We start from the raw sequence: 57671 nt of genomic DNA on the forward strand, positions 1-57671 counted from the left end.
TTGCTCCAAGGAATCAAGGTAATGCGCTTGAACCTTGCGAAGATGACTGTAAAAAGTTGCACGATTGATTCCGTGTAATTCAAGCCATTCAGTGCCTGTCATGTCGGCCGGACGAGATTTGTAAGCTTCAACTTCAGCAATCCATTTCTGAAGTCGCATGTTTTGTTTAATTGTTGTTGGATTGTTCATCTGATAACCTCCCGTAGTTCATAGACTATATGGACTCTATAGAGTATATGGAGTCTATAGACTCTATAAAGTTTAACTACAGGAATTATCTCAAATGAACATGCTAGTTACGAGGTACCGATGGTTTACCGGTTACATAATTTCTCAAGTCCAATACCGGTATACCATCTTCAATGAGAAGGCTGTCTAAATAGCTCTCACTTTCCTCTTTTGTATCTTCCGAATACTCTGCTAATTCTGAAACCTGTCCAACATTCTTATATGGAGTTTGAACATACAAGAAATATCCACCATATTCTTTGGTAGTATTATATAGTTGCTTACATTGCTCAGCCATTATATGAAGTTGTTCTTTATCAATTTCTCCCTCTGTCCCCTGTAAATATAAAGCTCCACTATCAGACTTCAAAACTTCAAAATTTCTTGTCTCATGCTTTCCTAAAGCTAGCTGTGTAAGCGAAAACATATCCAAACTCCAGGATTGACTTGAATACAATGAATCGTAATATTCTTCAAATGCATCAGGTACTTCTTCAACCGAACAGTCATCAGATATGGCACCTAAAACTTTTTCTTTCCCGGTAGCAACTATTTCCTGTAGATGTACCAAAGAAAACAAAAAGCCACAAATGATTACCGCCAAAAACAATATGAACAAGATGGTTCCACTTTTATTTTCTTTTATAATTGATTTTTTCATGACATTATACCCCGTTATTTATTATTAAAAATGAAAATATATAAACGGATTATATGTTCCATTTATAACATAAACAATTGCAACTAGAAATAAAACAAATAAACACAATTCGCCTACAACATGGATAAACACTTGCTTGCGTGTGCTATTAATTGTTCTTTGAACCAATGCTTTTTTTATTCGAGATAATATATTTGTAGATAAAAGTATTGCAAAGCACAAATAAACAATATTTTCTTTAATATATACCCACATTTGTCCTGAATAGAACTCCACATTCGCAATTCCGAACATTGTTCTAATATATAGCAATGCCTGTTTGATTCCATCGGCTCTAAATATTACCCATAACAAATTTACAACAAATAACGTATAGATATGACCTATAATTTTGTGCTTCTTTATAAATACACCATAAGCAGTAGCTTTTTCCAAAATTAAAAATACAAAATACAGCAAGCCCCAAGCAATAAACGTCCAATTTGCTCCATGCCATACTCCCGTCAGCAGCCACACAACAAATAAATTAAAATAATTTCGCAAAGAACTACCTGTTCTATTCCCACCGATTGGAATATATACATAATCTCTAAACCATGTACTAAGGGATATATGCCATCTTCTCCAAAACTCTGTTATAGATTTTGACATATATGGGAAATTAAAATTTTCTTCAAAATTGAAGCCAAACATTTTTCCAAGACCGATGGCCATATCTGAATATCCAGAAAAATCAAAAAAGATTTGCAACGTATACGCCACTGCACCTAGCCAAGCAAAGCTTACAGTAAGATTTCCCCCCACTGTCTCAAATGCTTTATCAGCAATAACGGCCATTGTATTTGCTAGTAGAACTTTTTTTACAAACCCTTGCGTAAAACGTATAATTCCTTGCTTAAACCCTTCTATAGTCTCCCTTCTATTCATAATCTGACTCTCTATGGAATTATATCTTACAATCGGTCCCGCAATCAATTGTGGGAAAAAAGCTATATATAATCCAACATAAAATGGGCTCTTCTGACACTTTTCTCCCCTATATACATCCACAACATAAGATAAAGCCTGAAAAGTAAAAAAGGAGATTCCTATTGGTAATGCAATTTCTTTTATTGTAATATTTATCCCATCCAAACAATTTATTTGGTTCACAAAAAAATTCAAATATTTGAAAACGAAAAGCATTCCAATATTTAATATTATGGATATTGACAACAGGGTTTTCTTAATGATTCTAATCTTATTCCTTGCTATTAATACTGCAAGCGCCCAATTGACTATAATTGATACAATCAGTATCACTAAAAATTTTGGTTCCCCCCAAGCATAAAAAAACAGACTAGCAAGAAATAAAATTATATTTTGTATCTTCCGATGTCCTTTTAACAAATAATATAAGCCTAAGTTCAAAGGCAAAAAAAGAAACAAAAAAACCAAACTAACAAAAAGCATTGTACCGACCTCCAAAAGTTAGATTACATCACGTTGTGTGTAACCAGCGTCTATAGTAACATATCAATTCAAAAACTGCCAAAAAATCTATCAAATATGTTGGCTTGTATATACTACAAAATGAATCTGGGTATTTCGTATTTTACGGTTAAAAGCGTGGCACAGACTGTAGTAATTGTGATAAACTATGTTGTTAGTAAGTTGTTTGTGTCTCGGAATGAATAGAAGGGGTATTAGCATAGAGCAACAAATGTATCAATGGAGGAGAGAAGAGATGGGCAATGAAAAAAAAATCTCGATAATTATTCCAACATATAATGTTGGGAAGTATGTGAATCAGTGTATTGAAAGTTTGATTAACCAAACAGAAAAAAATATAGAATTAATTTTAGTTGATGATAATTCAACAGATAATACAGTGGATGTAATAAATAAATGGAAAGAAACCAATGAGAATATAGTTTTAATTCAACAGACAGTAAATAAAAAAGCAGCTCAATGTAGGAAGGATGGAGTTCTTCGTAGCACGGGTGAATACATTATGTTTGTAGATGCGGATGATTATTTAGAAGCGAATGCTTGTGAAATAGCGTTACAAACCATTGAAACAGAAGCTGTTGATATTGTTCAATTTGGAACAAAGGTAGAAAATTTTGGTGGGGTTCCGGATAGCCGTATTAAAAGCAATGAGAATGCTTTGATGCCAACTGTTGAAAGAATTGAAGGGGATTTATTGGAACAGTGTTTTCTAGAAAGAAAATTCTCGTTTACAATTTGGAATAAGATATATAATGGTGATTTGTGCAGAAAGGCAATGTTAGAAGTGGAAGATGGTGAATTCCCTAAGGCGAATGATCTTTATGCTGCATTTTTCATTCTATATTATGCAAAATCTTATTGTGGAATAGAAGATAAGCTATACCATTATTGCTTTGGACGGGGAATGACAGGGCGTAATAGGATGTCATTAAATGATTATACGAAGTGTTGCCAAAGCTGGTTAGTGTATAAAAATATATCGAAATTTGGTAATCCGAATAATAAAAGTTCATTTCATGAAGTGCTTGACAATATTCATGAACGATTACTGAATGAACAGCTAGGTAAGCTTAGAAATAATGTTGTGTCTGAAGATAGGGAGAAGGCAATCCGTATTTTGATGGAAAATATGGAAGCAAATATGTTTGAAATGATCCGAGAAATAGCGAAGATGGGATGGGAATTCCGTCCTGAATTTGCAAAAATTTTTAGAGGGTTACCGGAGCTTAGATATAAACCCAAAAGGATTACCAATATTGCTTTTTACTATCGAAATATAAAAAATGGTGGTGCACAGAGAGTGGTTGCAAATTTAGCATCAGAGTTTGCTCGGTTAGGTAATGGGCAAAAATATAACATTATTTTGATAACAGACGAGCAACCTCAAGACGGAGAATATAAAATTGATGAAAATGTGACACGAGTAACGATTCCGAATTATTTGGAATACAGTAAGAAAAAATATGGTGAAAGAGCAGATGCATTATATCGTGTTATAGATACTTATCATATTGATGCATTTATTGACTCTATGTGGAATATTCAACCCTTTTTTTGGGATATATCGGTAGTTAAATCACATCCATCACATCCAGCGGTAATTGCGCATTCTCATAGTGCAGCTGGAACCATGTGGGAGTTCAAAGGAAATGCGGTTGAGGAGACGATGAGTAGTTATGCTATGGTTGACGCAATCGTTGTTTTATCAGAAGTAGATAAAATGTATTGGAAAACGATTAATCCCAATGTTTATTATATTCCAAACAAATTGGAGAAAACATACAACAAACTGCCAAGAAAAAAAGAAGGGCAAAATACTGTTTTGTGGGTAGGGAGGTTGTCAAAGGAAAAGCAGCCTTTAGATATTGTTGAAGTAATAGAAAGGGTTGCAGTTTTTGTACCTGATGTTAAATGTGTTGTTGTTGGTGACGGAGAAAAAGAAATCGTTGATAACCTAAGGGGAGAAATCGTTAGGAGAGGTTTAGAAAAAAATATCTACCTTGCAGGATTTCAAAAGGATGTGGATAAGTATTATTCGGAAGCAGATGTACTGCTGTTTACGAGTAGATATGAAGGTTTTTCGCTTACTTTATTTGAGGCTGCAGCCCATGGACTTCCAATTGTTAAATATGAAATTCCGTGGTTAACATTTAATCAGTGTATGGAAGGGTATACAACGGTGCCTCAAGGGCATGTACGTGAAGCAGCGGAAAAAATCGTAGAGTTACTTACAAATTCGGATTTGTGGAGGCAACAAAGTAGGCTGGCACAAGATTCTTATAATAAATATGATGAAATAGATATTATAGAATTATGGAGAAAACTAATTGATGATTTACAAGCTATCAATGATGGAGAGTGTGAAGAATTAATTTTATTAGAAGAGTTAAAATATTTTCATAGTTCCTTAGTGAATCAGTATAAGTTGGATAGAAAGGAATTAAATGATAAACTCCAAAGAACCTATAAGGAAAAGTCACAGATCAATGCAAAACTTCAGTCTACTTATAGGGAAAAGACGGAACGTGGAAATAAAATTAAAGAACTTAAAGCAAAATTAGCAAAAAAAAATGAACGTATTGAAAAAATGAAGAAAAAAATAGCAAATAGAGAGGCTCGAATTGCGGAATTAGAGAGTGAAGTAGAAAGTATGAAAAAAAAGAAAGGTGTTCTTAAGAAAATAAAGGATACAATAAAGAAGAAATAAAATACGAATACCTATCTTACATCCCTACATTCTCCACAAAAAACTCCGTCACCTTCTGAATAATTGAGTCCTTTAATTCAGAAGAGTCATATCCCATCTCAAACCCATGGCCATCTTCGCTTGTAACCTTGATAGTTTCGCAGTTGGCATAAGACTTTGCGCAGCGAAGGGCAGTGTCCGGATAGACAATCTGATCGAGCGTGTTGTAGTAAAGAAGAACCGGTTTGTCACCGAAGTTTATAGAAGTGTCACAAGGATTGTAAGATTCGATATCTTCGAACCATTCGGGAGTGAGATGGAGGCCGTTTTTTAGAGAATACCCTTTTGTTGAAGAAAAGGCTTCATCGCGAAGGGCATGATATTGCTCCTCGCCGCCAAGAAAGCGGGTAAATGCGACATCATCACCGGCCGGTGCGATAAGAGCGAGCGCTTGAAAGTCGATATCGCCGGCGGAGGAATTTGCCATTTGCATGACAAGGCGACCGCCATAGCTGCGTCCATAAAGAGCGACAGCGTCTAGATCCCCATTGTAGTGGTCGGCGACATAGTGAATGGCAAGTAGAGCTTCACTGGTCATATCAGATAAAGAATAAGAATTGACACGGTCGGCGTGAAGTGACTTGGCTGTGTAAGGATTAAAGTCGATGCGCACAGCAATAAAGCCGGCATCGGATAGAGAAGCGGCAAGATCCCTTGCGCCGCCGGAACCAATAGAGCCACCAAAACCGTGTGCAAGAAATATAATAGGGTGAGAACCTTTGGTTTTAGGAAGAGAGATTTCTACATAGTTGTAGGAGTCTCTTTCATTTTCCAAAAACAAAGAAATCTCGCGGTTTTGATATGTAGAATTGTGAGTGAAAAACAGTAGTGCCAGCGCGATCAAAGCGATCGCAACCGGCACAAGGATATATTTAATCTTCTGCTTCATAACCTGGACCTTTCAGCCAACGAGTAAGCTGTGGCAGCTTGCCTGTGCCGCCAACGAGTAAATCATAGAGTTTAATCCAAAACGGTGAAACGAAGGCAATGCCAACCATGATGGCACCCGCGTAACACAGGATGTAGGTCAAGACGATGGAGTGCGGGCATAAGCCGTACCATGATTTCAAAAGACCGGATGCAAACAAAGCGACAGCGCAGGCGGCAGAAATTATGATGCAAGCAATGTAGACACCTTTATGTTTCATTTTTTGACCGATTATACCAAGGATGCCAAACCAGGCAACCACCAGACAGGCAACAAATCCCACATATAATCCCTTGAACTCGATGACATATCGCAAGGTAAGATGGAACATGTAGATTGGCATGGTGTTAGCACCAACATAGGCTAGAAAACCTTTCTTAGAAGGAATGATGTTAATCATCAAAATAATCCAGCCTGTAGAAAGAACAAGGACCATAAGTCTAAGCAGGACATCCTGCCAAAGCTGCATGTGATAGCTGTGGTAGGATTCGCGCAGCAGATACCAGCCGACACTTGGACCGAACTTGCAAAGCAAGATGGAACTGGCAACAAGCACTGCGGCAAGAATAACAAGTATGCCCTTCTTCGTCTTAAGCTGCTGGAACCATGCGAGGCGCTCCTTAGAACAGTAGTATCCGAATAAGAAGAATACAAAGTAGGAAAGCACTCTGCCAAGCGCAAGAAAATCGCCCCATTCTTGAACCATGCCGGCCACAAAGTATAAAATCAGACCAACCGGTAACAGCCAGCGAAACTTCACCATATCGATTAAGAAGAAACGGTAGAAGAATAGTGCCCACAAAAACCATAAAGCAAATGGTGGTGACAAAAAGGTCAAATGTGCGTTTCCAAAGAAGCCCCATCTGACAAAGAAGTATAAAAAGGTAAATACAAGGTAAGGCCACATAAAGGTAGACCAGGCAGTCTGCCTTGCACGCTCCGGCTTTTTAGAAAAGAAGCCGGACAAGAACATAAAGGCCTGCATGACAAATACATTAATGGTAATGTACACAAAGCCAAATAGGCTGTCCTTTGGAAAAGATCCATTTAAATAAAGTTCTGAATAAAGATTTCCGGTCATCTTGGTAAAATGTGACATCGGAATGGATAACATGAGCAGACCACGAAAGGTGTCGAACATGTAATCCCTAGCTTTTGTTGTGCCCATAATGAAGGACATCTCCCTTCTTTTGATTATATATATGACTATATTACCATTTTTTGGGTGTGGATTGCATCGGTAAAGTGGCGAAAAACTTAGGAATTTTTCGGAATCTTTTGTGAAAGTGTAAAATGTGGTATACTATTAGACGGCTATATGCTTTTTGCAACGGAACATATGGACAACAAAGGAGGAAGATATGAATTACGGAAAAAAGCATGCCCAAGAGAAACAAACGAAGATAAAGTCTAAGAAGACGAAGAAAAAGAAGAAGTTTGTTGTTGTATTTGGGAAGACGCTGCTGATTTGCATATTGGCAGTGCTGGCTGTCGGAGCCGTGACCGGTTATAAAGTTGTCAGCGATATCATAGCGGAAGCGCCGGATATCGAAGACATAGATGCATCGCCAACCGGATATCTGTCCACGGTATATGACAGTGAGAATAATGAGATTGCCACGCTTGTGGCGTCGGGGTCGAATCGAGTCTATGTAACCATAGATGAGATTCCGGAGGATATGCAGCATGCATTTGTTGCAATTGAGGATGAACGATTTTATGAACATAATGGAGTGGATCTTCGAGGTATTGCAAGAGCACTGTTTAAAGGAATAAAAAGTGGTTTTACCAAGACGGAAGGCGCATCGACAATCACGCAGCAGTTGCTTAAGAACAACGTGTTTACGGATTGGACGAGTGAGTCGACGATGAAGGAGAAGATTACACGTAAGATTCAAGAACAGTATCTGGCGATACAGCTGGAAAAAGAATATTCAAAAGAATGGATTTTGGAGAACTATCTTAATACCATTAACCTTGGACAAAACTGTCTTGGTGTACAGGCTGCATCAGAGCGTTATTTTGGAAAAGATGTATCGGAACTGACTCTTTCCGAAGCAGCCGTTATTGCAGGTATCACCAAGAATCCTGTGAAGTACAATCCAATCTCTAATCCGGATGAGAATGCACAGCGGCGCGAACTTGTTCTGGGAAATATGTTAGAACAAGGATATATTGATCAGTCAGAATATGATGAGGCGATGGCGGATGATGTTTATGAGCGCATTCAGGTGGTAAATGCACAGGTAGAAGAATCCGAAGATGAAGATGTCTATTCCTATTTTGTTGACGAATTAACCGAGCAGGTAATAGAAGATCTGCAGGAAAAGCTTGGATATAGTGAGACGCAGGCGTACAAGGCATTGTACAATGGTGGTTTGTCGATTTATTCGACACAAGACCCGGATATTCAAGAGATTTGCGATGAAGAAGTATCCGATCCGGACAATTATGCGGTAGGAACGGAATACTCTTTCTCATATGCATTGACGATTGAGAAGGAAGATGGCACCATTGAAAATTATGATGAGAATACCATGCTTTCGTATTATCAATCAGAAGATCCGGATTATGACATTGTATTTTCAAGTGAAGAAGAGTGTAAGGAAGCGGTTGAGAAATACAAGAATGCGGTCATGGAAGAAGGCGATGAAGTTGTAGAAAATGGAGAAGTCTTTAGCTTGATTTTGGAACCGCAGGCAGCGATGACGATTATGGATCAGTCAACCGGTGAAGTGAAAGCACTAGTCGGTGGCCGTGGAGAAAAGACGGCATCGAAGACGCTAAACCGTGCAACGGATACCACCCGGCAGCCGGGCTCTACCTTTAAGGTGTTGGCAGCTTATGCACCGGCACTAGATGCAGGCGGTATGACATTGGCGACGGTGCAGGATGATGCGCCATATACCTACTCGAATGGTACGAAAGTTAATAACTACGATAATACATATCGAGGATTTACAACGATCCGTCAGGCAATTACCAATTCCATCAATGTTGTAACCGTTAAGACGTTGACGGATATTACGCCACAGGTTGGCTATGATTATCTGCTCAATTTTGGATTTACAACCCTTACGGATTCAGATATTGTACAGGCACTTGCGCTTGGAGGAATTACAAATGGTGTAACGAATCTGGAACTGACCGCAGCTTATGCAACGATTGCAAATGGTGGAACCTATACAGAGCCGATCTTCTACACGAAGATATTAGATCATGATGGTAATGTGTTAATTGATAATACACCGGAGACGCATACGGTACTGAAAGAGACAACGGCATTTCTTCTGACAAGTGCGATGGAAGATGTTATGACGAAGGGTACCGGTACTACAGCCAACTTCAGCGGAATGGCGACTGCAGGAAAGTCCGGAACAACGACGAAGAATCGTGATGCACTGTTTGCCGGGTATACACCGTATTATACCTGTGTTGTTTGGGGCGGATATGATGACAATTCACAGCTAAGCTCGACGGCATATCCGAAAGTGTTATGGAAGAATGTTATGAGTCGGATTCATGAAGATCTAGAAGAAAAGGAATTCGAAGTCCCCGATGGCATTGTTCAGGCCAAGGTCTGCAAAAAGTCCGGAAAGCTTGCAATCAGCGGAGTATGTAGTAACGATCAGCGAGGTAGTATGGTAGAGACAGAATACTTTGAGGAAGGAACAGAGCCGACTGCAAAGTGTGATCATCATGTATCGATTACGGTATGCTCTGAGTCTGGTCAGCTTGCTACGGATTATTGTCCGGAGACAACGACGAAAGTATATATCACCGGCGGTTCGTCTTCCTCTCAAGATGGTAAATATATGCTCTCTAGCGAGGATAACGTAAAGTGTACGATTCATACAAAAGAATCGAAAAAGAAGAAAAAGACCGATTCTGAGGATGAGGATGATAGTAGTTCGACTACGATACAAGGGGATACCTCAAGTGGTTCGAGCGATGATACAACGTCGCAGGATGATGCGATAAAGCCGGACGAGACGACGGGTGAGACCGAGGAAGAAGATACGAATACGGAATAAGATAGAATATGAGGATAATATATTGAAATTAGGAGAATTTCAGACTCTTACAGTGGTTAAGAAGGTGGATTTTGGAATCTACCTGGCTCAAAAAGATAATACCGAGGATCGTGTGCTGCTTCCGGCAGCACAGGTCCCGCAGGGAACGCAAGTTGGAGATGAACTTAAAGTTTTCTTGTATAAGGATTCACAAGATCGCCTGATCAGTACCGTGCATGAACCTAAGATTACACTGGGGAATTATGCGGTATTGACAGTTGTGGAGACAACGAAGATTGGAGCTTTTTTGGACTGGGGACTTGAAAAGGATCTGTTCCTTCCGTACAAAGAGCAATTGACCAAAGTAAAAGCAGGTGATGAGATACTGGTTTCACTTTACATAGACAAGAGTGAACGATTGTGCGCAACCATGCGTGGCATCTATCACTTGCTGGCAACCAGATCGCCTTATCAAAAAGATGATGTGGTTCATGCGAGAGTGTATGAGTTTAGTGATAACTTTGGCGCGTTTTTGGCTGTGGATGACAAGTATTCAGGCCGAATTGCCAATTCGGAAGATCACCGCTCTCTAAGAATTGGTCAGGTGGTAGAAGCTAGAGTGCTGGGCGTAAAAGAAGATGGGAAGCTCGATCTTACATTGCGTGAGAAAGCGTATGTGCAGATGGATGCAGATGCCAAGAAGGTACTTTCGATTATTGAGGAGTATGCAGGCGTACTACCGTTTAGTGATAAAGCGACGCCGGAAACCATCAAGCGCGTTACGGGACTTAGTAAGAATGCTTTTAAGCGTGCGGTCGGAAGACTGTATAAAGAGCATAAGATTGAAATCGGTGAAAAATCGATTCGTCTGGTAAAATGATAACCACGTAGCAAAAGGTAAGAAAGAAAAACAAAAAAAGCTGTGAAATCCGGATAAGCGGGTTTCGCAGCTTTTTTGGTCTCATAATACCATCCCAAAATGTCAAACACTCATATCAAAATTACTACCAACAGAAGGATTGACGGATTGTTCCATCATCTTCGTCATGGTGTCACCGATTGTTTCGGCAGTATCAAGATTTTGAGCTAATACAGCAGTGCCTACTTGCATCAGAGTCTGGTTTGCTTTAGACATTGAAATGATATTTGGTTCAATGGCATTTAAGGTTAGTTCCATCTAGACAGCCTCCTTTCAGTCGGTACTTTAGTAACACAATTATGGCACGAAAATACGAAATATGCAACCCATAAAATAGGGACGAATCAAATGATAATGTTAAATGTGGAAGAAAAAAGGCAAAAGATAAAACAAATATTTTCGAAATAATTACAAATATTCAAGAAAAATGAACTAGTACTTAATGTTCATTTATCGAAGCGCAAACAGCCTTGAATGCTGAAAAACCGCATAAAATGGGGAAAAACTGTGGTGTCAAAAAGGTAACTGGATAATTTGACAAACAAGTGTATATTTGCTATAATGCAACAAGTGAAGTTAATAAATGTAACAAATTTGTAATAATTTACTTGGAGGATATAATGAATCGAAAGTTTATCAAGCTTACTTGTGGATGCCTTTCAGGAATGATGATTATTTCGGGTAGCGGTGTAGTATCATTTGGAGCCGTTACAGCAGGAGCATCTACTACTTTGGCAACAGCCATCGAAGGTGAGGAAGCTGAAACAACTGAAACAGAAGTAGTCGCAGGTGTATCTCTTTCGTTAGAGGACGCAATTGAAACAGCAGATGCGCAGGCAGAGGCTGAGGCGCAGGCAGAGGCTGAGGCAGCTGCAGCAGAGAAAGAGAAAGATACCGTTAAGTCTGAATATGCAGACCTTGCAATCGCACAGGTTGATGATTATGTAAATATTCGTAAGAAAGCCAGCAAGGATTCAGCCGTTGTTGGTAAATTATATGACGAGGGTGCAGCAACTGTTATTAAGACAAAAGGAAGCTGGACCAAGATCAAATCCGGATCTGTTACCGGATGGGTAAAATCAAAATACATTGTAGTAGGAGACGAGGAACTTGCCGAGTCTGTAGCGAAGAAAGTTGCTACTGTTACTACCACAACATTGAAAGTAAGAGCTAAGAAGTCTACAGATGCTGAAGTTGTAGCACTTGTAGCAGAAGGTGATGAAGTAAAAGCACTCAAGGAAACAGATGAGTGGGTTAAGGTTAAGCTTTCTGATGGTTCTAAGGGATATGTATCAGCAGAGTATGTAACTGTTGAGAATGAATACGAGGAAGCTGAGTCTAAGGAAGAAGAAGCAAGACTTGCTCAGGAAGCAGCTGAGGCGCAGGCAGAAGCTGAGGCAGCAGCAAGCAGTTCAACAAGTACGAGCAGCTCATCAAGCTCAAGTAGCTCATCAAGCTCAAGCAGTTCATCAAGCTCAAGCAGCTCAAGTAGTTCATCAAGCTCAAGCAGCTCATCAAGCTCAAGCAGTTCTTCAAGCAAGAGTTATTCTTCTGCTTCAGGAAAGAGCGGTAGCGCTGTAGTAGCATATGCTTGTCAGTTCGTTGGTAATCCATATGTATATGGTGGTTCATCCTTGACAAACGGAACAGACTGTTCAGGATTTGTAATGAGCGTATATAAAGCATTTGGCGTATCACTTCCACATTCATCAAGTGCTCTTAGAAGTGTTGGAACAGGAGTTTCAACAAGTGATATGCAGCCGGGTGATATCGTATGTTATTCAGGACATGTCGCAATCTATGTTGGAAATAACACAATCGTACATGCTTCTAATGCAAAGGATGGTATCAAGTATACATCACCGGTTAATTATAAGAAGATTATTACAGTAAGAAGAATCTTCAACTAATTAAAGGGTTCGTTTAGAGGAAAGGCAGATGTCTTTCCTCTTTTTTACTATGATGGAATTGTTATGGGAGAAAGAGAATGGCTAATTTTACGCAAAAAGCAATTAAAGAGACGTTTTGGAAGATGCTAGATGAAAAGCCACTTAGTCAGATTACGGTAAAGTCGCTTGTGGAGGAGTGCGGGATTAATCGTAATTCATTTTATTATCATTTCAAGGATCTTCCGGATTTGATTCAAAGTATTGTGATGGAAGAAGCAGAGCGGATTATCGAGGAAAATCCGCAGATACGTTCGCTTGAGGAAGCATTTAATCTAGTGATTGAATTCTCTCTTCATAACAGACGGGCGGTATTGCATATATATAATTCGGTAAATCGGGTTATATTTGAACAATATTTGCAGAAGTTGTGCGAAGAAGTAGTTAGAATCTATTGCGAACAGGTTTTTGGGGAATATATATTAGAAGAACGTGATCGCATTATGGTACAAAATATCTTGAAGTGTGAGTGCTTTGGTGCTGTGTTGTTATGGCTAAACGATGGTATGAAGGAAGAGGATGTGGAGGATTATCAGCGTGTCTGTGAAGCAATGAAAGGCCTTCCGGAAGAATTTGTAAAGCGATTTGTGAAGCTTTCTTAAAAGAAATAAGGAAATGGTTTTAGACATTTGCAATAAAATGTCTAAAATTTAGACAGATATCAATGCTGTGCTCAGAATTTGGGCACGGCATTTTTTTTGACCGTTCAAATTATAAGTGTTAAGTCCTATACTGTATAAACGGAAAGGAAGGATAACGATTATGCGATTAGCAAAAGGAGTTGTAAAATTTCGCGTACCCATTTTGATTATCGTGTTGGTACTGATGATTCCTTCGGTGCTTGGGATGGTGAAGACGCGAATTAACTATGACATGCTTACCTATCTTCCGGAAGATATGGAAACGGTTATAGGACAAGATGAATTGTTAGAGGATTTTGGGAAAGGAGCATTTTCCTTTATTCTCTTAGAAGACATGCCAAATGAAGATGTAAAGGAATTGAAAAGCAAGATTGAAAACGTGAATCATGTAGAGTCTGTCATTTGGTATGACAGCTTTGTTGAAGGGGATATCCCGATGGAGATTCTGCCGGATGAAGTATATGATGCGTTTAATAATGAAGATACTACAATGATGGCGGTCTTCTTTGATACTTCAACATCTGCAGATGAAACCATAACAGCTATTAAGGAGATACGTAGCATGACGACAAAGCAGGCTTATATCACCGGAATGTCTGCGATGGTAACGGATCTTAAGGATCTATGCGAGAGGGAAGAGCCAATCTACGTAGGAATTGCTGTTGTACTTGCGGCGGTAGCGATGATGGTGCTCTTAGACGGATTTCTTGTGCCGATTATTTTCCTTGTCAGTATTGCATTAATGATATTGCTGAATATGGGAACAAATATTTTTCTTGGTGAGATATCTTATATTACCAAGGCGTTATCGGCGGTGTTGCAGCTTGCAGTTACGATGGATTACTCGATCTTTTTGTGGCATAGCTATAATGAAAAGAGATTGGATTACAGCGATAAGAATGAGGCAATGAAGCATGCTATCAGCGAGACAATGACAGCTGTGGCAGGAAGTTCCATTACAACGATAGCCGGATTCATAGCCTTGTGCTTTATGAGTTATACGCTTGGCGCCGACCTTGGTATTGTCATGGCGAAAGGTGTCGTGCTCGGGGTAATCGGAAGCGTTACGGTGCTGCCGTCCTTGATTTTGGTATTTGATAAGCCGCTGCAAAAGACGAGACATAAAAGTTTGCTTGCGGATATGAATGGTTTGGCAGGAAAAGTTGTGAAGTTGTTTCCGATTTTCGTGGTAATCTTCGCGGTGCTGATTCCACCGTCTTATTATGGTTATAAGCAGACAAATGAAGAACTTTATTATGATATGATTTCTTCTTTGCCGGAGGATCTTGAGGTCGTGATTGCCAATTCAAAATTGTCCGAGGATTTTGATGTTGCATCGACACATATGGTTTTGGTAGATGCGGATCTTGAGGACAGTGAAGTGCGCGATATGATGGATGAGATGGAAGCGGTTGATGGCGTAGATTACGTACTTGGACTGGAATCTGTAATTGGCTCGCAGGTGCCGGAGGCGATTATTCCGGATGAGATGAAGGAACTGTTGCAAAGCGATGAGTGGGAATTGCTTTTGATTAATTCGGAGTATTCGGCTGCATCGGATGAAGTGAATGCACAGATAGATTCGCTAAATACAATTCTAAAAAGGTATGACAGTAATGGTCTGCTGATTGGTGAAGCACCTTGTATGAAAGATATGATTGATACAACGGCGCATGATTTCCAGGTGGTAAATACGGTTTCGATTATCGCCATTTTTATAATTATTCTTTTGGTAGAGCGGAGTCTTATTTTGCCGGTAATCTTAATCGCAGTTATAGAGCTGGCCATCTTTATCAATCTGGGATTGCCGCATTTTATGGGACAATCATTGCCGTTTATTGCACCGGTTTGCATCAGTACGATTCAGCTGGGAGCGACGGTAGATTATGCAATCTTGCTGACGACAAAGTATAAAGCAGAGACGCTGGCCGGAAAGGATCGAAACCAAGCTGTGAAAGATGCGCTTTCGAGCACAATTCCATCCATTCTGGTTTCAGGATTTGGATTGTTTGCGGCAACATTTGGCGTAGCAGTCTATTCGGAAATTGATATTATTTCATCATTGTGCATGCTTCTTGCAAGAGGCGCAATTGTCAGTATGCTGTGTGTTATTTTCTTGTTGCCGGCACTTCTTACGCTGTGTGACAAATTGATTAAGATGACAACACTTGGCATGCGACCGGGTAAAGAACGAACACATAAGGGGGTATTCCACCATGAGCAAACGATATAAGAAATTAATCACACTAGGCATATGCGGCGTGCTTGTTATTGCAAGTGCCGGTGCGGGTTTATATAGTATAAAAGCAAATAATACGGATGAGACTGCGCTTGATACGACCGAAACGGAATCGGTGAAAGAAGATTCAGACGAAAGCGAGCAGGTAGCAGAGGATGAAACCGTCTATGTAATTGCCGGTTCGGATGGTGAGACAGAGAAAGTAATCGTCAGTGATTGGATTGAAAATGCGATGACACAAGAAGGCGTAAAACAGACTTCTTACAGCATGGATTCAGAAAATGCAAAGGTCTGGGATACGGATGGAAATGATATTTCCTACAGTGGCAATATCGAAGAGGAGTTGCCGGTAAATCTTAGCGTATCTTATGAACTGGACGGAGAACCGATTACAGCAGAAGAGTTGATTGGCAAAAGTGGTCATGTGACGATTCGATTTGATTACGACAATCAGCAGACGCAGACGGTTTCCATTGATGGTAAGGATGAGACCATCTATGTGCCGTTTATCATGCTGACTGGAACCATGCTGGATAATGATGTATTTTCCAATGTGGAGGTTTCGAATGGTAAGCTGATTAATGATGGTTCGAGAACCATTGTGGCCGGAATTGCAATGCCGGGACTGCAAGAGGATCTGGCACTTGATCAGGATACGATAGAACTTCCTGATTATGTAGAAATCAGTGCAGACGTTGAGAATTTTGAAATGCAAAACACGGTTACCGTTGCTTCGAATGAGTTGTTTAGCGACCTTGATACGTCACAATTGGACAGCACACAGGATTTAGAGGACGCCATGGATCAGCTTACTGAGGCCATGGATCAGCTGCTTGACGGATCATCGCAGTTATATACGGGGCTTAGCACATTACTTGAAAAATCCGATACGCTGATTGCTGGTGTTGATAAATTGGCACAAGGGGCAAAACAGTTAGATAGCGGAGCAGATAAGCTTTCGAATGGAACCGATACCCTTTATACGCAGGTGCATAATAAACTTTATAAGAACATGCCGGCGCTGGTTGAAGGTGTCAGTGATTTAAATAGTGGTGCTAAGAGTGCCAAAGAAGGGGCATCTAAGTTATATGAAGGAACAAAGCAGCTGTCAGAAGGATTAAGCGAGCTTACTACCTATAATGATTCGTTAAATACCGGGGCTAAGGAAGTGTTTGAAACGCTTTTAACGGCAGCTAATACACAGATTGCAGCATTAGCTGATTATGGAATTGAAGTACCGACCCTTACAATTGATAACTATAGCACTTCTCTTTCGGGCTTGATTAAAACCTTGGGAAGCGATACCTTTAAGAGCGCGCTGAAAAGTAAGGTGGAAGCTGAGGTTGAGGCAAATCGCGATACCATTAAGGCGCAGGTTGAAGAGTCGTTGGCCGGGGAGGATGAAGATACGATTAATGCGGCAACACAAGCGGCAATCGATAGTATGGTAGAGACAAATTATGAAGCAGCTCTTGCACAAGTGGCAGATGTTACGTCACAGCTAGAAGATCTGAAAGCTTCTTTGGATGAGTATAATACCTTTTATACAGGGCTTGCAGATTATACTGCAGGAGTTTCATCCGCAGCAGATGGCGCTGCAACGATTAATACCAATATGAAGAAATTAAAGCTTGGACTTCGAGATCTTTATAATGGAACGCAGACGCTCCAAAGTGCAACAAAGACGTTAAATTCCGGAGTAAAGTCGCTTGATCAGGGAACGAAAAAGCTCGATCAAGGAGCGAGTGATTTGAGTGAGGGAATGGAGAAGCTGTATAAGGGAATCTTCAAGATGGATTCCTCTATGCCGACACTTAAGTCAGCAATTAGCAAGCTGACCGATGGATCAATGCAATTATCGGAGGGACTCAAGCAGTTTGATGAGCAAGGCATTGAAAAGGTAGTCGACCTTGTGGGCACAGACCTTGCGGATATGTTGACAAGAGCAAAGGCGACAATTGAGGTGGCGAAAAACTATCAATCATTTTCTGATTTGGAAGATGCAGCCGGCGATGTGACGTTTATTTATGAAACAGATTCTGTGACAGAAGAATAAAAAAGGATAAGTGTCGAATGTGGAAAAAGTGCTTTCTGCATTCGGCATCTTTTGTTTGGTAAGAAAGTCCTAATTTTGTTAAATGTACAAAAAAATAAAAAAACTATTGATTTCTTCGGTTTTTGTTGTTTTGCACAAATAAGGAAAAATTATGGAAAAAATTAAGAATTGGTGTTATTTTCGTGTGAAAAACCGGAAAAGTTATCCACAATTAAAAATGGCTTTTTTATCGAAAAAAATGACTTATACACGGAGTTATCCACTTTATCCACCGAAAATGAGGAGAAAAAACGGTATATACGTGGTATAAGGAACAAACAAGTGTTTTGTTGAAAATATAAAAAATGACTTTTGGTTTCAGAAAAGTGAAAAATTATCTTGACAATAAAGCAGTGAAACCATTACTGAAATTGTAAAACAATTCAGACAATTCGGCAGCATGGATATTGCATAAAAAGTTAAGGATTTAGGGTTTATTTTTTTGTGTTTTTGTACTAGAATAGGAAAAAGAAGTAGACATAATGTTTAAAATGGCTTTTCGTTTTTGTGAAAGTTGTATATTTTCGGGGAGCCATGACACAAAAACATGTCACAGAAGTAAGTTTTAGTATGGAGGAACGTTCAATGATATCAAATCAGATACTTCAGAATACGTTAGATGGGTTAAAGGGGATTACACGAATCGACTTATGTGTGATTGACCTGGATGGGAAAATATTAGCGACTACATTCTCAGAAGCGGAGCAGTATTCCGGTGCGGCACTGGAATTTAGCCAGTCACCGGCTGATTCGCAGACGGTATCAGGTTGTTTGTTTTTTAAAGTCTTTGACGATCATCAGTTAGAATACGTACTTTTGGCAAAGAATGAGTCAGATGATGGATATATGATCGGGAAGATTGCTTGTTTTCAGATTCAAAATCTTTTGGTTGCGTATAAGGAAAGATTTAATAAGGATAATTTTATTAAAAATCTTTTGCTTGATAATCTGCTTTTGGTTGATATCTACAATCGTGCGAAAAAGCTTCATATTGACACAGAATGTTCACGAGTTGTGTATATTATAGAAATCAATCGCGAAAAAGAAGGAAATGAACTTGAGAAGATCCGTACCTTGTTTGGCGGTAAGAGTAAGGATTTTGCAACAGCTGTTGATGAGAAGAATATCATTCTTGTAAAAGAAGTTACCGATGAGGATGATATGGATCAGCTCTATAAGAATGCAGAGAGTATCATTTCTTTATTTAAAGGTCGCGGAGACGATAAGGATGTGCATATTGCATTTGGTACGGTTGTCGGAGACATCAGAGAAGTATCAAGATCTTATAAGGAAGCGAAGATGGCGCTTGATGTTGGAAAGATTTTCTTTGAAGAAAGAAATATTATTGCATATCAGGCACTTGGTATCGGCCGTCTTATTTACCAGCTTCCGATTCCATTGTGTAAGATGTTTATCAAAGAAATCTTTGATGGCAAGTCACCGGATGAATTTGATGAAGAGACACTTACGACAATCAACAAATTCTTTGAGAATAGCCTGAATGTATCTGAGACATCCAGACAGCTTTATATTCACAGAAATACATTGGTGTATCGTCTCGATAAATTGCAAAAAAGTACAGGACTTGATCTTCGTGTGTTTGAAGATGCAATTACATTCAAGATTGCATTAATGGTAGTAAAGTATATGAAATACATGGAGTCATTAGATTACTAAACGGGAGACAGTCATGATTAAATTAGAAGGAGTCAGTAAGGAATATATTGCCGGAGTTCCGGCGCTGAACAATGTCAGCTTGCATATCAAACCGGGCGAATTCGTATTCGTTGTAGGTGATAGCGGATCGGGCAAGTCAACACTTATTAAGCTTTTACTTAAGGAACTAGAACCAACAAGCGGTAGTATCTATATTAATGGAAGAGACTTAGGCGCAATCGGAAGAAAGCAGATTCCTAAGTATCGAAGAAATATCGGTGTAGTATTTCAAGATTTCAGACTGCTGCGTGATCGCAATGTTTATGAAAATGTTGCGTTTGCGCAGCGCGTTATTTCTGCGCCGACAAGACAGATCCGCCAGCGTGTGCCGATGATGCTTTCCATGGTAGGCCTGGCTGCGAAGTATAAGTCGAATCCAAAGCAGTTGTCCGGTGGCGAGCAGCAGCGTGTGGCGATTGCGCGTGCACTTGTAAACAATCCGAAGATTCTTCTGGCAGATGAGCCGACCGGTAACCTGGATAGTGGTAATGCCTGGGAAATTATGAAGATTCTTGAGGAAGTTAACAGACGTGGAACGACCGTTCTTGTCGTAACGCATAATCTTGAGATTGTGAAGGCTATGAAAAAACGTGTCATCTCAATGCGCAATGGCGTCGTAGTAGGTGACAACGGACAGGAGGTCTTCGGTTATGAAAATTAGTACAGTTCTTTATTCATTAAAACAAGGAACGAAGAATATCTGGAGAAATAAGATGTTCTCGCTTGCTTCAGTAGCTACGATGGCGGCATGTATCTTCTTGTTTGGAATATTTTATTCCATTGTTGTGAATATGCAGTCGATTGTGCAAAAGGCAGAAGAAGGCGTTGCGGTAACGGTATTCTTTGAGGAAGGAATCACAGACGATCAGATTGCAGCCATTGAGGAAGCAATTAAGTCGCGCGCCGAAGTGGAAAAATATGAATATGTTTCGGCTGAGCAGGCGTGGGAAGACTTTAAGGAAACTTATTTTGAAGGAAAGGAAGAACTTGCAGAAGGCTATGAAGAAGATAATCCTCTGGCTAATGATGCGAACTTCCAGATTTATTTAAATGATGTGTCTATGCAGGATTCACTTGTCACTTATCTAGAATCGTTAGATGGAGTGCGAGAGGTTAACCAGTCAGAGATGGCAGCGCATACGCTGACCGATTTTAATTCTTTGATTGCTTATATCTCAATTGCAATCATTATTATCCTGCTTGCAGTATCGATCTTTTTGATTAGCAATACGGTTACGGTAGGTATTGCGGTTCGAAAGGAAGAGATTGGCATCATGAAATTGATAGGTGCGACCGATTTCTTTGTCCGTGCACCATTCTTGTTTGAAGGAATTTTGATTGGAATTGTCGGTTCGATTATCCCACTTGTGATTTTGTTTTTCCTATATAAGAGGGTAGTGGCATATATCATCGGCAAGTTCAATTTCTTAAGTGGGATTATGGATTTCCTCCCGGCACACTCTGTATTTGCGGTGCTTGTCCCGGTGGGATTAATACTAGGAATAGGAATAGGATTTGTGGGAAGTCGTCTGACCATCCATAAACACTTAAGGGTATAAGTTATGTTTGGAAAAAAAGAGAATACGAATAAGATAGAAGAGGCAAAAGAAGAAACGCAGCCTGTAGAGCTTCCTATGGAAGAAGCACAGCCGGATGCAGAAGAACTTGCGATAAGGGAAATGGTCGGCAGATCCATGAAAAAGATTGGATTTGCACAGGGAATCATGCTAGGCGTTGTGATTGCGATTGCAGCATCGATGGTAACAGGGCTTTTGGTTATGAAGACGGGCAATCTAGGACCGTTTCAGCTAGCAGAAGCCGGCACGACTTCGGAGGAAGACAGTGATAGTTCTTCGGATTCGTCGATCTTAGATACCGCAACGCAGCAAAAGCTAGAGGTGCTCTATAAATATCTGAACCAGTATTATTATGAAGATTTAGATGTTGATGATCTGCAAGAAGGCTTGTTTGCAGGGCTGCTTGAAGGTGCCGGAGATACTTATACACGGTATTATACGGCAGAAGAATACGAAGAATTACAAGAGTCAACATCCGGAACATTTTATGGAATTGGGGCGCTTCTTTATCAGGACGAGACGACAAAACAGGTAATTATCGATAAGATTTATGACGGATCCGGCGCACAGGAGGCCGGTCTTGAAGTGGGCGATGTTATTAAAAGCGCCGATGGATATAAAGCGACTTCGATGGAACTTTCGGATTTCGTACAACATGTAAGAGGCGAGGAAGGTTCTATGGTTGAACTGGTTATCAGCCGTGACGGAGAAGAGATGACGCTTGAGGTGGAGCGTAAGGAAGTTGAAGAAGTCAGTGTTACGAGTCAGATGCTGACGGATGAAATTGCTTTGATCACCATATCGGAATTTACGGAAGTGACAACGGAGCAATACGAAGAAGAAATCGCAAGCGTAAAAGAGCAGGGTGCAAAAGCCGTAATCTTTGATGTGCGTTCTAATCCGGGTGGTACGGTATCGTCAGTGACTGAGATTTTGGATGATATCCTTCCGGAAGGAACGGTTGTTTATACCGAGGATAAAGACGGCGAGAGAACCGATTATACCTCTGATGCGGAGAATTATCTGGATATGCCGATGGCAGTATTGGTGAATGGAAGCAGTGCAAGCGCAGCAGAGATTTTTGCCGGTGCGATTCGTGATTTTGATTATGGAACCTTGATTGGAACTACGACGTATGGTAAGGGAATCGTGCAGACGATTCTTCCATTTACGGATGGCAGTGCAATCAAATTAACGACAGCAACTTATTATACACCAAGTGGTGAGTGCATTCATGAAAAGGGCATCACACCGGATGTAGAACTTGAGTATGAATATACCGGAAGTGATGAAGAGTATGAATATACGAAGGACAATCAGGTTGCTAAGGCAATTAAAGTTCTGAAAAAAGAATTGGCACAATAAGCCAATCAGTATAAGAAAGAGGTGATTAAATGGTTGAACTTGATGAGTTCAAAACGCGCCTTGGTGCGCTGACAAAGCCATGTAATGATTTGAGGGATGCACTTTGACCTCGCGAGCAAAAAAGAGCGGGTTGAAGAGCTAGAAAGGCTTATGGAGGCTCCTGATTTTTGGGAGGATGCGCAAAAAGCGCAGATGCAGTCAAAAGAATTAAAAGATCTAAAAGATGACATTGAGACATTTGATAAGATTGAATCTTCTTATGAAGATATTGAAACCCTGATTGAAATGGGATATGAAGAAGAGGATGAAAGTCTGATTTCGGAGATTGATCAGGAGCTTAATGCACTGGAAAAAACAATCGAGAGTATTCGGATTAAAACGCTTCTTAGCGGGGAATACGATAAGAGCAATGCGATTGTATCTCTTCACGCGGGTGCCGGTGGAACGGAGTCTTGCGATTGGGCGAGTATGCTGTATCGCATGTATACCAGATGGGCGCAGGACAAGGGATTTGCAGTGACGGTGCTTGATTATCTTGATGGTGATGAGGCCGGGATTAAGTCGATTACATTTGAGGTGGCAGGAACGAATGCTTATGGATATCTAAAGTCAGAAAAGGGTGTGCACAGACTCGTAAGAATCTCGCCATTTAATGCAGCGGGAAAGAGGCAGACGTCTTTTGTGTCTTGCGATGTAATGCCGGATATAGAGGAAGATATTGATATCGAAATTAAGGATGATGAGATTCGTGTAGATACTTATCGCTCAAGTGGTGCCGGTGGTCAGCATATTAACAAGACTTCTTCGGCAATTCGAATCACACATCTTCCGACGGGAATTGTGGTGCAATGCCAAAATGAGCGTTCACAGCACATGAACAAAGACAAGGCGATGCAGATGTTAAAGGCAAAGCTTTATCTTCTCGAGCAGGAGAAAAAGGCGAGGGAAGCGCAGGAGATTCGTGGCGAAGTTACTGAAATTGGATGGGGAAATCAGATTCGCTCCTATGTCTTACAGCCATATACGATGGTGAAAGATCATCGTACAAATGCGCAAAATACAAATGCGCAGGCAGTATTAGACGGAGATTTGGATCTTTTTATCAATGCATTTTTAGCACAATAAGAAACCGCAGCACGTTGTTGTACAACGGTATGCTGCGGTTTTTGACGTCTCTATGAAAGTTATCGGCACAAGGATTGGTTTTTGATTAACATTTCCTGGATGGTTTTTTGCATATATGTTCCAAGATGTTTTTTGGTTTCCTTGTCTAGTTCGCTTAAATCAATTGGTTTTCCATATTCTACAATAACGCTGCATGGCTTTACATACGGAAGATGCGCTTCAAAGATTTCTCTGGTTCCTAAGATGGCAACCGGAATGACTTTGCATTTGGCTTTTTCTGCCATCTTAAAGCTGCCTTCGTGAAAGGGAAGCAAGATGTGATCGCTTCCCTTGCCGCGTGTTCCTTCAGGGAAGATAAAGATGCTGATGCCGTGCTTTAAAAGGTCAACGCCTTTTAAGACGCAGCGAAGAGCAGCTTTCATATCATTGCGGCTCATAAACAGACAGTGAAGACGATACATCCAGTTTTTAAGAAGTGGAACACTTTCGATGGAATCTTTTGCTACATAGCCGGTTCGCATCTTCATGTGCGAATACGTAATCAGAATATCAAACCAGCTTCTGTGATTGCCGACAAACAAAACGGCTTCATCGGTTGGCAGATATTCCTCACCGATGATGGTCTGTCTAACCCCGCAGATCTTTAAGATGCAGCGAAATGCCCACTGGACAAAGTGGAGGCATCGAAGGTCTGAGGCTTCCTGGTTGTGTTTGGCAAGTAGCCACTCGATAAACAGCACGGGAATTGCCAAGACTAAAAAAAGGATTGCAAATAGAAATCCGAAAATTGTTCTTATCATATAATAACCTCTTTGTTTCACATTTTGTTATAGTTTAGCATATTTTTTGTTGGAACAAAAGTAAAGTCCAAATCAAAGTGAGATAACAAGATATTGGGAGCGGATTTGAAAAAAAGAACGAAATGTTGTGATTTGAAGCCGCTAACAGTTGACTTTGGGGTGGTAAAGTGGTACCATTTACGTATAAATCATAAAGATAAGAAAAGAGGGGTATATTAATATGTCTAATTCTGATTTTTGCAAAGTGCGTGAGTCGGTACGATCACAGTTAGGTAATAAAGTAATGATTAAGCAAGACCGCGGAAGAAATCGCATTGAAATTCAGGAAGGCATTCTGCAGAATGCATATCCAAGCGTATTTACAATTCTGATTGAGAATAGAAGAAATACGAATCCACCGCAGTTGTTATCCTTTAGCTATACAGATATCATTACCAAGGAGATTCGAATGAAGCTTTGCTAGTGAGAATGAGAAGCCATCTGTCAGACTAATCTGTTTGGCAGAGGGCTTTTATTATTGAGTGAATTATTGTATAATGTCATGAGTATGGCCTACGTCTGTTGGCTAGGGGTTAGGCGTTAGGGAAAGGTTTTTAAGGAGAATGACAATATGAAACTCATCAATACAGAAGATGCGGTAGGACATGTGCTGTGCCATGACTTAACGCAGATTATTCCGGGTGTAACAAAAGACGCAGTATTTCGAAAAGGACATATCGTAACAGAGGAAGATATTCCGGTTCTTCTTTCCATTGGCAAGGAGCATTTGTATGTATGGGAGAAGCAAGAGGGGATGCTTCATGAAGATGAAGCAGCACAGATTTTGTTTGATATGTGTAAGAATGATTACCTGATTCCTTCTGAGACGAAGGAGGGTAAGATTGAGATTAAGGCCGGTATTGATGGCCTGTTTAAAGTGGATACCCAAAGATTAATGAAGCTAAATACCATTGGTGAGATGATGATTGCATCGCGTCATGGTAATTTCCCGGTTAAGAAAGGGGATAAGCTTGCAGGAACCAGAATTATTCCACTTGTGATTGAAGAGGAGAAGATGCGAAGAGCGCAGCAGGTGGTTGGAGAAGAACCACTTATGCAGTTGCTCCCATTTGGACATAAGAAAGCAGCTATTGTAACAACAGGAAGTGAAGTGTTCAAGGGACGCATCGAAGATAAATTTGGACCGGTCATCCGAAAGAAACTTGGCGAGTATGATGTCGAAGTGCTTGGTCAGTCAATTATGGATGACAAACAAGAGGAGATTACAAAAGAAATATTAAAATGGATTGACAAGGGCGCCGATATGATTGTGTGTACAGGCGGTATGAGTGTGGATCCGGATGATACAACGCCAAGTGCCATTAAAGGAACCGGAGCTAAGATTATATCATACGGAGCACCGGTGCTTCCGGGCGCAATGTTCTTGTTATCCTATTATAAGGGAAGTATTCCGATTATGGGACTTCCGGGATGCGTTATGTACGCAGCCAGAACGATTTTCGATTTGGTTTTGCCACGCGTAATGGCAGGTGAGATTTTGGATCAGGAAGAACTGGCAAAATATGGACATGGCGGACTGTGTCTGGGATGCGAGGAATGTACATTCCCGAATTGCGGATTCGGTAAAGCCTAAGATAGTAAAAGGAAGGATAAGGAATGAAACGAATAAGCATGAAGGCGAGAAACAAAGTCGTTTCTGCGGTTGCAATAGCAGCACTTGCAATGGCTCCATTTTCCGGAACCACGGCAATGGCGTCGACAATTTCTGATGCACAAAGTAAGATTAATGATGCGCAAAGCAGTTTGGATGAAGTGACGGATTCGATTTCTGACATTGAATCGGAACAAAGTGAGTTGCAAAGTGAGATTGAGTCGCTTGATGCAGAACTGGTGAATCTTCTTGTTGATATGGATGTTCTTGAGGAAGAACTTGCAAGCAAGAATGAGGAGCTTAAGCAGGTGGAAGAAGATCTTGTTGCGGCACAGGAAAAAGAAGATGCGCAGCATGATGATATGACAAAACGAATTCAGTTCATGTATGAGAGCGGAGACAATTCTTTATTGACTTCGATTCTGGAATCGAAATCATTGGCTGAAGTGCTGAATCGTATTCAGTATTACTCAGATGTATATGATTATGACCGTGATCTTTTGGAAGAATATGAAGAGACCAAGCAGCAGGTTGCAGAATTAAAAGAGCAGGTTGAGTCCGAGAAGGCTGAGCTAGAAGAGATGCAGGCGCAATACGAAGAGCAGGAAGCGAATCTCAATACCATGATTGCCGAGAAGGAAAGTCAGGTTAGTGATTTCGCATCGCAGCTTGCACAGGCCAAAGAACTTGCAGCAAAATATAAATCTACCATTTCACAGCAAAATGCAGTCATTAAAGCAGAACAGGAAAAGGCAGCAGCTGCTGCTGCGGCACAGAGCAGCTCTTCTTCAAGCAGCAGTTCCTCATCATCAAGTTCTTCTTCGAGCAGCTCAAGTTCTTCGGATGAGAGTAGTTCTTCAAGCAGCGGAAGCTCCGATCCGGGATATTCGACGAGTGTAAGCGGTTCGGCAGTTGTCAATTATGCATTGACATTTGTTGGAAATAAATATGTCTGGGGCGGAACGGACCCGAATACAGGAGCGGATTGTAGCGGATTTACGCAGTATGTATTTAAGCATTTTGGAATCTCTCTTCCAAGAACCTCCAGTGCACAGCGCTCGGCCGGAAAAGAAGTCAGCTATGCAAATGCAAAAGCAGGCGATTTAATCTGCTATAGTGGCCATGTGGCAATCTACATGGGGAATGGATGCATCGTTCATGCATCAAATTCAAAGACCGGTATTATATCCGGAACATCCGCAACATATAGAACGATTCTTTCTGTACGACGTGTACTGTAAGAGGATAGATAAAAAGGAGATGAAAGAGCACCATGCAGATGGAGCAATTACAAAAAGACATGATCGCGGCAATGAAGGCGAAGGATAAGCCAAGAAAGGATGCAATTTCTTCGGTTGTATCAGCGGTTAAGAAAGTGGCAATCGATGAAGGTTGCAGAGATGATATCAAGGAAGAACTTGTTGACAGAGTCATCTTGAAGGAGTTAAAGTCTGTCAAGGAACAGATAGACACCTGTCCGGCAGACAGACAAGACTTAAAAGCGGAATATCAGCTGCGTTATGATGTTATTAACGAATATGCACCGCAGCTTATGAGTGAAGATGAAGTAAAAGCGGTATTGACAGAGAAATTTGCAGATGTGGTTGCAACAAAGAATAAAGGTCAGATCATGAAGGCTGTTATGGCTGAGCTGAAAGGCAAGGCGGATGGCAAGGTGATTAATCAGGTTGTATCGCAGCTGTGTCAGTAGAGGTTGGGGAAACGTTTTTTCGATGAAATTAAAGAAAACGAAACCGAATCGGATAAAGATTATGCGATATTGGCAGTTTGCGATTATCCTTGCGATTGTCGCAACTGCCCTTTATATTTATATCCGAAATCAACATATTGGGCAAAATAAAGTATTTGATGTCGCATCGCATATGGACGAGACGGTTGTGACGGTTGATGGTGTTGAGCTTACCATGACCGATATGATGTTCTATATCACCTATGAGGAAAATCAGGTAGAACAAAAAGCGAAAGTGTACAATCCAAAGGATACGAACGAATATTGGAATCTTCATGTAAATGGCAAATTCGTTCGTTTAGAAGCGCAGGACTATATCATTGAGATGGCGGTGCACGATGAAATCTTCTATACGAAAGCGGTAGAAGAAGAGCTGGAGTTAAGTGCGAACGACCAGGAATATCTCGACGCGAAGAAAAGCGACTTCTGGGATGATTTGGATGATGAGCAGTACGAGAACTTAGAGCGGCTGTCGATTACAAAAGAGCAGCTTAATGAAGCTATGTTTCGAGCGACGCTTGCACAAAAATACCAGGAACAGCTGCAGGAAGAAGGCAGCAGTGAATATGATTTTGATGACTACAACGCCGATGGGTATGCATATGAACAGATTTTAGAAAGCGAGCATACCTACAGTGTAAACGAAGAACTCTGGGATGAGGTTTCCATTGGAAACGTCACGTATACACATGGCGCTGAATATAATAGATAAGAGGTTATAAGATGGCAGAAAAGCTTGGAAGAAACGATCCGTGTTGGTGTGGTAGCGGAAAGAAGTACAAAAAGTGTCATGAGGCATTTGACGAGAAGATTGAAGTGTTCAGACAGCAAAAGAAACTGGTGCCTCCAAGAAGCATCATTAAGACACCGGAGCAGATTGAAGGAATTAAGGAAAGTGCGAAGATTAATATTGCAGTGCTTGATTACGTCGCAGAGAATATTAAGGTTGGCATGAGTACGGAAGAAGTTAATACTCTGGTACATGAAAAGACGGTGGAGCTTGGAGGGATTCCGGCACCGCTTGATTTTGAAGGGTATCCTAAGAGTGTGTGTACGTCGATTAATGATGAGGTATGCCATGGAATTCCATCGGAGGATATCATTTTACAAGATGGAGATATCGTCAATGTAGATGTTTCGACAGAATATAACGGATATTTTTCCGATTCTTCGAGAATGTTCCTGATTGGAAATGTAAGCGAAGAGAAGAAAAAACTTGTGCAGGTTACAAAAGAATGTGTGGAGCTTGGGCTTAAGCAGGTAAAGCCATGGGGATTTCTTGGAGATGTCGGCGCAGCAGTCAACGAACATGCCAAGAAAAATGGATATACAGTTGTGCGTGAGATTGGTGGACATGGAATCGGACTTGAATTTCATGAAGAGCCATGGGTTGGATTTACAACTCGCCCGGGAACGAGAATGCTGATGGTTCCGGGAATGTGCTTTACGATTGAACCGATGGTTAACATGGGAAAAGCAGATATTTATGTGGATGATGACAATGGCTGGACGGTTTACACCGAAGATGGTCAGCCGTCTGCACAGTGGGAGATTCAGGTTGTCGTAACGGAAGACGGAGCTGAAGTAATCAGTTGGTAATTATGAGAGGAAAGGTATGAGTGGTTTTGGTGCGATTAAAAAAGCAACAACATTGCTCATATCTTTTTTGTTTTTAATAAATTCTTAAAAAGATTGGTTAGCGGATGTTAAAATGCCGCTTATAGAATAAACATATGATTAATCATAAGGAGAATTGAGATTATGCATCAGATTTTGGTAGTAGATGATGAACAGGATATTCGCAATGCACTGCGCATTTATTTGGAAAGTGAAGGGTATCAGGTACTCGAAGCAAAGGATGGAAAAGAGGCGGTGGAGATTGTCAAAAACGGACAGATTGCATTGGTCTTGCTGGATGTGATGATGCCGGTAATGGATGGAATCAGTGCAATGGCGAAGATGAGAGAAGAGTCGAATGTCCCGATTATCATGCTGACGGCCAAGGGTGAGGATACGGATAAGGTACTTGGGTTAAATGTCGGTGCGGACGATTATGTAACAAAACCATTTAATCCGGTGGAGCTTCTTGCGCGAGTGAAGTCGCAGATTCGCCGCTATACAAAATTAGGGGATGCACATGGCTCGGCGGCCGAAGAAGGAAGTGTCTATGCAGTAGGTGGCATTGAACTAAATGATATCAGCAAGCAGGTAACGCTTGACGGAGAAAAGGTATCACTGACTCCGCGCGAATATGACATTTTAAAATTTCTGATGGAGCATCCGGGGCAGGTATTTTCGCCAAAACAAATCTACGAGCAGGTCTGGAACGATCCGGCATACGGAGCGGAGAATACCGTTGCGGTTCATATTCGTCATCTACGGGAGAAGATTGAGTATGACAGTGCCAATCCAAGGCACCTTGTAGCTGTGTGGGGACATGGTTACAAGATGGAAAAGTAAAAGGAGAAATTGAGTATGAAAATAAAAAATACATGGGTACGCGCAATTGTGATTGTGATATGTATCCTGATTTCTGTAGTAGGAAGCATGAGTATTGCCCTTCTGGCTGTACTGCAAAGCACCGGGGTCTATTCGGGATCGAGTGCAAGCACATCGACGCAGCTGTATAACGATGCCAAAGAGCGCACAGCTCAGCTGTTGTTATATGAAAATAATCCTACAAATGAAGACGCTTATCAAGGATCCATATTGGAAGATCAAGGGATTCGGTTTGGTGTTATTAAGACAGATAATGGAGCCCTGACAGATGATATGTTGGCCGATTCGAGCCGGTATGTCTACTCAACGCTAGAAGAGGCGGATTATAAAGACGTCGACCAGCTAGACACTTGTCTTCTTGAGTGGGGAGCGATGACCACGAGCGTTCCGGTGGAATATTTTTATGAGGATCCACAGGTGATCCAGGGCCAGGAGTATATGGGGGAGGAACAGGTAACAGGATTCGTCTATGATGATTTATCCGGGAGCTTATATATCTGCGTTGGAGATCGGTATTTTTCCACAGTAGCTTTCACAGCCAGTGAAGAAGAGATTAAAGAATGGAAGAGTAATGTTGTATCCCTACAATATGAGACAAGAAAACAAGGCAATCAGACGCTGCTAAAAGTAGGGAATTCCTATTATTCAACTTATAGCGGAAGTGACTATCTTGAGTTTTCGCTTGATGGTGGATATGATTATGCCGTGGCAACGAAAGATGTTGCGAGTTGTTCAGATGATAATGGAATAAATGGTGTGACTTATGATGAGGGATGGATTGACGGACTAAACCAATATAGTGCAGAAGAACTGTATGTTACAGGTGGAAACAAAGCAGATTCAACGATGCAAACATACGCAGTTGTATTTGCAGATGCAAATGGCCTTGCAAATCGCGCGGCGTCGATGAACCGGTATGATTATTTTGCACAGGCAAATTTCGTGGAAAGTATTTCCGAAAGTGGAAGAATTATTATTCCATTTGTGATTGTAGCATGTCTGGTAGTTGGGGTATTGCTCTTTGCTATATTAATACAATCGGCAGGATGCCGTGCTGACCATGATGAGGTGACGCCGCGTACGATTGACGAGCTTCCAATGGATGTATTTACCGTGCTTACCGTTATGGGAGTCGGAATCGGGGTGATACTGTTTTGTGCATTTTCAAAATGTTCCGGATCATCTGCCATCGTACTAATGTGCATTGTGGTTGCACTTGTAGCATGGCTGATTATTGCCTGGGCAATGAGTTTATCGGTGAACCGAAAGCTGCATAGAGTCGGTAAGAAGTCTTTGATTGGAAGACTGGTAATCTTCATTATACACAGTCAGCTAAACGCACAGCAAAAGGCTACGCTGACGCAGATAAAAGGTCCGGTGTGGTTAGTCTTTGGTATATTTGTTGTACTGGAAATAATCGGAGTCGCAGTCTTTTGTGAATCTGCATTTACAGCAATGTTTTGGGTGCTTTGGCTGGTGGAGAAAATCATCTTTGCTTTGCTGCTTGGCAAGATCTTAAAACAGTATGCGTCTCTTCGCATTGCGGCGCAGAAAATTGCATTGGGAGAGATTGAATATCAGGTAGATACCTCGAAGATGTTTCCGGGGCTTAATGCTCACGGAAATGATTTAAATCATATTGCTGAGGGTCTGCAAAATGCGGTCGCAGACAGGATGCGTTCAGAAAGAATGAAGACGGAGCTGATTACAAATGTATCGCACGATATCAAGACGCCGCTGACATCGATTATCAATTATGTAGACCTTCTTCGTAAGGAAGATCTGGATAATGAAAATGCACGCCAATACTTAGAAGTGCTCTCTAGACAGTCTGACAGGTTGAAGAAATTAATTGAGGATTTATTGGAAGCTTCGAAGGCTTCGACCGGTAATCTTAAGATGGATTTTGAGCGGCTGCATGTGGGCGTAATCTTAACCCAGGTGATTGGAGAATTTGAAGAACGTCTTTTGGAAAAGGGAATTACGTTAAGAGTGCAAGATGCCGATTCGGATACCGAGATCCTGGCAGATGTAAGGCATTTGTGGAGGGTTTTTGATAACTTAATGACCAACATTAATAAATACGCACAAGAGCAGACTAGAGCTTATATTAATCTGAAAGAAGAAGATGGATATGTGGTCATTACATTTTTAAATACTTCCAAGGAAGAGCTGAATATTTCGGCAGAAGAGCTGGTGGAACGTTTTGTGCGTGGAGATGAGTCAAGAAATACCGAAGGAAGCGGACTTGGGCTTTCGATTGCCCGTTCACTTACGGAGCTTATGAAGGGACAGATGCAACTTGCGATTGAAGGTGATTTGTTTAAGGTGATTTTGAAATTTCCGATGGCACTTCCAGAAGGGAAGCAGTAAAGGAAACTCCCACAAAGCCTCTCTTATGTGCTATAATGAACGCAGTGAGTAGGAGAGGTAACAGGAGGAACATTTACAGATGAACGATCTATTTCGGAATATTTTAATTACCGTCATTTTGGTTGCAATTGTGGCGCTGATTGGACTTGGAATCTGGAAGATGCTGGTCAAGTATGCGAAGGAGCATCACACGATGGATGAGAATACATCGACCGATGAAGAGACAGAGGGAGCCGTAAGTGATGTATCAATGATTGATTTTGGTACATGTGTAGCAATGATTGAAGAATAAAAAAGACAGGACACAGAAACTTTTGAATTAAGTTTCCGTGTCCTGTTTCATTACTGAATCGATGTTACGGTATAACCGGCATCGGTTACGGCTTTGGTCAGTACTTCATCGCTGACATCGGCGCTTAGTTCACATACAGCGTTGTCTTTTTCGTGACTGGCTACAGCGCTTACGCCATCAATAGCGTTGAGTGCTTCGTTAACGCGTGCTTCGCAGTGCGGGCACATCATTCCCTCAATACCAATTGTTTTCGTCATGATAGGTTCCTCCTTTTGTGATTTGTGTATATCGACAAGGTCGAGAATTTTAGTTTTCGCATTCTCGTCCGAAGCGAGCTTTAAGTAACGGGTGTCGTGCTTCTTGCTGTGTATATTGGTCAGGTTCAGCCTAAGTGCGTTGCTGACAACGCATACACTCGAAAGGCTCATGGCAGCGGCACCGAGCATTGGATTAAGCTTAAGCCCAAAGGCTGCATAGTAACAACCGGCGGCAATCGGAATGCCGATGACATTGTAGAAAAATGCCCAAAACAGATTCTGTCGAATGTTCCGAAGAACCTGCCGGCTTAAGCGAATTGCAGCGCTGACATCCGGCAGCTGATTCTTCATTAGAACCACGTCGGCAGCATCAATGGCAATGTCGCTTCCGGCACCGATGGCCATACCGACATTGGCGCTGGTTAGAGCTGGTGCATCATTGATGCCATCTCCGACCATCATAACATGACCAATCTCTTTTAAGGCGCGGATGATGCTTTCTTTTTCATCTGGTTTGACCTGTGAGATAACATGGTCAACGCCGGCAGCTTCGCCGATGGCATTTGCTGTCAGCTCTTGATCACCGGTCAGCATAATGACCTGCATTCCCATGCGTTTTAAATCTGCGATTGCTTCGCGAGAAGTATCACGGATGACATCGGCAACAACAATCATGCCAAGGAAGTGATCTTCTCTGGCAAAGTATAAAGCGGTTTTGCCTTGCCTTAAGAAGGTACCGGCTTGTTGGATAAGTGCTTTGGGAACAACGCAATAGCGGCGTATTAATTCCAGGTTGCCGCCATAGCAGCTAACATCGTCTATTTTGGCGCGAATGCCATATCCGGATAAGGTTTCATAGTCGGTGACTTTGTGACCTTCTAAAGAAGGCAGCCGGTCGCACGCTAAGATGGCCTTTGCAAATGGATGCTCGCTTCGCTCTTCTAATAATCCTGCGATGGTAAATAATTCTTCCGCGGTAATGCCATCTGCAAGAATTTCATCTGTCACTTGCGGCGCCCCGTTAGTGATTGTTCCGGTCTTATCAAGAACGATAATTTGCGTTTTGCCTGTGGACTCTAAGATGGCCGCAGTCTTAAACAAGATTCCGTTTCTTGCACCAATGCCATTTCCAACCATGATGGCTACCGGAGTGGCAAGGCCGAGTGCGCAAGGACAACTGATTACGAGAACAGAGATGGCTCGTGATAAAGCAAATGAGAATTCCTGTCCTACAAATATCCAAATGACAAAAGTAATGAGTGCAATCAGCATAACTGTTGGAACAAAAATGCCGGATACTTTGTCTGCAGCCCGGGCAATTGGTGCTTTGGTAGCGGCAGCATCACTCATCAAAGTGATAATCTGTGATAGCGTGGTATCTTGTCCGACTCTGGTCGCTTCGCATGTCAGATAACCACTTTTTAAGATTGTTGCGCTTGAAACCGCACTTCCAATCTCCTTTTCAACCGGCAAAGATTCGCCGGAAAGGGCGGATTCGTCTACGCTTGCGTTTCCGCTGATAACGCGTCCGTCAACCGGAATCGATTCGCCGGCACGGACAATAAAAGTATCGCCGGTTTTGACCTGGTCGATAGGTATGGACATCTCTTTGCCGTCATTGAGAATGGTGGCAGTTTGGGGAGCTAGGTCCATAAGTCCCTTAAGCGCATCCGTGGTGCGTCCTTTTGAGAGGGCTTCTAGGAATTTGCCGATGGTAATCAGCGTTAAGATCATAGCAGCTGATTCAAAGTAAAATTCGTGCATATATTGCGAAATCGCTTCCTGGTCGCCGCTTCCGTATGCGCCGCTCATGGCAAAAAGTGCATATAGACTGTAGATGTAAGAAGCACTGGCGCCGAGTGCAACGAGGGTGTCCATATTGGGGCTACGGTGAAACAGCGAAGTGTAGCCACCTATAAAAAATTTCTGGTTGATAACCATAATCATTGTAGTAAGAAGTAGTTCATAAATACCCATGGCAAGGTGGTTATCGGCCATGATAGGAGGAAGCGGCCAGTCCCACATCATGTGTCCCATGGAAACATACATAAGCGGAACAAGTAAGATAACAGAAGAAATCAGTCTTCGCTTAAGGATGGGGATTTCTTTGTTTTCTAAGGAAGAAGACTCTATCGTATGGGCAGCGGCATCGCCTGTGCCTTTTTCGCTTGCACCATAGCCGGCTTTTTCAACCGCTTCGATAATCGCTTGTACAGAGGCATCGCCTTGTACATTCATAGAGTTCGTCAAAAGGCTTACGGATGCTTCGGTAACACCGTCTACTTTATTGACTGCATTTTCGACACGGGCACTGCAGGCTGCACAGCTCATGCCGGTAATATCGAATTGTTTCATAAATAATTGCTCCTAGTTCTTCATTAATTTTTGAAGTACGGTGACTAATTCGTCGATGACTTCATCATTTCCGTCCTTAATGTCGTGAATCACACAGCTTCGGATATGATTTTCAAGAAGCTTGTTGTTAAAGCTCGCAACAGCTGAGGAAATAGCGGACATCTGAGTTAAGATATCGATGCAATACGTATCTGATTCGAGCATCTTCTTAACACCTCGAACCTGTCCTTCTATGCGGCTTAAGCGGTTCATGAGATCCTTGTATTCCTTTTCACCGCGTACCTTGGTGCGTTCGTTGCAACATGGTTTTGTTTCACTCATAAGGTCACTTCCTTTCGTTATGTCGACTTAAGATACCCCTCGGGGGTATACGTTGATAAAACTAACTATATACCCCATGGGGGTATTTGTCAAGCTGCGTAAATGTAATATAATAAGAGGCAACGAATAAAGTCTGGAGAATAGAATTATGATTGAGGAAAAAATAATACAAAGGGTGCTCGAAAAAGCAGCATCAACAGGAGCGGATTACGCAGAACTGTTCGCAGAAAGAACCTCGGAACATGTAATGAGTATGTCCGGCTCGAAGGTAGACAAGATGGTGGATGGTGTTATCGCCGGTGTTGGAATTCGTGTATTTAAAGGTGTTAAGAGTGTCTATGGAAGTACCAGTTTTATGGATGAAAAGTCCTTGATGGAATTGGCCACTCAGGTGGCTGATGCAATTTCGCAAGGTGGTGCGGTGCTTGATATTTGTTTGACACCTCAGCTGGTAGTGGATCATCATTTGGTAGAAATCTCGCCGGGGGAGGCCTCTAAGTCGGATAAGCTGGATTTGTTAAAAGAGGCTTATTTTGCGGCTAAGGAATATCATGACGTGATTGATCAGGTGCAGGGATCTTTTGCAGATAAGGATAGACAGATCTTAATTGCAAACAGCGATGGTTTACTTACGATGGATCGGCAACAAAGAAGCCGTCTTCGCATTGAGGCTACGGCATCCAAAAAAGGAGAGAAACAAAGCGGGACATTTGCACCGGGAAGCCGTATGGGACTTGAATTTTATCAGGATATGAAGCCGTCTTATATCGGCGAGCGTGCAGCAAAGCAGGCGCTGACGCTGATTGATGCCTCCTATTGTCCGGCAGGCAAGATGACCGTTGCGATTGAGCATGGATTTGGCGGAGTCATCTTCCATGAAGCGTGCGGCCACTCGCTAGAGGCTTCGGCAGTTGCGATTGGTCAGTCAGGATTTGCAGGCAAGATTGGTCAGCAGATTGCCGGGGAGAAAGTGACGGCGATTGATGATGGGACGATTCCAAACGCCTGGGGCTCTGTTAATATTGATGATGAAGGAACCAGGACACGTCGTAATGTGCTGATTGAGCATGGCGTTTTAAAAGGCTACATGGTAGATAAATTAAATGGAAGACGGATGGGAATGGAATCAACGGGAAGCTCCCGCCGGGAGAACTATTGTTATGCACCGACTTCGCGTATGACGAACACATTTATCGATAATGGACCGGATAGAAATGAGGATATCATCGCTTCAATGGATTATGGTCTGTACGCAAAAGACATGGGCGGAGGATCCGTCAATCCGGTAACCGGTGAATTTAATTTTTCGGTAAGAGAGGGTTATATCGTAAGAAATGGTAAGATCTGTGAGCCGGTCAGAGGCGCAAGTCTGATTGGAAAGGGAACAGAAATTTTGATGAATATTGATATGGTCGGACAGAATCTGCTTCGCGCACAGGGAATGTGTGGGGCATCAAGCGGAAGTATTCCAACCGATGTCGGTCAGCCCCTGATTCGTGTTTCATCTATTACGGTAGGAGGACGTTAACATGCAGTATCAAGAGTTTAAAGACGCTGTGATTGCCAAGGCAAAGGCAGCAGGACTTACAGAATATGAATTATACTATGCGCAGGACAAGAGTATAGAGGTGGAAACCCTTTTAAAAGAAGTGGACAAATACATGACATCGGAATCGGCCGGAGTATGCTTTCGGTGTATATACAAGGGAAATATGGGATATGCTTCTACGGAGCTGTTTGATGAGGAGCAGGCTGCACATCTTGTGAAGGCGGCTATGGAAAATGCTTCTTTGATTGAGGAAGAATCCGAGAATTTCATTTATGCAGGAGGGGCTGAGTATCCGCAAATTGCCCCCAAAAGCCGTGAAAAGGCGGATACAAGTGAGTTAATGGGAGCAGCTGTGAAGCTGCAAGAGTATCTGTTTGACAAGGATGAACGAATCAGTCAGGGAACCCAGTCGATGAGTGCGACGGGAGGCGGCAAGGTCGCAATCTACAATTCCAATGGCATTGATCTGGAAAATGAATACGAATACGATATGGTTGTGACGGTTCCGATTATCGCAGAAGGACAGGAGATGTATAATGCTGTCGAGTATGATATGGGAGAACTTGGCGAGATGAATCTTGAGAAGGTTGCGCAAAAGGCATATGAAAAATGTGTACGCACAATCGGCGCAAAGCCTGTTGCATCCGGCAACTATCCGGTTGTATTTGAAAGGCGCACCATGCAGGCGCTTTTGGCAAATTATTCTACTGTTTTTTGCGCAGATAAAGTGCAAAAGGGGCTATCCTTATTAAAGGGAAAGCTGGGGAAAACGGTTGCTTTTGAAGGGGTTACCATTCTAGATGATCCGATGTATGAAGGCGGTCTGATTCGAAGAAGTTTTGATGATGAAGGCGTTCCGGCGCAAAAGAAAGCGGTTGTGGATGCGGGAAAACTAAAGACGTTTTTGTATGATTTGAAGACAGCAGCGAAAGACCATGTGACGAGCACCGGAAATGCGGCAAAAGCAAGCTATGACTCTGCGGTAATGGTACGCCCGAGTCAGATGTATATGAAGCCGGGGGAGAGCAGTTTTGATGAGCTTTTAAAAAAAGCAGGTGATGGAATTGTAGTGACGCAGATTAGTGGTATGCATGCAGGTGCAGATACGACAAGCGGGGACTTTTCGTTGAATGTACAAGGCTATCGGGTCCGGGATGGCAAGGCGGCTGAGCCGGTAAACCAGATAACCGTGGCAGGTAATTTCTATCAAATGCTAAAGGATATTATTGCAGTGGGTGATGATCTTGAGATGGGCATTCCAAAGGGGAGTTCAATCTTTGGTGCGCCGTCTGTGCTGGTGGCATCTATGGCAATTGCAGGAGAATAAGTGATGGTTAGAACGCAGGATTTATTGAATATCAATTATTATAAAAAGGAACCATTTTCGGGAAGTGATACGTCGATGCGCTATTATATTCGCAAAAAGACGGTGGAGGATGAAGAGGTCTTAGAAGCATTTGTCTATCCGCAACCGTATTGCTTTGAAGAGACAAAGGAGGAGGAAAAGGTTTCGAAAGAGTTCCCGTTTTCGAATGAGGGATTAGAAGAAGTGGCAGCATGGCTCAATGAGATGCATGTAAAGTTTGAATAAGTAAGACACATAAAGTGAAAGAAGATAGCGAAGATGATAACATACGATTTGGAAAAACGTGGAAAAGAAGCTTTGTACGTGTATTTGTATCGAAGTATTCGAGAAGATGTCTTAAATGGAACGATTCATCCGCATGAAAAGCTGCCGTCTAAGCGAGCACTTGCAGAACATCTTGGGGTCTCAGTGATTACGGTGGAAAATGCCTATGCACAGCTTGTGACGGAAGGATATATTTATTCGAAAAAGGCCAAGGGATTTTTTGCGAATAAGGTGGAAGCAGAGCTTAAGGATGAGGCGAAGGATTCGGAGTATCTAGAGGAGAAGAAACGCTGGGAAGAGATGGAAGAAAAAGAGCACGAATTTTTGATTGACTTTAAGGCCAATAAAAGTTCGTTGACACATTTTCCAACATCCATCTGGGCAAAGAAAGTTCGTGAAGTGTTATCGCTCCAAGATGAAGAACTATTAAAGACGGTACCTTATAATGGTTTATTTGTGCTACGAAAAGCAATTGCAGAATACCTGTATAGTTTTCGAGGTGTAGAGGTATACCCGAATCAGATCATTATTGGGGCGGGCACGGAATATTTGTATGGACGACTCATGCAGCTGTTTGACAGCAATACGATTATGGCGATTGAAGATCCGGGATACAAAAAATTCTCTGAGATTTCCAAAAGCTGTGGAATCTCCTGGCGCTATATTCCAATTGATGATCAGGGGATGCGCGTGGATAAACTCAAAGAATCCGGTGCAAATGTGGTACATTCCTCGCCGGGAAATCATTTTCCGACGGGAATTGTCATGCCGGTTGCCAGAAGGCAGGAGCTGCTTAAGTGGGCGGGCGAAAAGGAAGAACATTATATTATCGAAGACGATTACGACTGTGAACTTCGCTATACCGGTAAGATGATTCCAACTTTATTTGCAAAGGATGATACCGACAGCGTGATTTATATGAATACATTTTCCAAAAGTCTGGTTCCTTCCATCCGCATCAGCTATATGGTTTTGCCTAAAAAACTGATGCGACGATATCAGGATTCGCTGAGCTTTTATTCTTGTACGGTATCGAGTTTTGAGCAAATGGCGCTTGCAAAGTTTATTTCAGAAGGCTACTTTGAACGTCATATTAATCGAATGAAAAATTATTATAAAGCGCAGCGGCATGAGATATTAAAAGCATTTGGAGCATCGGACATTATGAAGATTGCGACCATTCAAGAGCAAAATGCCGGCACACATTTCTTGTTGAAGATGGATACGACGCTGACGGATGAACAGATTCGGCAAAGAGCCATCAAGGAAGATATGTATCTGGCGCTTCTTAGTGATTACTGTACGATTCCGCAGAAAAAATGGAAGAAAACGATTGTCATTAATTATGCCGGAATTGAGAAGGAGAAGATTCATTTGGCGGTAGAGTTATTGGAAAAAATATTTAAAACTGACCTTATAAAAAAATAACGTACTGATTATTTTAATAAGGCCATATCTGATATACAATACCACTGTAACAAACCTTGAGAGCTACGGCACATGGGTGGAAACATGATATCCTTTTATAGGGAAAGGATGAGCTCGTAGTCTAAGAGGGAATGTATATCTTTCCAATAATATTCGGACACATCTTGTGTTCTAACCATCAACCAAGAAGGACTTTCGCTTATGGCGGAGGTCTTTTTTGTTCCGGTGAAAACGCGGATAGATGAGTGCTTTTGCAAAAATTTTGCATATAAACATGACCTTCGATATAATAGAGGATGTGGAATGAAAAGTTAGGAGAAAAGCTTATATGAAACGAAAAAAGATGACAGCAGTACTTCTTGCCGGAGTGGTTGCATTAAGCAGCGCATTTGTCGGTGCTTTTCCGGGCGAGGATGTTAAGGCGGAAGCGGCAACTACGTCTGCGGCGGATGAAGTGGATGATGAGGATGCCAACAGTTGGCGTTATCAAAATGGGGAGTTGATTGAAGATGCCTCGACAGATTATACTTTGAACGTTGCTTCTTTGGCGGCTCTTTATAAAGCAGCGAGCATTAGTACATTGGCGACCACGGAGTCGACACTTACAATTCCGTCACATAACTTTGACGGAATTGATGTCAGCAAATGGCAGGGGAGTATTGATTGGGCCAAGGTAGCAGCGACAACAGGAAGTTCTAAGGTGGACTTTGCGATTATCCGATGTGGATTTGGTTCTAACTCTACAGACAATGATGATAGTTGTTGGGAGACGAATGCGGATGCTTGTGAGAAACAAGGAATTCCGTATGGTGTGTATCTGTATTCGCATGCAACGACAACTGCGGAACTGGATGATGAAATTGACCATATTATCCGCCTGGTTAAAGGTCACAAGATTGATCTTCCGATTTATCTGGATATGGAAGATACAGATATTACCAGTAATTGTTCAAAATCTCAAATAAATGCGCTTGCGACGTATTACGTAAAGAAGATGCAGGCAAAGGGCTATAAGGCGGGAATCTATGCCAGTCTTTATTGGTGGTATGCATATCTAGATGACTTTGCAACGACAAGCAACGGTTCTTATCACTGGGTAGCGCAGTATAATTCTTCGTATTGCGCCTATGCAGACAATGATTTGGTTGCAGCTTATAATAAGTCATGGGCAACCTATAATTCAAAGCATTATTATGAGACCTGGCAGTATGCAAGTACCGGTTCCGTAAGTGGAATCTCAGGGAATGTAGATATGAATTACTGGTATGGTTCCATGAAACTGGCCAATCTAAGTACCTGTGAGAATGCGTCTTCAGGAGTCTCGCTTAGTTGGAAGAAAGTCAAAAGTGCCAAAAAGTATTATGTATATCGCAAGGTAACGGGCGGTACTTTCAGTAATATTGCAACAACCACAAGTACTTCATATGTGGACACAACGGCAAAGTCCGGTACGACTTATATCTATAAAATCAAATATAAGACCAAGAGTGGAACAACCGGTTATGGTTCTAAGAAGACGATTTTGTATTTGAAAAAACCGACCATCACCAGCGTAACCAACAAAGCAAGCAATATAACGGTGAAATGGAATGCTTCAAAAGGTGCAACAAAATATTATGTATATCGTAAGAGTGCAGGTGGAAGCTATAGCAAGATTGCAACGGTGAAGAATGCAACCTCCTATAAGGATACAACGGCAAAGAATGGAACGACTTATACCTACAAGGTTAAAGCTGTTTGTGGAAGTTACACATCGGTCACTTCGTCGGAAAAAATTGTTCGTGTGAGTAGGGTTTCCATCAAGAAAGTCTCCAAGATAAAATCAAGAACCTATAAGGTAACTTGGTCGAAGAATTCATCGGCAACGGGATATATCCTGCAGTATGCAAAGAATTCTTCGTTTAAAAACAGCAAGAAAGTGACAATAAAAGGGGCATCCTCCCTTAAGTATACCCTTTTGAAACTTACGAAAAAGAAGACGTATTATTTCCGTGTGCGTGTTTATAAAAAAGTAGATGGTGTGACCTATAAGTCGGCCTGGAGCACAACGGTGAAAAAGAAGATTTCCTAAATGCAGGTGGGGATATGGCAGTAACAAAACATACAAAGCAGATTCTTGCGCGTCTGGATGAGGCGTATGGAACGGAGCAGATATGCTATCTGAATCATGAGAATGCCTGGCAGCTGCTTATGGCAACGATTTTAAGTGCGCAGTGTACCGATGCGCGTGTGAATATTGTGACAAAAGATTTATTTGTAAAATATGATTCGCTTGAGAAGTTCGCAAATGCTGATGTTAAGGAGCTTGAAGAGGATATTCGCTCCACGGGCTTTTATCGGAATAAAGCGAAAAACATGATTGCCTGTGCCCGCAGAATTATAGATGAGTTTGGCGGAGAGGTTCCTTCGTCATTGGACGATCTGACTTCACTTGCGGGAGTTGGACGAAAGACGGCCAATGTGATACGCGGGAACATTTTCCATGATCCGAGTATTGTGGTAGATACGCATGTCAAGCGTATTTCCAAAAGACTAGGGCTTACAAAGCACGAGGATCCTTATCAGATCGAACTCGATTTGATGAAGGAGTTGCCAAAGGATCATTGGATTTCTTACAATATGCAAATCATTACATTTGGACGGCAGATTTGCATCGCCAGATCGCCAAAATGCGAGGAATGTTTTCTTGCAGATTTATGCAAGGTAAAGGGGAAATAAATGGATGAGTATATTGTGGTAGACCTGGAGATGACAGGCCTTCAGGTGAAAAGTGACAAGATTATAGAAATCGGCGCTGTGCATGTGCGCGGCGCTGAAATTGTAGATACGCTGCATGTTATGGTTAATCCGAAGCGACGATTGACAGATAAGATTAAGGAATTGACCGGAATTACGCAAGAAGAAGTAGATGCGGGGATTTCGGAAAAAGAGGCATTAAAACAGTGGATTGCATTTTCTAAAGGGCTTGCAATCGTTGGACATAATGTCAGTTTTGATTATTCGTTCCTAAAGCAGCTGTCCATAAATGAAAATCATCCGATTGAACACTGCTGTGCTGACACGCTTAAAATTGCGCGCATATGTCTACCACGACTGAATTCGCGTTCGCTTGATGCGTTGTGCGGGTATTATGGGATTGAGCTAAAAAAACATCATCGAGCTTTGGAAGATGCCTTGGCAACGTATGAGATTTATGATAAGATGAAAAAGGAGTTTGGAAAGACTAATCATGAAGTGTTTGAAGCGAAACCGATGGCGATTCGACTAAAGAAAGTACAGACAATTACATCTTCGCAGGTAGAGCAGATTACAAGACTAAGCAAAAAACTTCATAAGGATCCGCCGGTCAAGCTGAGGGAGATGACACGGGCGGATGCGACGAGATTAGTGGAAAAGTTAATACAACAAGACCGGCAGGAGGGATTATAAGTCTTGCCGGTCTTTTATTTGATGAGATTTAATTTTTCGAGAATTCGTTTTCTGGAATCACTTTGAAGAGCAGAAGCTTTCGTTTCTAATTCGCGAAGCTTGGCTGCATTAGCATCTTTTTTGTATAACAGGGCAAGCTGCACGTAGGTATCGGTGATATCAGAGCCTATAGAAACTGCAAAGGCATATGTGGTGCGGGCTTCCTGTGTAAGACCAAGTTCTTTTAGACGATATCCAAGCTGATTTAATGTGCGAATTAAAATCGTAAAGTTCTCGTCATACTCCATAAGAAGTGGGAGATTAGGTGCCCCGTATTCTTTTTTTAGTTCGGTATTTGTCTTGCCAATCAGATTGAGAATCTTTTTGTCTGATAAATCGACTAAAGGAGCTTCGCACTGGTTTAGCTGTTCGTCGTCACTAAGACGACAAAAAGGTAGTAATTCCTCTGGAATTTTGATATAATCCAAATTGCTTATGTCGCGTCGAGGGGTGGAATTCGCTTCGTTTTCACGCTCCCAAAAGTTCTCGGTACGTGCAGCATCTTTTTGTGCCGTGTAGCGTGAACGAAAGGTTAAAAATGCGGCAATGCATAGGAAGATAGCAAGGCATGGAAATAACATAATAGCCTCCGTGTCAATAAATATTTATAATGAGGTGATACCATGAATTCACGCAATTCAAGAAAGAAAAGAGTCATAGCCATGGCAATCGTGGTCGTAATCGTAGCAGTAATGATTCTGTCTGCAATCATTTCAGGGATTGCATAGACAAATGCTGATTACTATCAAATAAAAATATACTAAAAAGCCCTTTGCAATGTCAAATAATTCGTGGATATTCATCTAGAATTTTTCGGGATTACAAGACTATAATAAGGGCGTAGACTGGAAACGATTTGAGAAGGAGAATCATTTTGAAGAAAGTATGGAAACTGACGGCTTGTGCAGGTGCAATTGCAATGGGACTGCTCTTTGGCGGTTCATGGAACGAAGCGCAGGCGGCGCAGGACACACAAGATACAGTAATCGCAGATAACGTTTATATTGGGGAAGTGGCTGTTGGTGGAATGACTGAGGCGCAAGCCCAAAAAGCGGTAGAAGAATACGTAGATGAACTTCTCGCGAAGAAGATTACCTTGACGGCGGATGAGAATACGGCCAAAATTAAGGCATCGAAACTCGGCGTTGAGTGGGCTAATACGGATGTCGTAGATGAGGCGTTGCATCTTGGAGAAATCGGTAATATCGTTTCGCGGTACAAGGAAATCGCCGATCTTGAGAATGGAAGCAAGACGATACCGCTTACATTTTCCGTTGATGAGGATGAGGTAGCAGAGGCGATTGAGTCAAAGACAGAAAAGCTCAATACGGAACCGGTCGATTACAGCCTTAAAAGAACGAATGGATCCTTTGAAATAGTTGAAGGGAAAGACGGTGTTGTTGTAGATGTTGAGGCATCTGTGCAACTTGTGAAGGATTTTGTTGAAAATGAATGGAGTGTATCTGATACAACGGTTGCGCTTGAGGTGGAAGTAGAAGCACCGGGTGGTTCGGAAGAAGAATTGGCGAAGGTACAGGACGTATTAGGTAAGTTCTCGACAGATTATTCGTCCTCGGCAGCAGGACGTGCACAGAATGTGGCAAATGGTGCAAGTAAAATCAATGGAACCATTGTTTATCCTGGTGAGACATTTTCGGTATATGATACCGTAAGCCCGTTTGAGGCAGAGAATGGCTATGCGCTTGCCGGTTCTTATGAGAATGGAACGACCGTAGAGACGTATGGCGGAGGAATCTGTCAGGTATCGACAACACTTTATAATGCCGTGATTCGAGCGGAGCTTGAAGTGGTTGAGCGATATGCGCATTCGATGCTGGTAAGTTACGTAGATCCATCTGCGGATGCGGCAATCGCGGGAACTTATAAGGATTTTAAATTTACAAATAATACGGATGCACCGATTTACATCGAAGGTGTGACATCCGGAGGAATCATAACCTTTACGGTATATGGAGAAGAAACAAGGGATTCGAACCGTGAAGTGAGTTTTGTCAGTGAGACTACTTCAACCACGGAACCTGAGACACAGTACAAGGCATCAAGTGCCAAGATTGGCTCCATGACAACAGTTCAAAATTCGCATATCGGCAAGACTGCAATCTTGTGGAAGGTCGTAACAGTGGATGGCGTTGAACAAAGTAGGGAGCAATTTAACAGCAGTACGTATAAAGCTTCTCCAACCATTATTGAAGTTGGAACGGCTTCCTCAAGCAGCGAAGCGACGGCGGCTGTGAAGAAGGCAATTGCAACGCAGGATGCTTCGAAGATTAAGGCAGCCATCGCGGCTAATACAGATGAGGCCTTAGAAAAAGCTGCCAAGGAAGATGAGGAAGACGATAGCGACAGCAAGTCGTCTAAGAAGTCGGACTCTAGTGATTCTAGTTCTTCTAAGAAAAAGAGCAGTAGCAGTGATGATGAATAAATTCGTAGAGGTTGTCTCAGAATATGGGATAACCTCGCTTTGTATTGGGATATGAAGATAGGAAAGATTCGAGGAAACGCTTATCAGCGGGCAATCATTAAGGAATTTCATAATAGGCGCGAAGACGTATGTTTCTATCCGGGTGCGGACGCTGCAAGGGTCTCGCTAGGAGACGAGCAGCAGATGATCTGTGCAACCGAAACGATGATAGATACTTTTGAAGGCGCAGAGAAGCTGGCGCTTCATAGAGCCTGTAACAATCTGTATGCAGCCGGAGGAACACCAAGGGCTGTGCAGATGGCAATTACGCTTCCGCAAGACTACGAGGAAGCAGCATTTCGCAGGATGATGAGACGCATAGATGCGTTTTGTGAGACCAATCAGTTGCAGCTTGCAGGCGGTCATACGGAGGTCGCAGACGCGGTGAACGCTCCGATTGTGACAGCTTTAGCGGTCGGGGCGGTTAAAAATGGAGAATATCTGTCACCGAAGCAGATGGAGGCCGGCATGGAATTGGTTCTTGCAGGTCCTATTGCAAAAGAAGGAACGCTAGTCGTTTTGACGCGGCTAGAAGAGAAATTAAAAAGCCATTTTACAGGAGCTTTTTTAGATGAGGCCCGGCAGAAGGTGGAAGATTTATCGATTGCAAAGATTGCGCAATATGCCAAAAAGCATGGTGCAAGAGCGATGCATGATCTTGCCGGAGGTGGAGTGTTTGGAGCACTTTGGGAGATGGCGGATTCGGCCGGAGTCGGTCTTGAGGTTGACCTAAAGGCGATTGTGATTGAGCAGCAAAGCGTGGAGGTCTGTGAATATGCAGGACTTAATCCGTATGAGCTGGCTTCTTCGGGTAGTGTGCTGATTGCAACTTGGGATGGTGCATTGCTGGTGCAAGCGCTTATGGATGCCGGGATAAAGGCTACGCTCATAGGCAGGACAACAGACGGTAATGACAGGATTCTTCGCAATGGAGAAGAGGTTCGCTATTTGGATTTGCCAAAAGCGGATGAATTATATAAACTTGATACATGTGATTAGTAAAGGTGGAAAATTTCAGGAGGATATTATTATGCGTGAGAAGATTTTGACATTTATAGAAAAGAACAGCCGCATCGACCTTGGCGAACTTGCAGTTGTGCTTGGGATTGATGAGGAAGCAGTTTTAAACGAAGTACAAAGAATGGAAGAAGAGCATATCATCTGTGGTTATCATACGATGATTGACTGGGAAAAGACCGGAATCGAAAAGGTATCTGCATTGATTGAAGTGCGAGTTACTCCACAGCGTGGACAAGGATTTGATCATATTGCGGAGAGAATCTACAATTATCCGGAAGTGGATAGTGTGTTTTTGATTTCTGGAAGCTTTGACCTTCTGGTATCGATTGAAGGTAAGACACTTCGCGAAGTGAGCCAGTTTGTTAGCAGTAAGCTTTCAACACTTGAATCCGTACTTAGTACACAGACGAACTTTATTTTACGAAAATATAAAGACCATGGTACGGTACTTGCTGAAAAGAATAAAGATGAAAGGATGCAGATTACGTTATGAGAAACCCGTTATCAGATACAGTCGTAGAACTACAGCCATCCGGTATTCGTAAATTCTTTGACATTGTAACAGAGATGGAAGATGCAATCTCTCTTGGTGTTGGGGAACCGGATTTTGCAACACCTTGGCATATTCGTGATGAGGGTATTTATTCTCTGGAAAAAGGGCGTACTTTTTATACCTCGAATGCCGGTCTTAAAGAATTGAAGATTGAAATATGTAAATTTTTAAACAGAAGATATGATCTTTCCTATGATTACCAGGACGAGACCATGGTAACGGTAGGAGGAAGTGAAGGAATTGATATTTGCTTTCGGGCAATGCTGAATCCCGGCGATGAGGTATTGATTCCGCAGCCAAGTTATGTATCGTATTACCCGTGTGCCAAGATTGCGGGTGGAGAACCTGTTATCATTAATTTGAAGGCAGAAAATGAATTTCGTTTGACAAAGCAGGAACTGCTTGATGCGATTACGCCTAAGACCAAGCTTTTGGTTCTTCCGTTCCCGAATAATCCTACGGGTGCGGTCATGGAGAAAAAAGATCTAGAAGAAATTGCACAAGTCATTATAGACAATGATTTATATGTCCTTTCGGATGAGATTTATTCAGAACTGACTTATCTTGATCAGCATGTTTCAATTGCGTCTCTTCCGGGAATGAAGGAGAGAACTATTTTGATTAATGGTTTTTCTAAGTCGCATGCTATGACAGGCTGGAGACTTGGATATGCATGTGGACCAAAACAGATCATTTCGCAGATGCTAAAGATTCATCAGTTTGCAATTATGTGTGCGCCAACGACTAGTCAGTATGCAGCAGTGGATGCGCTTCGCAATGGAGATGAAGATGTGGCCCATATGCGTGAGGAATATAATGGTAGACGTCGTTATCTTCTTCACCGATTTAAACAGATGGGATTGGAATGCTTTGAGCCATATGGAGCGTTTTATATGTTCCCTTGCATTAAGGAATTTGGCATGACGAGTGATGAGTTTGCAACGAATCTCCTTATGGCTGAGAAAGTTGCCGTAGTTCCGGGTACTGCGTTTGGCGATTGCGGAGAAGGATTCCTTCGAATCTCTTATGCATATTCGCTTGAGAATCTAAAAGAGGCTCTAGATCGTATGGAACGTTATATTACAACATTGAGGAACAAGTAAGATGGCACAACTTAACATTGTTTTATTTGAGCCGGAGATACCGGCGAATACAGGGAATATCGGTCGTACCTGTGTGGCGACAAATACGCGTCTGCACCTGATTGAACCGCTTGGATTTATGCTGACAGAAAAGGCGATTAAGCGAGCGGGCATGGATTATTGGGCAGATTTGGACGTGACAAGATATGTTAATTTTCAGGATTTTTTGGAAAAAAATCCAAAAGCGAAGATTTATTATGCAACGACAAAGGCGAAGCATGTTTATTCGGAGGTTCAGTATGAGCCGGACTGTTATCTGATGTTCGGCAAGGAAAGTGCCGGTATTCCGGAAGAAATCTTAATGGAACATCCGGATGAGTGCGTACGCATTCCGATGCAGGGAGATACACGCTCTTTGAATTTGTCTAATTCAGTGGCAATAATGCTTTATGAGGCGCTGCGACAGAATCAGTTCTTAGGCATGAATCTGGAAGGAGAACTGCATCATCACAAATGGGAGGACATTTGTTAATACCATGGGAATCATTCAGGCTACAAAGGTGTTATATGAATATATTCGTCGTGATGAAGAGGGGAATGCACAAAGCGTGACAAAGGCGTTAGACGACGTAAATGTCGATATTAAGGCCGGCAGTTTTGTGGGAATCCTCGGACATAACGGGTCGGGCAAGTCAACACTTGCCCGTCATTTTAATGCACTTTTGACACCGCAGGAAGGAACGGTTATTGTAGACGGGAAGAATACGTCAGCTGAGCAGAATATACAAGAGATACGCCGCGCTGCAGGAATGGTTTTTCAGAATCCGGATAACCAGATTGTGGCTTCTGTGGTCGAAGAAGATGTGGCATTTGGCCCTGAGAATATGGGACTTGCTTCGGAGCAGATTGAGAAGCGTATTACGGAGGCTCTTGATAGTGTGCAGATGAGCAGCGAACGATTTCGTTCGCCGGGCAAATTGTCCGGAGGTCAAAAACAGCGTGTGGCGATTGCCGGCGTTGTGGCAATGAGAACAAAGTGTATTATTTTGGACGAGCCTACTGCTATGCTAGATCCGATGGGGCGTGAAATGGTTCTTTCGACAATAAAAAAGCTAAATCGTGACCACGGGGTAACGATTATTTTGATTACACACAATATGGAAGAAGTGGTAGATGCAGATACGCTTTTTGTCATGAAGGAAGGCAAAGTTCTTATGCAAGGGACTCCGGAGGAGGTATTTGCACAAGAAAAGTTGCTATCGGAGGCACATCTGCAGCTTCCGCAGGTAACGCAGATGGCCAATTGCCTGCGAGAATATGGGCTATCGCTTTCTAATCCGATTCTGACGACAACGCAACTTGTACGGGAAATTCTTCATCTTCGGCGTATGGGAGCGATGATCGATAAATTGCCAAAAACACCGGCGCTTAAGACGCCGGCAGGCGGCGATGAGTCAATGCCGACATTGATTATCGATCATGTAACGGCGTCTTATGGTGTTGGGACGCCATTTGAGAAAAAAGCTGTTGATGATGTATCCTTTCAAGTAAAAGCCGGTGAATTTATTGGTCTAATCGGACATACAGGAAGTGGAAAGTCGACGCTTGTGCAGCTGCTTAATGGACTTATTACGCCGCAGTCAGGAAGTGTCTTTTATGAAGGAACGGATATTTCCAATCCGGAATATGATAAAAGGAAGTTAAGAACTTGTGTAGGACTGGTGTTTCAATATCCGGAGCATCAGCTGTTTGAAGCAACGGTTTTAAAGGATGTGGCGTTTGGACCTAAGAATATGGGGATGGCAGATAATGAAGCTGAGCTTCGGGCATTTGAGGCATTACAATTAATCGGTGTGGATGCTGAGCTATTTAATCAATCGCCATTTGAATTATCAGGTGGACAAAAACGACGTGTTGCAATTGCCGGAATTTTGGCGATGAAACCTCGTGTTTTGATTATGGATGAGCCGACAGCGGGACTAGATCCTGAAAGCCGCGACGAGCTGCTTGCGCTGATTGATGAATTGCGGATAAAACAAAACATGGCTGTGATTTTGGTTTCTCATAGCATGGAGGATGTGGCTCGCTATGCGGATCGGTTGCTGGTAATGAACCAGGGCAAGTTAGTTTATAATGACAAGCCGCATCGGGTATTTGCCTATGCGAAAGAGCTTGAAAAGATTGGGCTAAAGGCGCCTGAGAGTGCATATGTTACGAGAGAGTTACGTCTACAGGGTTTGGAAGGAATCGGGATGGTGACAACAATGGATGAGGCAGTTTATGAGATTGGCAGACAATTTGCTATAAGACGGTAGGAGACATGGTAAAAGATATTACGTTAGGACAATATTATCCAACTGAATCAGTAATCAATCGCCTAGATCCTCGAGTGAAATTGCTTGGGACTTTAGTGTATCTGATCTCGTTGTTTATCTTTCGGGGATGGCCGGGATTTGTCTGGGCAAGTGTGTTTTTGGGTAGCGTGATTTACCTCTCGAAGATTCCACTGGGCTATGTGCTAAAAGGGGTTCGGGGAATCTATATTTTGTGTATCATTACGGCTTTTTTTAATGTGTTTTTTAAAGCCGGAACACCACTTGTACAGCTGGGTATGGTGATTATCACGGAGGAAGGCGTTTATAATGCTGTCTTTATGTCCCTTCGATTGATTTATCTGGTGATTGGTGCTTCGGTTATGACATTATCCACAACGCCGGCGAAATTAACGGATGGAATAGAAACAGGGTGTGCCTTTATGAAACGGTGGAATATCCCGGTTCATGAGATTGCGATGATGATGACCATCGCGCTTCGTTTTATTCCGATTTTGATGGAAGAAGCAGATAAGATAAAAAAGGCGCAGATGGCACGTGGCGCTGATTTTGAATCTGGAAATCTTGTGAAAAGAGCAAAGGCTATGTTGCCGATTTTAGTGCCTTTGTTTGTGTCGGCATTTCGCAGAGCGAATGATTTGTCGGTGGCGATGGAGGCAAGGTGTTATCACGGCGGTGAAGGCAGGACAAAGTTGCATCCACTTGTGTATGGGCATCGAGATTATTGTGCGTATGTGATTTTGGCGATTTATTTTGCGGCAATGATTGTGATTCGTGTGATAGTGGAAGGAAAGATATTTGGAATATAATGAGGAGTCGCGTATGAAAAGAGTGAAATTGATTGTTGCTTATGATGGGACGAACTATGCCGGATGGCAGCAACAACCAAATGCGGTGACTGTAGAGCAAAAGTTGAATGAGGCACTTACCGATCTTTTAGGAGAGAAGATAGAAGTGATTGGTGCAAGTCGTACGGATGCAGGTGTGCATTCGCTTGGAAATGTTGCGGTTTTTGACACAGATACACGTATTCCGGCAGAGAAGATTAGCTATGCTTTAAATCAAAGACTTCCGGATGATATTGTGGTACAGGATTCTTGTGAAGTGGATGCGGATTTTCATCCGCGATACTGCGATAGCATCAAGACTTATGAGTATCGAATCTTAAATCGTAAGTTCCCGATGCCGGAACACCAAAGAAATACTTATTTTGTGCATCATAAACTTGATGTGGATCAGATGAAAGCAGCATCTTCTTATCTTGTCGGACCGCATGATTTTAAAAGTTTTTGTAGTATTCATGCACAGGTTAAGAGTACGGTTCGAACGATTTATTCGATTCGGGTGTCAAAAGAAGAAGATATTATCAGCATTCGTATCAGTGGAAGTGGTTTTTTGTACAATATGGTTCGGATTATTGCCGGAACGCTTATTATGGTTGGTTCTGGTCGCATAAAGCCGGAACAGATGCCACAGATTCTGGCGGCAAAAGATCGGCAGAAAGCCGGTCCTACAGCGCCGGCACAGGGACTGACGATGATTGGAATTGAATATTTATAAAAAACGGAGGCAGTAGCACTGCTTCCGTTTTTTTTTACATTTGACTGACGACCACGAGCAGCTGCACGATTTCGTCGGAGATGTTTTCGATGGTTCGAAAGAGCCCATGTTCGATGGTGATAGAATCACCGGTGTTTAGATAATAATACTCTTTGCTTGCTTTTGACGGATTGCTTAACGTTAATTTGATGTGCCCGCTTAGGATATAGGCGTATTCCTTACCCTTTTGTGTGACTGGACCAATCTTCGAATGAGGAGGAATGGTGACAAGCATTGGTCGCATCTGTTTGTTTTGAATATCATGGCAAAGTAGTTCGGCTTCCGCATGCGATTCTCCGAATTCGTGATCTAGATGGCTTCCGGTTCCGGCCGGAACGACTCTGGAAATATCATCATCTTCTACCAGATCAGTGACGGTGATGTTATAAAGACCAAGTAAACGTTGTAGTTTGTCGAGGGTGATTCCTGTTCGTCCATTTTCAAGCATTGATAAAAAAGGAACAGAACAAGGAACTTTTTCTGCAACTTCTTTTAGAGTCATATTATTTGCTTTTCGAATCTTTTTTAATTTCTGCCCATAAGCGATATCATATTCTTCCATAAGTAAGAAGTCCCCCTTTCTTCTTCTGGTTCATAGGTTGATTTAATAATACATTATGAAAAAGTTATCCGTCAAATGCATAAAGAACTTAAAAGTTAAGAAAAAATAATAGAAAAATTAAGTAAGCGGTTGCGGGTTTAAGTAGTGAAAATGTATATTGAAAATATCGGAATGTGCCTAGAATACAGGGATATGCATATAAAAAGACATAAAAAAGCAATAGCTTTGTGTAAGTTGACCTACTTAATATTTAGTGATAATATACTAGGTATACAGCAATAAAATTAAGTAGGAGGGAAGGTATATGTTTAAAGCTTTCACAAATGGTTGTGTAAAACTGGTGCAAAAATATCTACCGGATGCATTTGTTTTTTGTATCATTTTGACAATCGTAGTATTTATCGTTGCTATGCCTGTGACAGGAATGAATCCGATCGAGATGGCAAGCGCATGGGGAAATGGAGTATGGAATTTATTGGCATTCTCAATGCAGATGGCATTGGTGTTGGTGCTTGGTAGTGCCTTGGCGAATGCACCTGCGATTAAGCGTTTGATTATTAAATTGGCGCATGTTCCTAAAAAACCGGTGACGGCAATTGGATTTGTATTTGTGATTTCAGGAATCTGCTGCTTTATCAACTGGGGATTCGGTTTGATTATCGGTGCTCTTTTGGCAAAGGAAGTGGCAAAGAACCTGCCAAAAGTAGATTATCGCTTGATTATCGCTGCGGCTTATTCCGGATTCGTTGTATGGCATTCGGGAATATCCGGTTCTATTCCGCTTGGACTTACAGCACTTGGAGAAGATGGTACGGTTGCCAATACCGGAGGTACAGTTACGGAGATTGTCCCGACATCAGAGACGATTTTTTCGCCATGGAATCTTATCATGGTATTAATTGTCATTGTGGTTTTGGCTATTGTTCTTATGAAGATGCATCCGGATCCAAAAAATACGGTTTCAATTGATCCGAAACTGCTTGCGGATGAAGTAGAGGAACAACCGATTCCCAAAACGCCGGCAGAAAGAGTAGAAAACAGTATGGTGCTTTCTTATATTGTAGTAATTCTTGGTGTTGTATTCTTGATTTATTACTTTGTTTCTTCCGGAAGTATATTAAATGCGTTATCATTAAATATTGTAAATTTGATTTTCCTGATTCTTGGAATTGCCTTTCATAGGACACCAATCGGATATGTGCGTGCGATTGGAGAAGCAGCTAAGTCCTCTGGAGGTATCATCCTTCAGTTCCCGTTCTATGCAGGTATTCAAGGCATGATGGTTACAGCCGGTGCAGATGGGGTGTCCCTTGCCGGTGCGATCTCAAGTTTCTTTGTAAGTATTTCGAATGCACACACATTCCCGGTATTTTGCTATTTAGCAGCCGGAATTGTTAATTTCTTTGTTCCATCCGGTGGTGGTCAATGGGCCGTGCAAGGACCGATTATGATGCCGGCAGGTGCAAAACTTGGAGTATCACATGCAGTAACCGCAATGGGCATTGCATGGGGTGATGCGTGGACCAATATGTTGCAACCGTTCTGGGCACTTCCGGCTCTTGGAATTGCAAAACTTGGTGCGCGAGACATTATGGGATATTGTGCTATTGTGTTGATCGTTTCGGGTATTTTGACAGCGCTTGGCTTTTTGTTTATCGTGCCGTTGTTTGTTTAACTCAGTCGGAGTACAAGCTCCGACTGAGTTAAACGCTCCGCGAGGATGCACACGGATTCGGACAGGAATTTGTCTGCTGAAGCAGATCCGAATCCGGCGCGCAAGACTCGCGAGCGAGTCTTGACTCACGATCTGGAATATGGATTTTGGGCTGAGGAAAAGAAGAGATTCTTTTCCTCGGCTTTTTGCTTGAATATATTTGGCAAAAATGATGCGTAATGGATGCACCGATTTTAGATAGATATGTTTTGGAAAAGAGGTTGACAACAGTTGCTGAGGGAAGTATAATAAATCAGTCTGACAAGGACTGAAAATGCATTTCATTAGCCCCGAAATCGCATTTTTATAATAGAAGAAACATCAGAGGAGAGTTATGGTTTCGGACATTTCCATAATACCCTCGCAACAATTTTCTAGGAGGAAATCAATGAAAACATTTATGGCCAGCCCGGCAACAATTGATAGAAAATGGTATGTTGTTGATGCTACAGATAAGACTCTTGGACGTCTTGCATCAGAAGTAGCCAATGTACTTAGAGGAAAGAAGAAACCTATTTACACACCGCATATTGACACAGGTGATTATGTCATCGTTGTAAATGCTGAGAAGATTAAAGTAACCGGTAAGAAGTTAGATCAGAAGATTTATTATCACCATTCAGAATATGTTGGTGGTATGAAAGAGACTACTTTAAAGGAAATGTTAGCAAAGCATCCTGAGAGAGTAATCGAACATGCAGTTAAGGGAATGCTTCCTAAGGGACCTTTAGGAAGAGAGATGTATACAAAATTATTTGTATATGCAGGACCTGACCACAAGCATGCAGCTCAGAAGCCGGAAGAGTTAACATTTTAATAGGAGGTAGATTTCAATGGCAAATACAGCAAAGTATTATGGAACTGGTAGAAGAAAAAAATCAATCGCCAGAGTTTATTTAGTACCGGGAACAGGAAAGATTACAATCAATAAGAGAGATATTGATGAATATTTAGGATTAGAGACATTAAAGGTAGTTGTTCGTCAGCCACTCGTTGCTACAGATACTGTTAACAAGTTTGATGTGATTGTTAATGTAAAAGGTGGCGGATTTACAGGACAGGCCGGAGCTATCCGTCATGGTATCTCACGTGCTTTACTTCAGGCAGATGCTGATTACAGACCTACTTTGAAGAAGGCTGGATTCTTAACACGTGACCCACGTATGAAAGAACGTAAGAAATACGGTCTCAAAGGCGCACGTAGAGCACCACAGTTCTCAAAGAGATAATGCGCGTAGCAATGAGCCATGCGCTTGTAAAAAAGACATTCCAGATGAATGCTTGCATTCAGACTGGGATGTCTTTTTTTGCAAGCATACGGCGAATGCCGCGACAACGAGGGATGCGAAGCATTCCGAGTCTGTTGGCATGGCGGATGTTTCTGGGGTGTTTCATTATGTAAATCTATAAAAATGTAGAATTCTACAACTTTGTTGATTAAGACAATGCTATGTGATAAGATTTAATTGACAAAAATGTAGAATTCTACAATTTAGGAGATTATATGATAAAAAGAGATAAATATCTGACTCAGTTAATCAGTGCAAAGAACAATGGATTTCCGAAGGTAATAACAGGTGTGAGAAGATGTGGAAAGTCATTTCTTCTTAAAGAAATATATAGAGAATACCTGCTTTCAGATAATGTTCCGGAGAATAGAATAATTATCTTGGAATTGGATGATGATAAAAACAGTAATTATCGTGATCCTTTGGAACTAGGAGTATATATAAGGGAAAAATGCAAAGATAAAGAGAATTACTATGTGTTTATTGATGAGATACAAAAGGTATATTCGATAATTAATCCTAACCTTACCGATGGCAAACATGTTTTGGCAAATTCTGATGACACTGAAGTAATATCATTCGTAGACGTTGTACTCGGACTATCAAGAGAAAAGAATATAGATTTATATGTGACGGGATCAAATTCTAAAATGTTGTCTTCAGATATAGTTACTGAATTTAGAGATAAGGCAACAAATATAAAACTTTCTCCGCTTTCATTTGAAGAATACTATGGATATGTCGGAGGCTCGGCAACTGAAGCTATATATTCATATATGCAATATGGTGGAATGCCATTGGCTGTATTAAAAAGTGACGAAGAGAGAAAAGAATATCTAAAGAACTTGTTTACTACAACATACTTCGCTGATATTGTTGAAAGGAATCAGTTGAAAAAGGGAGAGGCTCTGGACGAACTATGTAATATTATTAGTTCTTCAACAGGCACGCTGCTTAATTCAGAAAAAATAGCA

General features: G+C 41.8%; 50 protein-coding genes and 1 pseudogene (1 of these 51 running past the window's edge). 40 read left to right on the forward strand and 11 right to left on the reverse strand.

The features are described from left to right. The 3 genes and pseudogenes from BLS20_RS11265 to BLS20_RS11275 all read right to left on the reverse strand — a co-directional run. A pseudogene (locus tag BLS20_RS11265) lies at positions 1-189 on the reverse strand (hypothetical protein); the annotation flags it as partial. Between the two features lie 103 nt (positions 190-292). Continuing rightward, a complete protein-coding gene (locus BLS20_RS11270; protein ID WP_090174469.1) occupies positions 293-889 on the reverse strand; it encodes a hypothetical protein in 597 nt (198 codons plus the stop codon). Between the two features lie 24 nt (positions 890-913). Then, on the reverse strand, positions 914-2341 hold the full coding sequence (locus tag BLS20_RS11275; RefSeq protein ID WP_090174470.1) for an MBOAT family O-acyltransferase: 1428 nt from the start codon (positions 2339-2341) through the stop codon (positions 914-916). A gap of 274 nt (positions 2342-2615) precedes the next feature. On the opposite strand from BLS20_RS11275, the gene BLS20_RS11280 reads away from it, so the two are divergent. Beyond that, positions 2616-5087, forward strand: coding sequence for a glycosyltransferase (locus tag BLS20_RS11280; protein WP_176762394.1), 2472 nt, complete (start codon positions 2616-2618; stop codon positions 5085-5087). 16 nt (positions 5088-5103) lie between these two features. Here the strand turns inward: BLS20_RS11280 and BLS20_RS11285 are convergent, their stop codons facing one another. Next, entirely contained in the window at positions 5104-6015 is a 912-nt protein-coding gene (locus BLS20_RS11285) for an alpha/beta hydrolase family protein (protein WP_090174472.1), read from the reverse strand. Then, positions 5999-7222 carry an acyltransferase family protein gene (locus BLS20_RS11290; protein WP_090174473.1) on the reverse strand — a complete coding sequence of 408 codons (1224 nt, stop codon included), beginning with the start codon at positions 7220-7222 and terminating at the stop codon, positions 5999-6001. Before BLS20_RS11290 ends, BLS20_RS11285 begins: the two co-directional genes overlap by 17 nt. Positions 7223-7415: 193 nt before the next feature. Here BLS20_RS11290 and BLS20_RS11295 point away from each other — a divergent pair, with 193 nt between their 5' ends. Together BLS20_RS11295 and BLS20_RS11300 are read left to right on the forward strand one after the other, a co-directional pair. Beyond that, positions 7416-10088 carry a transglycosylase domain-containing protein gene (locus BLS20_RS11295; protein WP_090174474.1) on the forward strand — a complete coding sequence of 891 codons (2673 nt, stop codon included), beginning with the start codon at positions 7416-7418 and terminating at the stop codon, positions 10086-10088. A 19-nt stretch (positions 10089-10107) separates the two neighbouring features. Further along, positions 10108-10947, forward strand: coding sequence for a CvfB family protein (locus BLS20_RS11300; RefSeq protein WP_423230186.1), 840 nt, complete (start codon positions 10108-10110; stop codon positions 10945-10947). Positions 10948-11049: 102 nt separating this feature from the next. Here BLS20_RS11300 and BLS20_RS11305 read toward each other — a convergent pair whose 3' ends face one another. Next, positions 11050-11244 (reverse strand): YjfB family protein, encoded by a 195-nt coding sequence (locus BLS20_RS11305; RefSeq protein ID WP_242870579.1) that lies wholly within the window; start codon positions 11242-11244, stop codon positions 11050-11052. 362 nt (positions 11245-11606) lie between these two features. On the opposite strand from BLS20_RS11305, the gene BLS20_RS11310 reads away from it, so the two are divergent. From BLS20_RS11310 to prfB, 9 genes are all read left to right on the forward strand, one after another. Further along, positions 11607-12896, forward strand: a complete 1290-nt coding sequence (locus BLS20_RS11310) for a C40 family peptidase (RefSeq protein WP_090174476.1) — start codon at positions 11607-11609, stop codon at positions 12894-12896. Positions 12897-12973: 77 nt separating this feature from the next. Next, positions 12974-13534, forward strand: a complete 561-nt coding sequence (locus tag BLS20_RS11315; RefSeq protein ID WP_090174477.1) for a TetR/AcrR family transcriptional regulator — start codon at positions 12974-12976, stop codon at positions 13532-13534. A 160-nt stretch (positions 13535-13694) separates the two neighbouring features. Beyond that, positions 13695-15806: an efflux RND transporter permease subunit gene (locus BLS20_RS11320; protein ID WP_090174478.1), complete on the forward strand. Its 2112-nt coding sequence runs from the start codon at positions 13695-13697 to the stop codon at positions 15804-15806. Then, entirely contained in the window at positions 15790-17868 is a 2079-nt protein-coding gene (locus tag BLS20_RS11325; protein WP_090174479.1) for a hypothetical protein, read from the forward strand. The genes BLS20_RS11320 and BLS20_RS11325 overlap by 17 nt, the downstream gene beginning before the upstream one ends. A 624-nt stretch (positions 17869-18492) precedes the next feature. Beyond that, on the forward strand, positions 18493-19584 hold the full coding sequence (locus tag BLS20_RS11330; protein WP_090174480.1) for a PucR family transcriptional regulator: 1092 nt from the start codon (positions 18493-18495) through the stop codon (positions 19582-19584). A gap of 13 nt (positions 19585-19597) precedes the next feature. Continuing rightward, positions 19598-20284, forward strand: coding sequence for a cell division ATP-binding protein FtsE (gene ftsE, locus BLS20_RS11335; protein ID WP_090174481.1), 687 nt, complete (start codon positions 19598-19600; stop codon positions 20282-20284). After that, positions 20274-21182 carry a permease-like cell division protein FtsX gene (gene ftsX / locus BLS20_RS11340; RefSeq protein ID WP_090174482.1) on the forward strand — a complete coding sequence of 303 codons (909 nt, stop codon included), beginning with the start codon at positions 20274-20276 and terminating at the stop codon, positions 21180-21182. Before ftsE ends, ftsX begins: the two co-directional genes overlap by 11 nt. 3 nt (positions 21183-21185) lie before the next feature. Then, positions 21186-22565 carry a S41 family peptidase gene (locus tag BLS20_RS11345; RefSeq protein ID WP_090174483.1) on the forward strand — a complete coding sequence of 460 codons (1380 nt, stop codon included), beginning with the start codon at positions 21186-21188 and terminating at the stop codon, positions 22563-22565. Positions 22566-22594: 29 nt separating this feature from the next. Next, positions 22595-23690, forward strand: a protein-coding gene (gene prfB, locus BLS20_RS11350; protein ID WP_143010265.1) for a peptide chain release factor 2 whose coding sequence is annotated in 2 segments (ribosomal slippage) — positions 22595-22669 and positions 22671-23690 — 1095 coding nt in all. Because the reading frame shifts where the segments join, the coding sequence is not laid out codon by codon here. Between the two features lie 59 nt (positions 23691-23749). Here the strand turns inward: prfB and BLS20_RS11355 are convergent. Next, positions 23750-24490 (reverse strand): lysophospholipid acyltransferase family protein, encoded by a 741-nt coding sequence (locus tag BLS20_RS11355; protein WP_090174485.1) that lies wholly within the window; start codon positions 24488-24490, stop codon positions 23750-23752. 220 nt (positions 24491-24710) lie between these two features. Here BLS20_RS11355 and BLS20_RS11360 point away from each other — a divergent pair, with 220 nt between their 5' ends. The 9 genes from BLS20_RS11360 (at position 24711) to BLS20_RS11400 (ending at position 33055) form a co-directional block, all read left to right on the forward strand. Beyond that, positions 24711-24953, forward strand: a complete 243-nt coding sequence (locus BLS20_RS11360) for a Veg family protein (RefSeq protein WP_090174486.1) — start codon at positions 24711-24713, stop codon at positions 24951-24953. A 147-nt stretch (positions 24954-25100) separates the two neighbouring features. Further along, positions 25101-26123, forward strand: a complete 1023-nt coding sequence (locus tag BLS20_RS11365; RefSeq protein ID WP_090174487.1) for a molybdopterin-binding protein — start codon at positions 25101-25103, stop codon at positions 26121-26123. Between the two features lie 23 nt (positions 26124-26146). Next, complete coding sequence (locus BLS20_RS11370; RefSeq protein WP_090174488.1) at positions 26147-27382, forward strand: C40 family peptidase; 1236 nt, start codon at positions 26147-26149, stop codon at positions 27380-27382. A 38-nt stretch (positions 27383-27420) separates the two neighbouring features. Further along, a complete protein-coding gene (locus BLS20_RS11375) occupies positions 27421-27852 on the forward strand; it encodes a GatB/YqeY domain-containing protein (protein WP_341443232.1) in 432 nt (143 codons plus the stop codon). Positions 27853-27874: 22 nt separating this feature from the next. Continuing rightward, on the forward strand, positions 27875-28603 hold the full coding sequence (locus tag BLS20_RS11380; RefSeq protein ID WP_090174490.1) for a hypothetical protein: 729 nt from the start codon (positions 27875-27877) through the stop codon (positions 28601-28603). Between the two features lie 11 nt (positions 28604-28614). Then, complete coding sequence (locus BLS20_RS11385) at positions 28615-29490, forward strand: methionyl aminopeptidase (RefSeq protein ID WP_090174491.1); 876 nt, start codon at positions 28615-28617, stop codon at positions 29488-29490. Positions 29491-29652: 162 nt separating this feature from the next. Then, complete coding sequence (locus tag BLS20_RS11390) at positions 29653-30351, forward strand: response regulator transcription factor (RefSeq protein ID WP_090174492.1); 699 nt, start codon at positions 29653-29655, stop codon at positions 30349-30351. A 15-nt stretch (positions 30352-30366) separates the two neighbouring features. Beyond that, positions 30367-32763 (forward strand): sensor histidine kinase, encoded by a 2397-nt coding sequence (locus tag BLS20_RS11395; RefSeq protein ID WP_090174493.1) that lies wholly within the window; start codon positions 30367-30369, stop codon positions 32761-32763. 79 nt (positions 32764-32842) lie between these two features. After that, positions 32843-33055: a hypothetical protein gene (locus BLS20_RS11400; RefSeq protein WP_090174494.1), complete on the forward strand. Its 213-nt coding sequence runs from the start codon at positions 32843-32845 to the stop codon at positions 33053-33055. A 50-nt stretch (positions 33056-33105) separates the two neighbouring features. Here the strand turns inward: BLS20_RS11400 and BLS20_RS11405 are convergent, their stop codons facing one another. Both BLS20_RS11405 and BLS20_RS11410 read right to left on the reverse strand, forming a co-directional pair. After that, entirely contained in the window at positions 33106-35667 is a 2562-nt protein-coding gene (locus tag BLS20_RS11405; RefSeq protein ID WP_090174495.1) for a heavy metal translocating P-type ATPase, read from the reverse strand. 12 nt (positions 35668-35679) lie between these two features. Then, positions 35680-35988, reverse strand: coding sequence for a metal-sensing transcriptional repressor (locus BLS20_RS11410; protein ID WP_090174496.1), 309 nt, complete (start codon positions 35986-35988; stop codon positions 35680-35682). A 148-nt stretch (positions 35989-36136) separates the two neighbouring features. Between BLS20_RS11410 and BLS20_RS11415 the strand changes: the two genes are divergently transcribed. The 7 genes from BLS20_RS11415 to BLS20_RS11445 all read left to right on the forward strand — a co-directional run bounded on the left by BLS20_RS11415 (position 36137) and on the right by BLS20_RS11445 (position 44024). Then, entirely contained in the window at positions 36137-37516 is a 1380-nt protein-coding gene (locus BLS20_RS11415; RefSeq protein ID WP_090174497.1) for a TldD/PmbA family protein, read from the forward strand. A gap of 1 nt (position 37517) precedes the next feature. Next, complete coding sequence (locus BLS20_RS11420; RefSeq protein ID WP_090174498.1) at positions 37518-38864, forward strand: TldD/PmbA family protein; 1347 nt, start codon at positions 37518-37520, stop codon at positions 38862-38864. 3 nt (positions 38865-38867) lie between these two features. Next, on the forward strand, positions 38868-39128 hold the full coding sequence (locus BLS20_RS11425; RefSeq protein WP_090174499.1) for a hypothetical protein: 261 nt from the start codon (positions 38868-38870) through the stop codon (positions 39126-39128). Positions 39129-39161: 33 nt separating this feature from the next. Continuing rightward, the gene (gene pdxR / locus BLS20_RS11430) at positions 39162-40595 is read left to right on the forward strand and encodes a MocR-like pyridoxine biosynthesis transcription factor PdxR (RefSeq protein WP_090174500.1); all 1434 of its coding nucleotides are present in this window, start codon (positions 39162-39164) and stop codon (positions 40593-40595) included. Between the two features lie 328 nt (positions 40596-40923). Next, the gene (locus tag BLS20_RS11435) at positions 40924-42666 is read left to right on the forward strand and encodes a GH25 family lysozyme (protein ID WP_090174501.1); all 1743 of its coding nucleotides are present in this window, start codon (positions 40924-40926) and stop codon (positions 42664-42666) included. A gap of 14 nt (positions 42667-42680) precedes the next feature. After that, complete coding sequence (gene nth, locus BLS20_RS11440) at positions 42681-43313, forward strand: endonuclease III (RefSeq protein ID WP_090174502.1); 633 nt, start codon at positions 42681-42683, stop codon at positions 43311-43313. After that, a complete protein-coding gene (locus tag BLS20_RS11445; RefSeq protein ID WP_090174503.1) occupies positions 43314-44024 on the forward strand; it encodes a 3'-5' exonuclease in 711 nt (236 codons plus the stop codon). Positions 44025-44038: 14 nt separating this feature from the next. On the opposite strand, the gene BLS20_RS11450 is transcribed toward BLS20_RS11445, so the two are convergent. Continuing rightward, the gene (locus BLS20_RS11450) at positions 44039-44644 is read right to left on the reverse strand and encodes a hypothetical protein (RefSeq protein WP_090174504.1); all 606 of its coding nucleotides are present in this window, start codon (positions 44642-44644) and stop codon (positions 44039-44041) included. Between the two features lie 293 nt (positions 44645-44937). Here BLS20_RS11450 and BLS20_RS11455 point away from each other — a divergent pair, with 293 nt between their 5' ends. Genes BLS20_RS11455 through truA form a run of 8 tightly spaced genes read left to right on the forward strand, consistent with a single transcriptional unit; the run spans position 44938 to position 53093 of the window. Then, positions 44938-46506 (forward strand): VanW family protein, encoded by a 1569-nt coding sequence (locus BLS20_RS11455; protein ID WP_090174505.1) that lies wholly within the window; start codon positions 44938-44940, stop codon positions 46504-46506. Between the two features lie 51 nt (positions 46507-46557). After that, positions 46558-47544 carry an AIR synthase-related protein gene (locus tag BLS20_RS11460; RefSeq protein WP_176762395.1) on the forward strand — a complete coding sequence of 329 codons (987 nt, stop codon included), beginning with the start codon at positions 46558-46560 and terminating at the stop codon, positions 47542-47544. A gap of 31 nt (positions 47545-47575) precedes the next feature. Then, positions 47576-48058 (forward strand): Lrp/AsnC family transcriptional regulator, encoded by a 483-nt coding sequence (locus tag BLS20_RS11465; RefSeq protein WP_090174530.1) that lies wholly within the window; start codon positions 47576-47578, stop codon positions 48056-48058. After that, positions 48055-49221 carry an aminotransferase class I/II-fold pyridoxal phosphate-dependent enzyme gene (locus BLS20_RS11470; protein ID WP_090174507.1) on the forward strand — a complete coding sequence of 389 codons (1167 nt, stop codon included), beginning with the start codon at positions 48055-48057 and terminating at the stop codon, positions 49219-49221. Before BLS20_RS11465 ends, BLS20_RS11470 begins: the two co-directional genes overlap by 4 nt. A gap of 1 nt (position 49222) precedes the next feature. Then, complete coding sequence (locus BLS20_RS11475) at positions 49223-49732, forward strand: tRNA (cytidine(34)-2'-O)-methyltransferase (protein ID WP_090174508.1); 510 nt, start codon at positions 49223-49225, stop codon at positions 49730-49732. 4 nt (positions 49733-49736) lie between these two features. Beyond that, positions 49737-51515: an energy-coupling factor transporter ATPase gene (locus BLS20_RS11480; RefSeq protein WP_090174509.1), complete on the forward strand. Its 1779-nt coding sequence runs from the start codon at positions 49737-49739 to the stop codon at positions 51513-51515. Positions 51516-51520: 5 nt separating this feature from the next. Then, positions 51521-52342, forward strand: a complete 822-nt coding sequence (locus BLS20_RS11485) for an energy-coupling factor transporter transmembrane component T family protein (RefSeq protein WP_090174510.1) — start codon at positions 51521-51523, stop codon at positions 52340-52342. A gap of 13 nt (positions 52343-52355) precedes the next feature. Further along, a complete protein-coding gene (truA, locus tag BLS20_RS11490; RefSeq protein ID WP_090174531.1) occupies positions 52356-53093 on the forward strand; it encodes a tRNA pseudouridine(38-40) synthase TruA in 738 nt (245 codons plus the stop codon). Positions 53094-53127: 34 nt separating this feature from the next. Here truA and BLS20_RS11495 read toward each other — a convergent pair whose 3' ends face one another. Beyond that, positions 53128-53694 (reverse strand): helix-turn-helix domain-containing protein, encoded by a 567-nt coding sequence (locus BLS20_RS11495; RefSeq protein WP_090174511.1) that lies wholly within the window; start codon positions 53692-53694, stop codon positions 53128-53130. Positions 53695-53998: 304 nt separating this feature from the next. On the opposite strand from BLS20_RS11495, the gene BLS20_RS11500 reads away from it, so the two are divergent. From BLS20_RS11500 to BLS20_RS11515, 4 genes are all read left to right on the forward strand, one after another. Continuing rightward, positions 53999-55369, forward strand: a complete 1371-nt coding sequence (locus BLS20_RS11500) for a short-chain fatty acid transporter (RefSeq protein WP_090174512.1) — start codon at positions 53999-54001, stop codon at positions 55367-55369. 427 nt (positions 55370-55796) lie between these two features. After that, positions 55797-56225, forward strand: a complete 429-nt coding sequence (rplM, locus tag BLS20_RS11505; protein ID WP_090174513.1) for a 50S ribosomal protein L13 — start codon at positions 55797-55799, stop codon at positions 56223-56225. A gap of 16 nt (positions 56226-56241) precedes the next feature. After that, positions 56242-56637, forward strand: coding sequence for a 30S ribosomal protein S9 (gene rpsI, locus BLS20_RS11510; protein ID WP_090174514.1), 396 nt, complete (start codon positions 56242-56244; stop codon positions 56635-56637). Positions 56638-56912: 275 nt separating this feature from the next. Then, positions 56913-57671: the 5' portion of an ATP-binding protein gene (locus BLS20_RS11515; protein WP_090174515.1), read on the forward strand. It continues 549 nt past the right edge of the window; only the first 759 of its 1308 coding nucleotides appear in the window; the start codon lies at positions 56913-56915; the stop codon falls past the right edge of the window.

The sequence above is a fragment of the Eubacterium oxidoreducens genome, assembly GCF_900104415.1.
Taxonomy (GTDB): domain Bacteria; phylum Bacillota; class Clostridia; order Lachnospirales; family Lachnospiraceae; genus Eubacterium_C; species Eubacterium_C oxidoreducens.

What these genes read in the sequence shown, in the direction of transcription:
- BLS20_RS11270 (WP_090174469.1), bottom strand. Translation starts at nt 889, where the DNA reads ATGAAAAAATCAATTATAAAAGAAAATAAAAGTGGAACCATCTTGTTC.
- BLS20_RS11275 (WP_090174470.1), bottom strand. Translation starts at nt 2,341, where the DNA reads ATGCTTTTTGTTAGTTTGGTTTTTTTGTTTCTTTTTTTGCCTTTGAAC.
- BLS20_RS11280 (WP_176762394.1), top strand. Translation starts at nt 2,616, where the DNA reads ATGGGCAATGAAAAAAAAATCTCGATAATTATTCCAACATATAATGTT.
- BLS20_RS11285 (WP_090174472.1), bottom strand. Translation starts at nt 6,015, where the DNA reads ATGAAGCAGAAGATTAAATATATCCTTGTGCCGGTTGCGATCGCTTTG.
- BLS20_RS11290 (WP_090174473.1), bottom strand. Translation starts at nt 7,222, where the DNA reads ATGGGCACAACAAAAGCTAGGGATTACATGTTCGACACCTTTCGTGGT.
- BLS20_RS11295 (WP_090174474.1), top strand. Translation starts at nt 7,416, where the DNA reads ATGAATTACGGAAAAAAGCATGCCCAAGAGAAACAAACGAAGATAAAG.
- BLS20_RS11305 (WP_242870579.1), bottom strand. Translation starts at nt 11,244, where the DNA reads ATGGAACTAACCTTAAATGCCATTGAACCAAATATCATTTCAATGTCT.
- BLS20_RS11310 (WP_090174476.1), top strand. Translation starts at nt 11,607, where the DNA reads ATGAATCGAAAGTTTATCAAGCTTACTTGTGGATGCCTTTCAGGAATG.
- BLS20_RS11315 (WP_090174477.1), top strand. Translation starts at nt 12,974, where the DNA reads ATGGCTAATTTTACGCAAAAAGCAATTAAAGAGACGTTTTGGAAGATG.
- BLS20_RS11320 (WP_090174478.1), top strand. Translation starts at nt 13,695, where the DNA reads ATGCGATTAGCAAAAGGAGTTGTAAAATTTCGCGTACCCATTTTGATT.
- BLS20_RS11325 (WP_090174479.1), top strand. Translation starts at nt 15,790, where the DNA reads ATGAGCAAACGATATAAGAAATTAATCACACTAGGCATATGCGGCGTG.
- BLS20_RS11330 (WP_090174480.1), top strand. Translation starts at nt 18,493, where the DNA reads ATGATATCAAATCAGATACTTCAGAATACGTTAGATGGGTTAAAGGGG.
- ftsE (WP_090174481.1), top strand. Translation starts at nt 19,598, where the DNA reads ATGATTAAATTAGAAGGAGTCAGTAAGGAATATATTGCCGGAGTTCCG.
- ftsX (WP_090174482.1), top strand. Translation starts at nt 20,274, where the DNA reads ATGAAAATTAGTACAGTTCTTTATTCATTAAAACAAGGAACGAAGAAT.
- BLS20_RS11345 (WP_090174483.1), top strand. Translation starts at nt 21,186, where the DNA reads ATGTTTGGAAAAAAAGAGAATACGAATAAGATAGAAGAGGCAAAAGAA.
- BLS20_RS11355 (WP_090174485.1), bottom strand. Translation starts at nt 24,490, where the DNA reads ATGATAAGAACAATTTTCGGATTTCTATTTGCAATCCTTTTTTTAGTC.
- BLS20_RS11360 (WP_090174486.1), top strand. Translation starts at nt 24,711, where the DNA reads ATGTCTAATTCTGATTTTTGCAAAGTGCGTGAGTCGGTACGATCACAG.
- BLS20_RS11365 (WP_090174487.1), top strand. Translation starts at nt 25,101, where the DNA reads ATGAAACTCATCAATACAGAAGATGCGGTAGGACATGTGCTGTGCCAT.
- BLS20_RS11370 (WP_090174488.1), top strand. Translation starts at nt 26,147, where the DNA reads ATGAAACGAATAAGCATGAAGGCGAGAAACAAAGTCGTTTCTGCGGTT.
- BLS20_RS11375 (WP_341443232.1), top strand. Translation starts at nt 27,421, where the DNA reads ATGGAGCAATTACAAAAAGACATGATCGCGGCAATGAAGGCGAAGGAT.
- BLS20_RS11380 (WP_090174490.1), top strand. Translation starts at nt 27,875, where the DNA reads ATGAAATTAAAGAAAACGAAACCGAATCGGATAAAGATTATGCGATAT.
- BLS20_RS11385 (WP_090174491.1), top strand. Translation starts at nt 28,615, where the DNA reads ATGGCAGAAAAGCTTGGAAGAAACGATCCGTGTTGGTGTGGTAGCGGA.
- BLS20_RS11390 (WP_090174492.1), top strand. Translation starts at nt 29,653, where the DNA reads ATGCATCAGATTTTGGTAGTAGATGATGAACAGGATATTCGCAATGCA.
- BLS20_RS11395 (WP_090174493.1), top strand. Translation starts at nt 30,367, where the DNA reads ATGAAAATAAAAAATACATGGGTACGCGCAATTGTGATTGTGATATGT.
- BLS20_RS11400 (WP_090174494.1), top strand. Translation starts at nt 32,843, where the DNA reads ATGAACGATCTATTTCGGAATATTTTAATTACCGTCATTTTGGTTGCA.
- BLS20_RS11405 (WP_090174495.1), bottom strand. Translation starts at nt 35,667, where the DNA reads ATGAAACAATTCGATATTACCGGCATGAGCTGTGCAGCCTGCAGTGCC.
- BLS20_RS11410 (WP_090174496.1), bottom strand. Translation starts at nt 35,988, where the DNA reads ATGAGTGAAACAAAACCATGTTGCAACGAACGCACCAAGGTACGCGGT.
- BLS20_RS11415 (WP_090174497.1), top strand. Translation starts at nt 36,137, where the DNA reads ATGATTGAGGAAAAAATAATACAAAGGGTGCTCGAAAAAGCAGCATCA.
- BLS20_RS11420 (WP_090174498.1), top strand. Translation starts at nt 37,518, where the DNA reads ATGCAGTATCAAGAGTTTAAAGACGCTGTGATTGCCAAGGCAAAGGCA.
- BLS20_RS11425 (WP_090174499.1), top strand. Translation starts at nt 38,868, where the DNA reads ATGGTTAGAACGCAGGATTTATTGAATATCAATTATTATAAAAAGGAA.
- pdxR (WP_090174500.1), top strand. Translation starts at nt 39,162, where the DNA reads ATGATAACATACGATTTGGAAAAACGTGGAAAAGAAGCTTTGTACGTG.
- BLS20_RS11435 (WP_090174501.1), top strand. Translation starts at nt 40,924, where the DNA reads ATGAAACGAAAAAAGATGACAGCAGTACTTCTTGCCGGAGTGGTTGCA.
- nth (WP_090174502.1), top strand. Translation starts at nt 42,681, where the DNA reads ATGGCAGTAACAAAACATACAAAGCAGATTCTTGCGCGTCTGGATGAG.
- BLS20_RS11445 (WP_090174503.1), top strand. Translation starts at nt 43,314, where the DNA reads ATGGATGAGTATATTGTGGTAGACCTGGAGATGACAGGCCTTCAGGTG.
- BLS20_RS11450 (WP_090174504.1), bottom strand. Translation starts at nt 44,644, where the DNA reads ATGTTATTTCCATGCCTTGCTATCTTCCTATGCATTGCCGCATTTTTA.
- BLS20_RS11460 (WP_176762395.1), top strand. Translation starts at nt 46,558, where the DNA reads ATGAAGATAGGAAAGATTCGAGGAAACGCTTATCAGCGGGCAATCATT.
- BLS20_RS11465 (WP_090174530.1), top strand. Translation starts at nt 47,576, where the DNA reads ATGCGTGAGAAGATTTTGACATTTATAGAAAAGAACAGCCGCATCGAC.
- BLS20_RS11470 (WP_090174507.1), top strand. Translation starts at nt 48,055, where the DNA reads ATGAGAAACCCGTTATCAGATACAGTCGTAGAACTACAGCCATCCGGT.
- BLS20_RS11475 (WP_090174508.1), top strand. Translation starts at nt 49,223, where the DNA reads ATGGCACAACTTAACATTGTTTTATTTGAGCCGGAGATACCGGCGAAT.
- BLS20_RS11480 (WP_090174509.1), top strand. Translation starts at nt 49,737, where the DNA reads ATGGGAATCATTCAGGCTACAAAGGTGTTATATGAATATATTCGTCGT.
- BLS20_RS11485 (WP_090174510.1), top strand. Translation starts at nt 51,521, where the DNA reads ATGGTAAAAGATATTACGTTAGGACAATATTATCCAACTGAATCAGTA.
- truA (WP_090174531.1), top strand. Translation starts at nt 52,356, where the DNA reads ATGAAAAGAGTGAAATTGATTGTTGCTTATGATGGGACGAACTATGCC.
- BLS20_RS11495 (WP_090174511.1), bottom strand. Translation starts at nt 53,694, where the DNA reads ATGGAAGAATATGATATCGCTTATGGGCAGAAATTAAAAAAGATTCGA.
- BLS20_RS11500 (WP_090174512.1), top strand. Translation starts at nt 53,999, where the DNA reads ATGTTTAAAGCTTTCACAAATGGTTGTGTAAAACTGGTGCAAAAATAT.
- rplM (WP_090174513.1), top strand. Translation starts at nt 55,797, where the DNA reads ATGAAAACATTTATGGCCAGCCCGGCAACAATTGATAGAAAATGGTAT.
- rpsI (WP_090174514.1), top strand. Translation starts at nt 56,242, where the DNA reads ATGGCAAATACAGCAAAGTATTATGGAACTGGTAGAAGAAAAAAATCA.